At 64.5% G+C, this 56,666-nt stretch carries 50 protein-coding genes (2 of these 50 running past the window's edge); 27 read left to right on the top strand and 23 right to left on the bottom strand.

What is annotated here, in order from left to right:
• Together P3T18_RS30515 and P3T18_RS30520 are read left to right on the top strand one after the other, a co-directional pair.
• Positions 1–111: the end of a hypothetical protein gene (locus P3T18_RS30515; protein WP_429303679.1), read on the top strand. 141 nt of this gene lie to the left of the window's left edge; 111 of the gene's 252 nt are visible here — the last part of the coding sequence; its start codon lies off the left edge, out of view; it ends in the stop codon at positions 109–111.
• Between the two features lie 55 nt (positions 112–166).
• A complete protein-coding gene (locus P3T18_RS30520; RefSeq protein WP_429303680.1) occupies positions 167–1,129 on the top strand; it encodes a quinone oxidoreductase family protein in 963 nt (320 codons plus the stop codon).
• A gap of 70 nt (positions 1,130–1,199) precedes the next feature.
• Here P3T18_RS30520 and P3T18_RS30525 read toward each other — a convergent pair whose 3' ends face one another.
• From P3T18_RS30525 to P3T18_RS30545, 5 genes are all read right to left on the bottom strand, one after another.
• Positions 1,200–2,042, bottom strand: a complete 843-nt coding sequence (locus P3T18_RS30525) for a heme ABC transporter ATP-binding protein (protein WP_429303681.1) — start codon at positions 2,040–2,042, stop codon at positions 1,200–1,202.
• Positions 2,043–2,081: 39 nt separating this feature from the next.
• Entirely contained in the window at positions 2,082–3,206 is a 1,125-nt protein-coding gene (locus P3T18_RS30530; protein WP_429303682.1) for a FecCD family ABC transporter permease, read from the bottom strand.
• 25 nt (positions 3,207–3,231) lie between these two features.
• Entirely contained in the window at positions 3,232–4,134 is a 903-nt protein-coding gene (locus P3T18_RS30535; RefSeq protein ID WP_429303683.1) for a heme/hemin ABC transporter substrate-binding protein, read from the bottom strand.
• Positions 4,131–5,207 carry a hemin-degrading factor gene (locus P3T18_RS30540; protein WP_429303684.1) on the bottom strand — a complete coding sequence of 359 codons (1,077 nt, stop codon included), beginning with the start codon at positions 5,205–5,207 and terminating at the stop codon, positions 4,131–4,133. Before P3T18_RS30540 ends, P3T18_RS30535 begins: the two co-directional genes overlap by 4 nt.
• Positions 5,208–5,268: 61 nt before the next feature.
• On the bottom strand, positions 5,269–7,545 hold the full coding sequence (locus tag P3T18_RS30545; protein ID WP_429303685.1) for a TonB-dependent hemoglobin/transferrin/lactoferrin family receptor: 2,277 nt from the start codon (positions 7,543–7,545) through the stop codon (positions 5,269–5,271).
• Between the two features lie 322 nt (positions 7,546–7,867).
• Between P3T18_RS30545 and P3T18_RS30550 the strand changes: the two genes are divergently transcribed.
• Positions 7,868–8,074 carry a hypothetical protein gene (locus P3T18_RS30550; protein WP_429303686.1) on the top strand — a complete coding sequence of 69 codons (207 nt, stop codon included), beginning with the start codon at positions 7,868–7,870 and terminating at the stop codon, positions 8,072–8,074.
• A 61-nt stretch (positions 8,075–8,135) separates the two neighbouring features.
• Here the strand turns inward: P3T18_RS30550 and P3T18_RS30555 are convergent, their stop codons facing one another.
• Both P3T18_RS30555 and P3T18_RS30560 read right to left on the bottom strand, forming a co-directional pair.
• The gene (locus P3T18_RS30555; protein ID WP_429303687.1) at positions 8,136–8,861 is read right to left on the bottom strand and encodes an OmpW/AlkL family protein; all 726 of its coding nucleotides are present in this window, start codon (positions 8,859–8,861) and stop codon (positions 8,136–8,138) included.
• 343 nt (positions 8,862–9,204) lie between these two features.
• The gene (locus tag P3T18_RS30560) at positions 9,205–10,791 is read right to left on the bottom strand and encodes a PLP-dependent aminotransferase family protein (RefSeq protein WP_429303688.1); all 1,587 of its coding nucleotides are present in this window, start codon (positions 10,789–10,791) and stop codon (positions 9,205–9,207) included.
• Positions 10,792–10,921: 130 nt separating this feature from the next.
• Here P3T18_RS30560 and P3T18_RS30565 point away from each other — a divergent pair, with 130 nt between their 5' ends.
• A complete protein-coding gene (locus P3T18_RS30565; protein WP_429303689.1) occupies positions 10,922–11,578 on the top strand; it encodes an FMN-binding negative transcriptional regulator in 657 nt (218 codons plus the stop codon).
• A 77-nt stretch (positions 11,579–11,655) separates the two neighbouring features.
• Here P3T18_RS30565 and katG read toward each other — a convergent pair whose 3' ends face one another.
• The 5 genes from katG to P3T18_RS30590 all read right to left on the bottom strand — a co-directional run bounded on the left by katG (position 11,656) and on the right by P3T18_RS30590 (position 17,872).
• Positions 11,656–13,908, bottom strand: coding sequence for a catalase/peroxidase HPI (gene katG / locus P3T18_RS30570; RefSeq protein WP_429303690.1), 2,253 nt, complete (start codon positions 13,906–13,908; stop codon positions 11,656–11,658).
• A 357-nt stretch (positions 13,909–14,265) separates the two neighbouring features.
• A complete protein-coding gene (locus tag P3T18_RS30575; protein ID WP_429303691.1) occupies positions 14,266–14,646 on the bottom strand; it encodes a gamma-glutamylcyclotransferase family protein in 381 nt (126 codons plus the stop codon).
• Positions 14,647–14,952: 306 nt separating this feature from the next.
• On the bottom strand, positions 14,953–15,450 hold the full coding sequence (locus tag P3T18_RS30580) for an HPP family protein (protein ID WP_429303692.1): 498 nt from the start codon (positions 15,448–15,450) through the stop codon (positions 14,953–14,955).
• Between the two features lie 101 nt (positions 15,451–15,551).
• Entirely contained in the window at positions 15,552–16,754 is a 1,203-nt protein-coding gene (locus tag P3T18_RS30585; protein ID WP_429303693.1) for an NAD-dependent formate dehydrogenase, read from the bottom strand.
• A gap of 185 nt (positions 16,755–16,939) precedes the next feature.
• Positions 16,940–17,872, bottom strand: coding sequence for a LysR family transcriptional regulator (locus P3T18_RS30590; RefSeq protein WP_429303694.1), 933 nt, complete (start codon positions 17,870–17,872; stop codon positions 16,940–16,942).
• A 132-nt stretch (positions 17,873–18,004) separates the two neighbouring features.
• Here P3T18_RS30590 and P3T18_RS30595 point away from each other — a divergent pair, with 132 nt between their 5' ends.
• On the top strand, positions 18,005–18,664 hold the full coding sequence (locus P3T18_RS30595) for a M24 family metallopeptidase (RefSeq protein ID WP_429303695.1): 660 nt from the start codon (positions 18,005–18,007) through the stop codon (positions 18,662–18,664).
• Positions 18,665–18,691: 27 nt separating this feature from the next.
• Here the strand turns inward: P3T18_RS30595 and P3T18_RS30600 are convergent, their stop codons facing one another.
• Together P3T18_RS30600 and P3T18_RS30605 are read right to left on the bottom strand one after the other, a co-directional pair.
• Positions 18,692–20,182 (bottom strand): HAMP domain-containing sensor histidine kinase, encoded by a 1,491-nt coding sequence (locus P3T18_RS30600; protein WP_429303696.1) that lies wholly within the window; start codon positions 20,180–20,182, stop codon positions 18,692–18,694.
• Entirely contained in the window at positions 20,179–20,925 is a 747-nt protein-coding gene (locus tag P3T18_RS30605) for a response regulator transcription factor (RefSeq protein WP_429303697.1), read from the bottom strand. Before P3T18_RS30605 ends, P3T18_RS30600 begins: the two co-directional genes overlap by 4 nt.
• Positions 20,926–21,123: 198 nt before the next feature.
• Here P3T18_RS30605 and msrB point away from each other — a divergent pair, with 198 nt between their 5' ends.
• The 3 genes from msrB to msrA are packed head-to-tail and all read left to right on the top strand — an operon-like array spanning position 21,124 to position 24,299.
• Positions 21,124–21,636, top strand: coding sequence for a peptide-methionine (R)-S-oxide reductase MsrB (gene msrB / locus P3T18_RS30610; protein WP_429303764.1), 513 nt, complete (start codon positions 21,124–21,126; stop codon positions 21,634–21,636).
• Positions 21,637–21,685: 49 nt separating this feature from the next.
• Entirely contained in the window at positions 21,686–23,536 is a 1,851-nt protein-coding gene (locus P3T18_RS30615) for a cytochrome c biogenesis protein DipZ (RefSeq protein ID WP_429303698.1), read from the top strand.
• 46 nt (positions 23,537–23,582) lie between these two features.
• On the top strand, positions 23,583–24,299 hold the full coding sequence (msrA, locus tag P3T18_RS30620) for a peptide-methionine (S)-S-oxide reductase MsrA (protein WP_429303699.1): 717 nt from the start codon (positions 23,583–23,585) through the stop codon (positions 24,297–24,299).
• Positions 24,300–24,334: 35 nt separating this feature from the next.
• Here msrA and P3T18_RS30625 read toward each other — a convergent pair whose 3' ends face one another.
• Positions 24,335–25,249 carry a LysR family transcriptional regulator gene (locus tag P3T18_RS30625; RefSeq protein ID WP_429303700.1) on the bottom strand — a complete coding sequence of 305 codons (915 nt, stop codon included), beginning with the start codon at positions 25,247–25,249 and terminating at the stop codon, positions 24,335–24,337.
• Positions 25,250–25,407: 158 nt separating this feature from the next.
• Here P3T18_RS30625 and P3T18_RS30630 point away from each other — a divergent pair, with 158 nt between their 5' ends.
• The 7 genes from P3T18_RS30630 (at position 25,408) to P3T18_RS30660 (ending at position 32,575) form a co-directional block, all read left to right on the top strand.
• Positions 25,408–26,739, top strand: coding sequence for an MFS transporter (locus tag P3T18_RS30630; protein ID WP_429303701.1), 1,332 nt, complete (start codon positions 25,408–25,410; stop codon positions 26,737–26,739).
• Positions 26,740–26,769: 30 nt separating this feature from the next.
• Positions 26,770–27,510, top strand: a complete 741-nt coding sequence (locus P3T18_RS30635; RefSeq protein WP_429303702.1) for an SDR family NAD(P)-dependent oxidoreductase — start codon at positions 26,770–26,772, stop codon at positions 27,508–27,510.
• Positions 27,507–28,355, top strand: coding sequence for a sugar phosphate isomerase/epimerase family protein (locus P3T18_RS30640; RefSeq protein ID WP_429303703.1), 849 nt, complete (start codon positions 27,507–27,509; stop codon positions 28,353–28,355). Before P3T18_RS30635 ends, P3T18_RS30640 begins: the two co-directional genes overlap by 4 nt.
• On the top strand, positions 28,352–29,206 hold the full coding sequence (locus P3T18_RS30645; protein WP_429303704.1) for an amidohydrolase family protein: 855 nt from the start codon (positions 28,352–28,354) through the stop codon (positions 29,204–29,206). Before P3T18_RS30640 ends, P3T18_RS30645 begins: the two co-directional genes overlap by 4 nt.
• A 124-nt stretch (positions 29,207–29,330) precedes the next feature.
• Positions 29,331–30,113: an ABC transporter substrate-binding protein gene (locus P3T18_RS30650; RefSeq protein WP_429303705.1), complete on the top strand. Its 783-nt coding sequence runs from the start codon at positions 29,331–29,333 to the stop codon at positions 30,111–30,113.
• Between the two features lie 382 nt (positions 30,114–30,495).
• Entirely contained in the window at positions 30,496–31,257 is a 762-nt protein-coding gene (locus tag P3T18_RS30655) for an MHYT domain-containing protein (protein ID WP_429303706.1), read from the top strand.
• 130 nt (positions 31,258–31,387) lie between these two features.
• Positions 31,388–32,575 (top strand): diguanylate cyclase domain-containing protein, encoded by a 1,188-nt coding sequence (locus P3T18_RS30660; protein ID WP_429303707.1) that lies wholly within the window; start codon positions 31,388–31,390, stop codon positions 32,573–32,575.
• Positions 32,576–32,597: 22 nt separating this feature from the next.
• Here P3T18_RS30660 and P3T18_RS30665 read toward each other — a convergent pair whose 3' ends face one another.
• Positions 32,598–33,440: an EamA family transporter gene (locus P3T18_RS30665; RefSeq protein WP_429303765.1), complete on the bottom strand. Its 843-nt coding sequence runs from the start codon at positions 33,438–33,440 to the stop codon at positions 32,598–32,600.
• 289 nt (positions 33,441–33,729) lie between these two features.
• On the opposite strand from P3T18_RS30665, the gene P3T18_RS30670 reads away from it, so the two are divergent.
• Positions 33,730–34,755: an SGNH/GDSL hydrolase family protein gene (locus P3T18_RS30670; RefSeq protein WP_429303708.1), complete on the top strand. Its 1,026-nt coding sequence runs from the start codon at positions 33,730–33,732 to the stop codon at positions 34,753–34,755.
• A gap of 28 nt (positions 34,756–34,783) precedes the next feature.
• Here the strand turns inward: P3T18_RS30670 and P3T18_RS30675 are convergent, their stop codons facing one another.
• Positions 34,784–35,557 (bottom strand): CerR family C-terminal domain-containing protein, encoded by a 774-nt coding sequence (locus P3T18_RS30675; protein WP_429303709.1) that lies wholly within the window; start codon positions 35,555–35,557, stop codon positions 34,784–34,786.
• Positions 35,558–35,651: 94 nt separating this feature from the next.
• On the opposite strand from P3T18_RS30675, the gene P3T18_RS30680 reads away from it, so the two are divergent.
• The 5 genes from P3T18_RS30680 to P3T18_RS30700 all read left to right on the top strand — a co-directional run bounded on the left by P3T18_RS30680 (position 35,652) and on the right by P3T18_RS30700 (position 44,122).
• A complete protein-coding gene (locus tag P3T18_RS30680) occupies positions 35,652–36,803 on the top strand; it encodes an HlyD family secretion protein (RefSeq protein WP_429303710.1) in 1,152 nt (383 codons plus the stop codon).
• Positions 36,796–38,391 (top strand): MDR family MFS transporter, encoded by a 1,596-nt coding sequence (locus tag P3T18_RS30685; protein WP_429303711.1) that lies wholly within the window; start codon positions 36,796–36,798, stop codon positions 38,389–38,391. The genes P3T18_RS30680 and P3T18_RS30685 overlap by 8 nt, the downstream gene beginning before the upstream one ends.
• A gap of 17 nt (positions 38,392–38,408) precedes the next feature.
• A complete protein-coding gene (locus P3T18_RS30690; RefSeq protein ID WP_429303712.1) occupies positions 38,409–39,872 on the top strand; it encodes an efflux transporter outer membrane subunit in 1,464 nt (487 codons plus the stop codon).
• A gap of 114 nt (positions 39,873–39,986) precedes the next feature.
• Entirely contained in the window at positions 39,987–40,883 is an 897-nt protein-coding gene (locus P3T18_RS30695) for a ferritin-like domain-containing protein (RefSeq protein WP_429303713.1), read from the top strand.
• 275 nt (positions 40,884–41,158) lie between these two features.
• On the top strand, positions 41,159–44,122 hold the full coding sequence (locus tag P3T18_RS30700) for a DNA-binding protein (RefSeq protein ID WP_429303714.1): 2,964 nt from the start codon (positions 41,159–41,161) through the stop codon (positions 44,120–44,122).
• A 72-nt stretch (positions 44,123–44,194) separates the two neighbouring features.
• On the opposite strand, the gene P3T18_RS30705 is transcribed toward P3T18_RS30700, so the two are convergent.
• Positions 44,195–44,326 (bottom strand): hypothetical protein, encoded by a 132-nt coding sequence (locus tag P3T18_RS30705; RefSeq protein ID WP_429303715.1) that lies wholly within the window; start codon positions 44,324–44,326, stop codon positions 44,195–44,197.
• 263 nt (positions 44,327–44,589) lie between these two features.
• On the opposite strand from P3T18_RS30705, the gene P3T18_RS30710 reads away from it, so the two are divergent.
• Positions 44,590–45,675 (top strand): Dyp-type peroxidase, encoded by a 1,086-nt coding sequence (locus tag P3T18_RS30710; RefSeq protein ID WP_429303716.1) that lies wholly within the window; start codon positions 44,590–44,592, stop codon positions 45,673–45,675.
• Complete coding sequence (locus P3T18_RS30715) at positions 45,668–46,468, top strand: family 1 encapsulin nanocompartment shell protein (protein ID WP_429303717.1); 801 nt, start codon at positions 45,668–45,670, stop codon at positions 46,466–46,468. The genes P3T18_RS30710 and P3T18_RS30715 overlap by 8 nt, the downstream gene beginning before the upstream one ends.
• 54 nt (positions 46,469–46,522) lie before the next feature.
• Here the strand turns inward: P3T18_RS30715 and P3T18_RS30720 are convergent, their stop codons facing one another.
• On the bottom strand, positions 46,523–46,777 hold the full coding sequence (locus P3T18_RS30720; RefSeq protein WP_429303718.1) for a hypothetical protein: 255 nt from the start codon (positions 46,775–46,777) through the stop codon (positions 46,523–46,525).
• Between the two features lie 301 nt (positions 46,778–47,078).
• On the opposite strand from P3T18_RS30720, the gene P3T18_RS30725 reads away from it, so the two are divergent.
• From P3T18_RS30725 to P3T18_RS30735, 3 genes are all read left to right on the top strand, one after another.
• The gene (locus P3T18_RS30725; RefSeq protein ID WP_429303719.1) at positions 47,079–48,485 is read left to right on the top strand and encodes a selenium-binding protein SBP56-related protein; all 1,407 of its coding nucleotides are present in this window, start codon (positions 47,079–47,081) and stop codon (positions 48,483–48,485) included.
• Positions 48,482–49,165 (top strand): hypothetical protein, encoded by a 684-nt coding sequence (locus P3T18_RS30730; protein ID WP_429303720.1) that lies wholly within the window; start codon positions 48,482–48,484, stop codon positions 49,163–49,165. Before P3T18_RS30725 ends, P3T18_RS30730 begins: the two co-directional genes overlap by 4 nt.
• Positions 49,166–49,292: 127 nt before the next feature.
• A complete protein-coding gene (locus P3T18_RS30735; RefSeq protein WP_429303721.1) occupies positions 49,293–50,441 on the top strand; it encodes a peptidyl-alpha-hydroxyglycine alpha-amidating lyase family protein in 1,149 nt (382 codons plus the stop codon).
• On the opposite strand, the gene P3T18_RS30740 is transcribed toward P3T18_RS30735, so the two are convergent.
• From P3T18_RS30740 to P3T18_RS30755, 4 genes are all read right to left on the bottom strand, one after another.
• On the bottom strand, positions 50,442–52,337 hold the full coding sequence (locus tag P3T18_RS30740; protein ID WP_429303722.1) for a methyl-accepting chemotaxis protein: 1,896 nt from the start codon (positions 52,335–52,337) through the stop codon (positions 50,442–50,444).
• A 191-nt stretch (positions 52,338–52,528) separates the two neighbouring features.
• A complete protein-coding gene (locus P3T18_RS30745; RefSeq protein WP_429303723.1) occupies positions 52,529–53,380 on the bottom strand; it encodes a carbohydrate ABC transporter permease in 852 nt (283 codons plus the stop codon).
• Complete coding sequence (locus P3T18_RS30750) at positions 53,377–54,267, bottom strand: carbohydrate ABC transporter permease (RefSeq protein WP_429303724.1); 891 nt, start codon at positions 54,265–54,267, stop codon at positions 53,377–53,379. Before P3T18_RS30750 ends, P3T18_RS30745 begins: the two co-directional genes overlap by 4 nt.
• 196 nt (positions 54,268–54,463) lie before the next feature.
• Positions 54,464–55,696 (bottom strand): ABC transporter substrate-binding protein, encoded by a 1,233-nt coding sequence (locus P3T18_RS30755; protein ID WP_429303725.1) that lies wholly within the window; start codon positions 55,694–55,696, stop codon positions 54,464–54,466.
• A 323-nt stretch (positions 55,697–56,019) separates the two neighbouring features.
• On the opposite strand from P3T18_RS30755, the gene P3T18_RS30760 reads away from it, so the two are divergent.
• Positions 56,020–56,666, top strand: the 5' portion of a protein-coding gene (locus tag P3T18_RS30760; RefSeq protein ID WP_429303726.1) for an SDR family oxidoreductase. The gene runs 127 nt beyond the window's last position; only the first 647 of its 774 coding nucleotides appear in the window; its start codon is at positions 56,020–56,022; its stop codon lies beyond the right edge, outside the window.

A 56,666-nucleotide genomic window follows, 5' to 3' on the forward strand; every position in this document is an offset into this window, starting at 1 on the left:
GAAGCCGCCGCCGATATCGTTGCGGCGCTGCCGGCGTTGCGCGCCGTGGGCCTGTTCGACGTGCTGGAGATTCGCGACGCGCGTCTGCGCGAGTGGATCGAGACGCGTTGAACGTCGCGCCTTTCAGCACGCAGATCCGTATTCAAATTCAATTCGAGGAATCGTCATGAAAGCAGCTGTTGTCGAAGCGGCGGGGAAGCGTCCCGTCTACACCGAATTCGAGCGTCCCGCGCCGCTGGCGGGTCATCGTATCGTCGACGTCACCGCGTCGGCCTTGAGTCACGTGGCGCGTTCGAAGGCGTCGGGTTCGCATTATTCGTCCGCGAGCGCGTTTCCTTTTGTTGCCGGACTCGACGGCGTGGGGCGCGACGAAAACGGCCGACGCGTCTATTTTTTCTGGCCGCCATCGCCCTACGGCGCGTTGGCCGAACAATGCCGCGTGCCGGACGCGAACTGCGTCGCCCTGCCGGATTCCATCGACGACGTGAGCGCGGCGGCCATCGCGATTCCGGGCATGTCGTCGTGGGCGGCGCTGGTCGAGCGCGCGAAATTCGTTGCCGGTGAGACCGTGCTCATCAATGGCGCAACCGGCACATCGGGACGCCTCGCCGTGCAGATCGCGCGTCACCTCGGCGCGGGCAAAATCATCGTGACGGGGCGTGACGCGGCCGTGCTCGCTGAGCTCCAGCAGGCCGGCGCGGACGTCACCATTTCGCTGACGCAGAACGCCGACGCATTGAGCCGCGCATTCGAAGCGCAGTTCCGCGAAACCGTGGACGTGGTGCTGGATTACGTGTGGGGCGAAAGTGCGCGCGTCATGCTGATCGCCGCCGCGCGTACGCTCGACGAACACCAGCCGCTGCGTTTCGTGCAGATCGGCGCTATTGGCGGCGCGGAGTTGTCGTTGCCGGCCACGGTGTTGCGCGCCGCGCCGATCAGCATGCTAGGCAGCGGCATCGGCAGCATTCCCGCAGCGCAGATTCTCGAAGCCATGCAACGGGTATTAGCCGTGGCCGCGAGTGCAGGTTTCAGGATCGAGGCGCATGCTGTGCCGCTGGCGCAAATCGGCGAGCACTGGGACACTTTCAGCAGCAGGCAACGCACGGTGTTCGTGCCGCAGGGTGTCTGAGAATAGCGGCGCTTGAAGTCGACATTCGCGTCCAACCAAACGAGCCAGCGCGCTTCAGCCGGTCAGCCGGTCAGGCGGGCACAGCGACCGGCGCCGACTCGCCGCCCGAATCGAGCATGCGCACGGCAAAGCCGTAACAACGCTCGATCAGTTCCGGACACATCATCTCGCGCGGTGTACCTTGCGCGAGGATCGTGCCGTCCGCCAGCAGCGCCATCGTGTCTGCGTGACGTGCCGCCAGATTGGGATCGTGGACGATGGCAAGTACGCCGATGTTCCAGCGACGCGCCACGTCCCGCACGGCAGCGAGCAGGCCGTGCTGATGCGCGATATCGAGCGCGGCTGTGGGTTCGTCCAGCAGAAGATAGCGGGGCGTTGCCGTGTCGTGTTCCGACGATTGCGCGGTGGCCGGCCACAGCTGGGCCAGCACTCTCGCAAATTGCACGCGCGCCAGTTCGCCGCCCGAGAGCGTGGTGATGTCGCGCCCGGCCAGATTGCCGGCTTCGGCGAGCGTCAGCGCTTCTGCGACGATCTCCCGGTCGCGTCGCGAAGGCGAGCCGCCGCGCGCATGCGGGTAGCGTCCGAACAGCACGATTTCGTCGACGCTGAACGGAAACACCGGCTGGGACGATTGCGGCAACACGGCGCGCAGCAGAGCAAGACGTTGCGGCGCGATGTCGTGCAGCGACTCGCCGTTGAGCGTCAACTCGCCGGTCAGACGTAACGCGCGCGATGAACGAACGCCCGCACCTGCGCCTTCGAATTCGCCCGCCAGTGCCTTCAACAAGGTGCTTTTGCCGACGCCGTTGCGTCCCAATAGCGCGGTCAACGCGCCCGGTTCGACGGACAAGGACAGGTTGCGCAACACCGCGCTCTCGCCGCGCGTCACGCTCAGATTACTTGCGACCAGCATGTCAGGTCCGCTCCATCGAATTCATCTGCTGTGCCCCGATCACAGGCCGAGCTGGCTGCGGCTGCGCCACAGCAGCACCAGGAAGAACGGCGCGCCGAGCAGCGCCGTGAGAATGCCGAGCGGCACTTCGGCGGGCGCCGCCACGGTGCGTGCGGCGAGATCGGCGAGCACGGTCAGCGTGGCGCCGAGCAGCATCGCGCCCGGCATCACGACGCGTTGATCCGGTCCGCATGCGAGCCGCACGCAATGCGGCGCCACGAGTCCGATGAAGCCGATCACGCCGGTGCACGACACCAGCGCACCGACGCTCAGCGCCGAGGCGGCCAGCACGGTGCGCTTGACGCGCTGCGTGGCGACGCCCAGATGCTGCGCTTCCGTTTCGCCGAGTTGCAGCGCGTTGAGCGCGTGGCCGTTGCGCGCGATCAGCGCGACGCCCACCACCACGAACGGGATCACGGCGGCGAGCATCGACCACTGTGCGCCGCCGAGGCTGCCCAGGCTCCAGAAGGTGAGCGAGCGCAACTGGGTGTCGTCGGCGATATAGGTGAGCAGGCCGATCGCGGCGCCCACCAGGGCGTTGATCGCGATGCCGGCCAGCAGCAGAAGCGGCAGGGCGAGGCGTCCGCGCGCGGCGGCGAGGCGATACACCAGCGCCGCCACCGTCAATGCGCCGACGAACGCGGCCACGGGCAGCACATACACACCCATCCCAACGATGGATGCGCCCACCAGCGGACCGAGCACGATCAACGTGGATGCGCCCAACGCCGCGCCGCTCGAAATGCCGATCAACCCCGGATCGGCGAGCGGATTGCGGAACAGTGCCTGCAAGGCGCTGCCCGCCGCGCCAAAGCCCGCGCCCACCAGCAGCGCGAGCACGACGCGTGGCAAGCGGATATTGAACAGCACGGCCTGAGCCTGACCGATGGCCGGATGATCGACCGCGGCATGCGACGACGTAGTCAACGCGGACCAGACCGTCGAGGGCGTCATCGCGTACGCGCCGATGCAGATCGCGGCGAGCGTCGCGGCGCACAGGGCAATGGCGAGTCCGCCCAGCAACAGTGTCGCGCGACGGCGTCGCCGCTCGGACAGAGACGGGGACGCCGTGTGTGGGACCGGGTCCGTTGGCAGTCGGCGCTGCGCCGCGCTGGATGTGTTCATCGGATTCGCCGTCAACGTGGGTTCGTCAGGCCTGCGCGAGACGCTGGTTGAGCGCGACCACGGCGGCCGGCAGACGCGGGCCAAAGCCGAGCATGAACAGCGTGTCGAGCGACGCCACTTTTTTCGCGCGGCCCGCGGGTGTCGCGCTGAAGCCCGGTGTGGCGAGCAAGGCGTCGACGCCGCCGATGGCGCCGAGCGCTTCGTCGGTGGTGAGCACGATGTCAGGCGCGGCGCTGATGAGCGCCTCGGCGGACAACGGCCGGTAGCCGTTGAAGCCTTGCATGGCGTTGCGCACGCCGGCGTAGCTCAGCATGGCATCGGCCGCCGTTTTCTGACCGGCAACGAAGGCCTGCGTGCCGGAATTGTTGAGCACGAACAGCACGCGCGGCGCCGGCGCGCGTGTCGCAAGCGCCGAAGCCTTGACGGTTTGCGTGGCGCTTTTCCACTGCTCGTCGAAACGCGCCTGAAGCGCCTTGCCGGCGTCGTCGGAATCCAGCGTGTGGGCGATGCCGGAAATCTTGTCTCGCACCGAGTCCACGTCATGACGCTCCGCGAACGTCACCACGTCCACGCCGGCCTGCTTCACCTGAGTCAATACGTTCGGCGGTCCGGCTTCCGAAGACGCGAGAATCAGGTCGGGCCGCAGCGAGAGCAGTCCTTCGGCCGACAGCGAACGCTGATAGCCGACCTTCGGCAGCGCGCGCGCGGCAGCGGGAAACGTGCAGGTGGTGTCGGTGGCGACCAGCACGCCGCGCGCGTTCGATTGCGCGTCGAGTGCGTAGACGATTTCGCCCAATGCGCCGCCCACGACGATCACGCGACGCTGCCGCGCCTGAGCGCTCGCCGCCCACGGCAGGCCCGCGAGCAGCAGGGCGCCGCCGCCCAGCAGCAACGCGCGGCGCGGCCGGTTCACGCGCGTCGTGTTCATGCCGAAACCTCGTCGCGCAAGGGTTCGATTTCCGCGATCAGTTCGCGCCAGCCTTCCAGTTCCGGCGTGCCGGGTTTGCGCGTGCCGAACAGCATGGCGATGTTTTCGCCTTGCGCGTCGAACAGTTCGAGCGAGGTCACGATGCCGTCGGATGTCGGCTTGCGGACCACCCAGGCGCTCGCGAGCAGATCGGCGCGCAGATGCAGGTTGAAGCCGGGATCGAGCACGTTGAGCCACGGACCCATCACGCGGATCGTCTTCACCGGGCCGCCGTGAATCTGGATCATGCCGCGATTGCCGACGAACACCATGATCGGCACGGCCGTCTCCGAAGCGCGAATCAGCAGACTTTGCAAGGCATCGACGGAGACGGGCTGCGCATAGCGGCGCTCCGCGAGACGAAGCGCCTGCGTGCGGGCCAAACCGAATTTGCGCAGCACGCCGAAGAATTGGTGCGTGTCGGTCATCGCGTCCCACGCTGCCTGGAAGGCCGGCACGTCGACGTCGCTATCCGGCTTGACGACCGGCGGCGCGCTCGCCGCCGCGACTTCGAGACCCGGCGTCTGGTCGGCGTCGCGCCAGCGTTCCACGAATGCGTCGAAGGCTTCGTGATTGCTATGCTCGCGCAGAAAGACCTTGTGGACCGCGTGACCTTGCGCGTCGAAGAATTGCAGGCTTTTCTGTTCGCCTTGTGCCGTGGTCTCGCGCACCGCGAAGCCGGACGCCCACTGCTGGTAGAACACGCGCAGATCGATCGCGCTGCCCAGCACGAGGCCGACTTCACCGTTGTGGCTCATGTCCTGGTACTGCCCGTCTTTCTCGTGCACGGCGGCTTCGTTGCGCGTGAGCGCCATCACCGAACCGAGTTGCGGCACTTCTTCGAAGAGTTCGATGAAGCGCGACGTCAGACGCACGATGCGTTCGCCGACGAACGCGGCAAGCGCCTCGCCTTCGCTGATGCCGAGCGCGAGCGCGGCTTCGCGGTTACGCAGTTTCTTCTCCGTTTTGAGCGCGACGAAGTCGTGGCGCAGTTGTTGCAGCGAAGCCGCGTCGGGACGGGCGGGTGTCAGCATGGCAGATTCCTTGGGTTGAGGATGACGCAATGAAAAATGGGCGATGTGGCGAGTGTCTTCATCACATGTCGATCTTCATGCTGACGGAGACGTTGCGCCCCGGCGCGGTGTAGGCGTCCTTGATCGACGAGGTGTCGGCAATGCCGCGCACGTCCGACCAGTTCCAGTATTTGCGATCGAACAGGTTGAACACGCCCACGTAAGCGGTGACGTGTTTGCTGAAGCGGTAGCCGCCGCGCAGATCCACCACGAACGACGAAGGCGGCGCGAAGCAGGTGGACGAACTGCAGCTTTTCGCCGTGATATCGCTCGATTTCTTGGCGGCCTGGAACAGCAGATCGGCTTGGGCGAACCAGCGCTCGCTGGGTTCGTAGCGCACGCCGAACACGGCGGAAAACGGGTTGATCGTGTCGAGCGGCTGATTCGCGGCGCCGGTGTTTTCCACGCTGCCCTTGGTGAAGGCCATCGCCGTTTTCACGGAGAAGCCCTTCGGCAAGAACCATTCGGCGCGTCCTTCGAGACCGTGAATGCGCGCCTTGCCGAAGTTCACGTACTGGAAGATCAGCGGATCGGTGGCGCGGCCCGTGCCGCCGACGGTCTGCTGCGAAATGAAGTCGCGATAGCGGCCGGCGAATACGGCGGCGCTATAGCTGAGCGGTCCGAGGCCGGTGCCGAGTTTGCCGCGCAGACCGGCTTCGATGGTGTCGCTGGTTTCGGGCTTGAGATTCGGATTGCCGATCGACGTATAGCCGTAAAGCGGATTCGCGAAACTGTTGTTCACCTGATCGGGCGACGGCGCGCGGAAGCCGTGCGCGTACTGCGCGTATGGAATCAGGGCTGGCGACACCACGTACAGCACCGCGAGGCGCGGCGAGAGCGCGTTGTCGCTCGACGAAACCGGCGTACCGGTGTACTGCGGATCGCCGGTTTTCGTGCTGAGGCGATAGCTGTCGAAGCGAAGTCCCGGCGTGACCGTCAAAGCGCCGAGGCTGATCTGGTCTTGCAGGAACGCGCCGAGCAGCGTGTAGTCGGTATCGGGGAAGGCCTTGTTGGGGAAGGCCGCTTCGCCCGCGCCCGGCACCGTGCCGTTGCGTTCGTTGGTGAAGCGGTCCACGCTGCCGTCGCCGCCATACAGCAGCTTGTGCGTGAGAATGCCGGTCTGGAACGAACTCTCCGCAAACGCCGAACCGCCGACGATACGCTCACCGTAACTGTTGATGCGGCTGCGCGAAGCCGCCGATCCGCGCGTCTCGTACGACTTCTGATCCTGCGACGCGTCCTGGTAGTAGAACTGCATGTGCGCGGTCTGGAAGAAGCGCGCCGCTTCGTTGCTGAAGTCGTAGTCGAGGCTGTAGCGGTTGCGTTCGAGCCGGTCGTTGGCCGTCAGCGCGAGCGTGGTGGGCGGATTGACGGCGGACAGCACGTTGGTGTCGATGTGCTGCCGGACGGTTTCCGCGGTGAACTTGAAGCTGTCGTGCGCGGTCGGCTTGACCACCAGTTTCGCTAGCACGGATTCCGAGTACGTGTTTTGCGGATTCGCCGTGGTGCGCGACGGCCCCGACGAGTTGTTTGTGCCCGTGCCGTCCAGTTCGTGACCGCGCCGGCCGTCGGCGATCACCATGCCCTGGATCATCTCGTTGCCGCCGGCCGCCTGCACCGTCGCGCCGAAGCTGCGGTCCGCCGATTCATAGTTCGGCCGCACCGAGAAATAGGTTTTCTTGCCGTAGACGTCGAGCAGATCCTGCGGGTCTTTGGTGATGAAATTGACCGCGCCGGTCAGGCCGTCGCTGCCATAGAGGGCCGACGCCGGGCCGCGCAGAATCTCGATGCGCTTCAACGTGCCGATGTCGGCGTAGTCGCCGCGGCCGGCTTCCAGCGGGCCGAAGCTGAACGATTCCGGCAAGCGGATGCCGTCTTCCATCAGCAGGATGCGGTTGCCTTCGAGGCCGCGAATGTTGATGCTCGAATCGCCGTCGCGCCCGCCTGCCGTGGCGGCCGAGGTCGGCCGGTATGGCGCGCGTCGCACGGTCACGCCCGGCTCGTAGCGCAGCGCGTCCTTGATGTTCTCCGCCTGCTGCTCTTCCAGGTCTTCCGACGTGATGACGGAGACGCTGGCCGCGGTGCGGCTCGACTTCGTGGCGGTGCGCGTGGCCGTGACCGTTACGGGGTCGAGGGCATCCGGCATGTTGCGTAACTCGGCATATTGAGTACCACCTTCGGCAACGACTGCAGTGGACGAATCGGTTGCGGCGTAAGCGTGAGACCAGAAACCGACGACGCCATAGACGCCAGCGAGCATGACGGACAGCGGACGTCGCGCCAGACGAGATGAGTGCACGTGAAAATCCCCGATGAAGAGACCCGATGAGCTGGCTGGGTGGTTTCACGGCACCTGGCTGGCAGTCCAATCTGAGCTGGACTGGGCGTGGTTGATAAGTAAAGCGCTATAAATAAAAGAGTTAGCTTTATGAAAGGTGAACTTTAAAGCTAAATGAGAATCGTTGTCAATAGGAGGGGTGCGCGTGGTGTTTCGGCATGAGATTCGCCGTTCCTTCCACGGTCTTGCGCCGTGTGAATACACCGCAAACGCGTGCTATCTTTGGCTTCCAACAAGAACAACGCCGAACAGGCCGATGGATACGAGGATGGAGCAATTCTTCATGCGGCGTACCAGCGCCGTCACTTTCCTGGTCGAACGGCGCCGCACGTGGCTCGGCAAGATCGCGGCCAAACCGAGTGGCGACGTCGAGCAGGAAACGCGGGAAGTGGATTCGATCGAGCGTCTGATACTCGACGTGCGCGCGGGGCGCGTCAGTGCATTCGAGTTGACCGACTCGCGAGCGGTGGCGGTGATCGTGACCGACTAGGCCACCATCACCGCATGGATTGCTGCTGGATGGCCGCGCGCGCTGGCGCGACGGCCGTTGCCTAGAACCGGTAGCCGACCGAGACGAACGACACGAGCGGATCGAGTTTGATCTTCGTGGTGCTCGTCACGGTGCCGAGCTTCGATTGCGTGGTCAGCGTGGCGCGCGTGGAGAGCCACATATAGGATAGCGAAACATCGATCGACCAGTGTTTGTCGATGTTATAGGCAAAGCCCGCATTGATGACCGGCGCGAACGAACTGCTGAGCTTCGCGGTCGTCGTGCCTTCAAGCGCGGTGCCATACGTGGACGAGTACAGAAAGCTGCCGCTCGATACCGCCGGATTCAACTTCACGCCGCTATACCAGACATACGATCCTCCCGCACCCATATACGGGCGAAAGCGGCTCTGTGCGTCATTGAAGTAGTACTTGAGCAGCAGCGTCGGACTCCATTCGTACGCCGAACCGATTTCGCCGAGTGCCGCGAGCGAACCCGTGCCGGTCAGCCTGAATTTCGGCGGAATGCCGAGCACCGCGGTCGTGGCGATGTGGTCGGTGAAGAAATACGTGGCCGTCAGACCGAAGGTGTCGGCGTTATCTACCGAAGCACCCGTGCCGGTTTCGGTCGTACGCGTGCCCAACGCGTCGACCGTGAGCGGTTTGCTCGAGTCTTGCGGCGCGAGATGGAACCAGCCAAAGTTCGCGACGAAATCGCCCGCGCTCTGTGCATGAACCGCGCTGCTCAGGAACAATGCGGCGGCCGCACCGATTACCCGTTTGTGCATCTGTTGGTCTCCTCGTTTCGACTGTTATGGTGATGAGTCAGCGGCGATTCTATGCGGGCGATCGATGGAATGAGCGGTCGATCCATCGAGTGATATCTCTGTAATCCGGTAAGGATTGGCACGCTGCACATCGCGCATGAACATTCGACGAAAGCGAGTGAATGAAAGCCAGAAGCCCACTCGTGAGAGTGGGCCGCCGGTTGCCTTTTCTGGATTGGAATTGCACACGCCGAGCCCATGCACGAGACTGCATGTGATCGGACGCGGCGCTATTTAACCGTAGCGTGAATCCCGTGCGCAAGGAATGCGTCGCGCTCGGGCGACGCCATTGCCTTCTCGTTTCTTACGCGCTGCGCGAGCCGGTATTTTTCTTCGGCTTCGATTGGGGTTTGGTTTGCGGCTTCGCGCGCGTTTTCGTTTCGCGGCCGGTTTGCGCCACGGTCGCGATGCAAGTGGCGAGACACTGTGTAGCGGTCTCGATCTGCTCGTCGGTGAAGCCGCCGAGACCGAGTATCAAACCCATCGGACCGCGTCCGCCGGCATACATCGGCGACACGGCCCGCACCGCCACGCCATTCGACGACGCCAGCGACGCCACCGCTTTATCGTCGACACCGCCGCCCAGCCAGAGCACCAGATGCATGCCCTGATCGCTCGGCTGAAGCCACGCGGTTTCCTTCGGCAGGATGCGTTCGATCGTGTCGATAATGCACGCGCGGCGATCCGCATAGACGCCGCGAATGCGCCGGATATGACGGTCGAGATGACCTTCCGCGATGAACGCGGCCAGTACGTGTTGATCCGCGTTGGGCGGATTGCGGTCCATCAGCACGCGCGCGCCGCAGAACGCTTCCACGAGATTGCGCGGCACCACGGCATAACCGAGACGCAACGACGGAAACAGAATCTTGCTGAACGTGCCGAGGTAGACCACGCGATCCGCATCGAGACCTTGCAGCGAAGGAAACGGGTGACCCGCGTAACGCAACTCGCTGTCGTAGTCGTCTTCCACGACCCAGGCGTTGTTCGCGCTCGCCCAACCGAGCAACGCATTGCGCCGCGCCATGCTCAACGGCATGCCGAGCGGATACTGATGCGACGACGTGACGAACGCCGCCCGCGCATGCGGACACAGCGCCACGCCCGCATCGACGTCGAGACCTTCCGCGTCGACGGGCACGCGAATCATGCGCTCGGGACGGCCGCTGCTTTCGAGAATCGCGGTGATGCCGCGATACGCCGGGTCTTCGACCCATGCGCAGGCGTCGTCGTCCAGCAACACCTGACACGCGAGATAGAGACCTTGCTGGGTGCCGCTCGTGATGATGACCTGATCGGCTTCGCAGCGGACCGAGCGCGATTTGCGGACGTAATCGGCGATCGCTTCGCGCAGCACCTGCGCGCCTTGCGGATCGCCGTAACCCGCCGGCGCGCCGGGGCCGCGGGCGCGCACGCGGTTGCCGAGCCTGCGCCAGATGTCATCCGGCGCGGCCGGGCCGACCGGAACGGAGACCGCGAACGGCGCCTGCGGTATGGCAACGAACTGGCGCGCCACTTCCGCGAACATACGGGCGCGTGCCGGCAGCGGCGCCGGTTCGGCCGCGGCCGCACGGCTCGCGCGGGTCGTGCGGAGTGTGCGGTTGCCGGTGGGCGGCGGCGTGAGCGCGGGCGCGACGCGCGTATCCGCGCCCGGCTGCGACTGCAGAAAGCCTTCGGCGATCAGTTGCTCGAAGGCCTCGACCACGGTCCCGCGCGCGATCTGCAACGACGCAGCCAGCGTGCGCGTGGAGGGCAGCACTTCGCCGGGCTTGAGATCGCCGCGTCGAACCGCGTCGCGCAGCGCTTGCGCCAGTTGACGTCCGAGTTGTCCCGCCTGGCGGTCGAGTGCGCCGATGGCCGGCACCTCGACCGCTTTGGGTTTGCGCGCCATGCTTTCTGGTCCAGAGAAAATGAGTCAAACTGGTTCTACAACATAAACCAGTTTGGCGCCACAATTCTTCCGCACGACGGCGCTCTACAATTCACAGGACTGCCGCACCCACACGCATCATGGAGCCGACATGTACATCCCCCCGCATTTCGACGAGCCGCGCACTGAGGTCCTGCACGCACTGATCGCGGACAATCCGCTCGGCATGCTGGTCACGAACGGCAAAAGCGGCCTCGACGCCAATCACATTCCCTTCGAGTTGCACGCGGGCGAAGGCGCACAGGGTGTGCTGCACGCGCACGTGGCGCGCGCCAATCCGGTGTGGCAGGACGTGGCCAACTCGGACGAAGTGATGGTGGTGTTTCGCGCCGGCGACGCCTACATCTCGCCCAACTGGTATCCGAGCAAGCACGAGCTTCACAGGCAGGTGCCGACGTGGAATTACCGCGTGGTGCACGCCTACGGCCGCGTGACGATCCGTGACGACGAACGCTATGTGCGCGGACTGGTGGCGCGGCTCACGCGCACGCACGAAGCCGCCCAGCCGCGTCCATGGAAAATGACGGACAGCGAGAGCGAGTTCATCGATACGTTGCTGAAAGCCATCGTAGGCGTCGAGATCGAAATTACGCGCCTGGTCGGCAAATTCAAGCTGAGCCAGAATAAGGAAGTGCGGGATATACGCGGTGCGGGAGACGCGCTGAACGCGCAGGGCGAGACGCCGATCGGCGACGCGATGCTTGCGTTTGCCGACGTGAAAAGCGCCAAAGAAGGCGGCGCCGGTTAAGCGGTCTTGAAGTTGGGAAAAGATTGTCCGTCGGGCGACGGCGACGAAGCCACCACCCGACGGAATTCAACGCCCGATCAGGCGAGATCGAAACGGTCGAGGTTCATCACCTTGACCCAAGCGGCCACGAAGTCGCCGAGGAACTTCTTCTGACCGTCCTCGCTGGCGTAGACCTCGGAGAGCGCGCGCAACTGCGCGTGCGCGCCGAAGATCAGATCGACACGGCTACCCGTCCACTTCACTTCGCCGCTCTTGCGGTCGCGTCCTTCGAAGGTGTCGCGCGCGGCCGACGACGGCTTCCACTCCGTGCCCATGTCGAGCAGGTTGCGGAAGAAGTCGTTGGTGAGCGTTTCCGGGCGGCTGGTGAACACGCCGCGCGAATCCTGACCCGCCTTCACGTTCAACACGCGCAAACCGCCGATCAGCGCGGTCATTTCCGGCGCGGTCAAGGTCAGCAATTGCGCCTTGTCGATCAGCAACGCTTCGGCGGATACGGCGAACGGACGCTTGAGGTAATTGCGGAAGCCGTCGGCGAGCGGCTCGAGCGCGTTGACGGACTCCACGTCGGTCTGTTCCTGCGAAGCGTCCATGCGGCCCGGCGTAAACGGCACGCTCAGCTGATGTCCGGCGTTCTTTGCCGCCTGCTCGATGCCCACACCGCCCGCCAGCACGATCAGATCGGCCAGCGACACCTTCTTGCCGCCGCTGCTGAATTCGCTCTGAATGCCTTCGAGCGTTTTCAGCACTTTGGCCAGCTGTTCCGGCTGATTGACCGCCCAGTCTTTTTGCGGTGCAAGACGGATGCGCGCGCCATTGGCGCCGCCGCGTTTGTCCGAGCCACGGAAGGTCGACGCCGACGCCCATGCGGTGCCGACCAGTTGCGAGACCGACAGGCCCGATGCGGCGATTTTCTGCTTCAGCGCAGCGATATCCGGTTCGCCGACCAGCGCGTGATCGGGTGCGGGAATCGGGTCTTGCCAGATCAGTTCTTCTGCAGGCACTTCGGCGCCGAGGTAGCGGGCGCGCGGACCCATGTCGCGGTGCGTCAGCTTGAACCAGGCGCGGGCGAAGGCGTCCGCGAGTTGATCGGGATTTTCGTAGAAGCGCCGCGAAATCTTTTCGTACGCCGGGTCGAAGCGCAGCGAAAGGTCCGTGGTGAGCATGGTGGGCAGCAGCTTCTTCGACGCGTCGTGCGCGTGCGGAATCGTTTCGCTGGCACCTTTGGCAACCCACTGATTCGCGCCGGCCGGGCTCTTCGTCAGTTCCCATTCGTACTTGAACAGGTTTTCGAAGAAGCCGTTGCCCCATTTCGTCGGCGTGGTGGTCCACGTGACTTCCAGGCCGCTCGTGATGGTGTCGGCGCCCTTGCCGCTGCCGAAGCTGTTTTTCCAGCCGAGGCCCAGGTTTTCCAGATCGGACGCTTCGGGTTCGGGGCCGACGTTGTCGGCCGGACCGGCGCCGTGGGTTTTGCCGAACGTGTGACCGCCGGCGATCAGCGCGACGGTTTCCTCGTCGTTCATCGCCATGCGCGCGAACGTTTCGCGGATGTCGTGCGCGGCGGCGACCGGATCGGGATTGCCGTCCGGACCTTCCGGATTCACGTAGATCAGGCCCATCTGCACGGCGCCGAGCGGATTTTCCAGAATCCGGCCGTTGTCGTCGCGACTCACTTCCTCGCCGTGCTTTTCTTCGTCGGCCACGATTACGCCGCCGTCGTTGTCGTTCCCTGCCGCGCCCTTGCCGTAGCGCACGTCGCCGCCCAGCCAGGTTTTTTCATTGCCCCAGTAGACGTCCTGATCCGGTTCCCACGTGTCTTCACGACCGCCGGCGAAACCGAAGGTCTTGAAACCCATCGTTTCGAGCGCGACGTTGCCGGTAAGAATGAGCAGGTCGGCCCACGAAATCTTCTGACCGTATTTCTGCTTGATCGGCCACAGCAGGCGGCGCGCCTTGTCGAGGCTGACGTTGTCCGGCCAGCTGTTGAGCGGCGCGAAACGCTGCTGGCCGCGCCCTGCGCCGCCGCGGCCGTCGCCGATACGGTACGTGCCGGCGCTATGCCACGCCATGCGGATGAAAAGCGGGCCGTAGTGGCCGAAGTCCGCCGGCCACCAGTCCTGCGAATCGGTCATGAGCGCGGCGAGATCTTTCTTGACGGCCGCCAGATCGAGCGTCTTGAAAGCCTCGGCGTAATTGAAGTTCGGGTCCAGCGGATTCGACTTGCTGGAATGCTGGCTGAGCAGGTCGAGACGCAACTGTTTGGGCCACCAGTCACGGTTGGTCGTGCCGCCGCCAGCGGTATGGTTGAACGGACACTTTGCTTCGCTTGACATGCGCAATCTCCTTGAGAGGACGTACCCACTATTGTTCTGCTTCGGCTTACCAATTGACTCGCTGATCCCGTGCGGGCAAGGCCGCCGGGAACATTGCCGGTGAGCGACAGATGGGCTCTTGTGGCTGTATCGCTGCGATCGGCCGGCGCGCGGCAAGGCGCACGCCGGTAAAGCTACCGCACCTCGAAATATAGGTGAGAGTGCAGGTCAATTGAATGACTTTGCGGCTATCCAATTGATAGCGCGTCGCTATGGCCGTTGCTCTATCTACGCAAGCCGGCGCGGGCGTCAGCCCGTTGCAAGCCGCGTCCGAAAACGTGGTTTGCACGCGCTTTGCGTGATTGCCGTGCTGCAGCATCAGACGGGCGGCGGCGTGGCCGAATCGACGGCGACGTAGACCCATGCCAGCACGCCGGAGGCAAGCCGGACACGATCGCGCCGATAGTCGGCCACTTCGTAGGCGTCGGCATGCGCGAGTTCTTCCTCGCTGATGGCGAAGACGGCGCCGCCGACCTTGTCGGCGGGATTGCCGCTATAGGTAACCACCGGATGATGCGTCTTGCCGCTCGTGGCCACGACGTCCGGGTTATCGATCTTGAGCAGGGTCATCGAATAGCCGGGCATCTCGTCGGCCTGTCCCTCGAGCTTGCGGCCGAAGGTGGACAGCTGAACCGCTTCGAGCTGAAGCGTGCCGTAAGAAAAAAGCTGTTCGGAGTAGACGGGCGCAGTGGTGGACATGAACGCATGCGGGTTTGCTGATTGGACATCCGATTGTACGGAAGCCTGCAAAATGCTGCGCGTACCGTGCCAAACGTGGTGGCGCCGCGACAGCCGTTGCGGTCGTCGTCCCATTCAGAAACTTCGATTTCCGCATGAGGATTGCTTCGTGGCGACGTGCCGGGAGGCATCCGGTTGGCTCGCTCCGTACAGATCGGGCAGAAGCGATTTCGGTACTCCATCACGCAAGCGAATGGCTCGGAAAATTGCTATGTAATCCGTATTAGTTTTAGTGCTCGGCGTGGAGCCGTTCGCGTCTGAAAATTACTACATGACGCGCTTGCGGATAGCGCCGTTGAACAGCAACGCCATGATCTGCAACAGCAGCACGCCGGCCAGAATCGGCAAAACCAGGAAGCTCGGCGCTACGCCGCCTGCCAGCATGATGACGAGCGGATCGGCGCCTGCGGGCGGATGCACCGTGCGGGTCAGTTGCATCGCGGCAATGGCCGCGCCCACGGCAACTGCCGCCTGCCAGACACCGGCGCCCGCGATCCAGAACACCGCCAGACCGATCGCCGCGGCGATCAGATGACCGAACACCAGGTTGCGCGGCTGCGCAAACGCGCTATCGGGCGCGGCGAAAAGCAGGACACTCGATGCGCCGAACGGTGCGATCAGGAGCGGCAGGCCGGTCAGTTTGGCCAGCGCGCCCAGCACGCCGATCGCAAGCGTGCCGCCGATGAAACCGAGCAACGCAGGTAACGCGTGACTGCGAAACACGCCGCGGGAACCGGCGATGGCCGGCGAAGAAGAACTCTGCATGAAACCTCCGGCGTGGGCTTCGCGCGGCATGCCGCCGACGTGGCCGGAGCCACGTACGACGGCACACCGCGCGAGCATCGAACGCGAGCTGGGATGAACGCTCAGGCGGCCTTGTAGCGCGTCGCTTCCTCGGAGCCTTTCGTTGCGTTGCCCGCGGAGTAGGAATGCGCGCCCACACCGGCCAGTTGACCGCCATCGACGATCAGATACTCGTCGCGAATCGGCTTCTTGCCGAACCAGCACTCGAGAATTTCACGCGTGCCGGCCGCATATCTCGCCTGCGCCGAGAGGGTCGTGCCCGAGGTATGCGGCGTCATGCCCTGATGCGGCATGCTGCGCCACGGATGATCGCGCGGCGCGGGTTGCGGGAACCACACGTCGCCCGCATAGCCGGCCAGTTGTCCGCTTTCCAGCGCACGGACGATTGCGTCGCGGTCGCAAATCTTGCCGCGCGCCGTGTTGATGATGTACGCGCCGCGCTTCATCTTCGCGATCATCTTTTCGTCGAACAGATGCTCGGTTTCGGGATGCAGCGGGCAGTTGATCGTCACGACGTCGCACACCTTCACCATCGACTCGACGTCCGGATGCCAGGTCGCGCCCAATTCGCGCTCGACATCGGCGGGCAGGCGATGACGGTCCGTGTAATGCAGTTTCACGTCGAAGGCTTTAAGCCGGCGCAAGACAGCGGCGCCGATGCGGCCCGCCGCGACGGTGCCGACATGCATGCCTTCCAGGTCGTACGCGCGCTCGACGCAGTCGGCGATATTCCAGCCGCCGCTTTTCACCCATTCGTGCGAGGGCAGATAGTTGCGCACCTGCGAGAGAATCATCATGACCACGTGTTCCGCCACGCTGATGCTGTTGCAGTACGTGACCTCGGCCACCGTGATGCCGCGCTCGATGGCCGCGGCCAGATCGACGTGATCCGAACCAATGCCGGCGGTCAGGGCGAGCTTGAGCTTCGGCGCCCTGGCAATGCGCTCGGCGGTCAGATAGGCCGGCCAGAACGGCTGCGAGATGACCACCTCGGCATCGTGCAATTCGCGCTCGAAGACGGAGTTGGGGCCGTCCTTGTCGGAGGTGACGACCAGCGTGTGGCCTTGCGATTCGAGAAAGCGGCGCAGTCCCAGTTCGCCCGACACGCTGCCGAGCAACTGTCCTGGCGTGAAGTCGATGGCCTCGGGTGTCGGCGCGGTTTGACCATCGTGATAGCGGGTGATTGCCGGCACGTCGTCGCGTGCATATTTCTTCGGCATGCCGCCGACGGGATCGTCATACAGTACACAAAGCACCTTGGCCATTTGTCTCGCTCCACTCAGTTCGTGTGTGATCCGGCGCGTTGTCTGCCGGCGGAATCGATGCATGACATCGACAGGCACAGTGTCTTTGAGCGAGGCAGGCACGGTCCAATCGTTTGGACGGATCGGCTGATAAGCGCCGCTTATCAAGGCGGCGACAGTCGTTCGACGGCCGGCTCTTCGAGCCGTTACGAAGACAACGCGGCGACGCCCACGTCGTGAAGCAGCGCGTCGAACGACTGTTGCAGATCGAGCCGTTCGGCCGCGCTCCACATGGCGGCGACGAGCGGCGGCATGGAGGGCGAGTTACGCGTGATGAGCCCGATCTCGCGCGTCAGTTCGGGCAGCAGCGGCGTTGCGTTGACGCGTGTGCGCGCGTCGAGCACGCTCAGCAGACTATGCGGCAGGATGCTGTAGAGGCCGGCGTGCTGTACGTTGGAATAGAGCGCGAGCAGCGAATCGGTTTCGAGCACGACAGTCGGTTGAACGCCAGCGCGACGGAACGCGGCGTTGATGACCTGACGGTTTTGCATCGACGTGCCCAGCAAACAGAACGGCAAGTCGCCGAGCGCGTCCCAGCGGTTCAGTTCCGGACTCGCGGGTACGTCCGGCGGCGAGAGCAGGAAATAGCGTTCGCGATACAGCGGCAGCACGGCGAATCCGGCCTGTACTCGATCGTCCAGATAGGTGAAGCCGATGTCGAGTTCGTAGTCGTCGAGTTGACGCAGGATGGTGTCGGCGCTCAGCGAACGCGCGGAGTAGCGAATCGCGGCATGCTCCGCGCGGCATGCGCCCAGCAGCAGACCGACCATCGGCATGGTGGTGGGAATCACGCCGATGCGGATCGTGCCGGTCAGACGCACCTGCGCCGCCGATGCATCCTGCCGCATGTGTTCGAGCGTCGCGAGCGTCTGACGGGCCCAGCCGAGCACGCGTTCGCCTTCTTCGGTAAAACCGATGAAACGCCGTCCACGCTGGACGATCACGAGCCCCAGTTCCGCCTCCAGACTGCGGATTGCCGACGACAGCGCCGGTTGCGAGACGTGGCTCAGTTCCGCGGCCTTGGCGAAGTGCTGCTCCTTCGCGAGCGTAACCAGATAATGCAGTTGACGGATGAACATCGCGCTCCCCGGATAGCGGCACATGCCGTTGCATCGACCTGCTTCGTTATATCACATGGAATATAACGGGTGCGAAGTTGCCGACTCGTCATCGGCTCGCTATATTCATGCGGATATAACCGGAGAAGTAGGATGGAAGCAGCGGCAAAGCAGGCGGTCGGTAGCAAATACGCGCTCGAATCGATGAAATACGCGCAGCGCAAAACCTGGGACGTGGTGCACGAACTGGCGCGGCGAATCCAGCCCGGCATGCTGGAATCGGAAGCCACGGCGCTGTGCAAAAGCGTGCTGGGCGAGATGGGCATGGACCGGATCTGGCATCCGGTGCTGGTGCGCTTCGGCGAAAACACATTGAAGACCTTCAAGGAGCGTTCGGACGGCGACCCGCAACTGAAGCCGGACGACATTTTCTTCGTCGACCTGGGCGTGGTGTGGGATCAGCATGAAGGCGACGCCGGCGCGACTTTCGTGGTCGGCAACGACGCGCAAATGAAGGCCTGCGCGGACGCCGCCAAAACCGTATTCGACGAAGTGGAGCAGCACTGGCGCTCGACCCGCGCCGGCGGCAAGGCGCTCTACGACTTCGCCGCAGCGCGCGCCGAAGCGCTTGGCTGGCGCCTGAATCTGCACATCAAGGGCCATCGCGTGAGCGATTTTCCGCACGCCATCTACAAGGCCGGCGATCTCGGCGACTTCGCTGATTGCCCGGACGCGGGCCTCTGGATTCTGGAAATCCAGCTGGCGCACCCGACCCGGCCGTTCGGCGCGTTCTACGAAGACCTGCTGGTCTGACGGCGCCTGCGTGTCATGCGCGCGGGCTCAAAGCAGCGCGCCGGCCACGGCGGTTTTCTCGCTGGTCGGCAGATCGAAGCTGAAGGTCGTGCCGGGCGCTTCGGTGTCGAGCAGGCGTATCTGGCTGTGATGCAATTGCAGCATGCGCTGCACGATCAGCAGACCCAATCCGCCGCGTTGCGCGCCGCCCGAATTCAGGGGGCGTTCGAATAAGCCCTCGCGCTGTTCCGCGGGAATGCCCGGCCCCGTGTCGCTCACCGTGACCGTCACCTTGCCTTCCCGATGAACGAGATCGACGGCGATCGTGCCTTCGTTGGGCGTGTGGCGAATCGCGTTGTCCAGCAGGTTCGTCAGGACTCGTTCGATCATGCCGAGGTCGGCGCTGACGTTCGGCAAACGCGGCGGAATATCGGCGCGCAGGTGGATATGCCGCGCTTCGGCAGGCAGTTCGAATTTCTGGAAGACGTCCTGCACGAGATCGACCAGCGAGAAGTTTTCGAGCGCCGGCTGCACGTTGCCATGTTCAAGCCTGGCCAGTTCGAAAAGCGCCTGAGCAAGCCGTCCGACCTTGACGCTTTGCGCGAGCGCGATGGCGAGATAACGCTTGCGTTCGGTCTCGCCGAGCGTGTCTGCTTTCAGCGAGAGCGTTTCCAGATAGCCGTGCAGCGAAGTCAGCGGCGTGCGCAGGTCGTGCGAAATATTCGCGATCAGTTCGCGGCGTTGCTGGTCTTTGCGCGTGAGCGCGCGCCATTGTTCGCCGATGCGATCCGCCATCTGCGCGAAGGTCGTTTCGAGCACGGCGATTTCGTCGCCGCGGCCCGCGGTCGAGGAGCGCGGCACGGGCGGTTGCGTGCCGGGCTCGCCATTGGCGTCGAACTGGCGCATCGCCGTGGTCAGGCGGCGCAGCGGCCGCGTGATGAGGCCGAACGCCGTCAGACCAGCAAGCAGCCCGAGCAGCGCGACCAGCGCCATCGACCACAAGGTGGTGCGCAGCACCGAACTCGCGGCCACGCGTGCCGCGAGCGCGTCGTGTTCTTCGCCGAGCAGCACCACGTAGATATAACCGGACGGCTGCTGCCCGCTCAATTGCAGCGGCGCCGCGCTGAACACCTTGCGGCCGTCGGCGCTGCGCGGGTCGTCGCCGAGAATCGGCAGTGTGTCGCCCGCGATGAAGCGGCGGATCGGCGTGAGGTCCACGCGATCGCGTTTCACATGTCCCACGGGCGCGTCGTCGCCTTCGATGCGCCCCTGGTTGTCGAGCAGATACACCTCCACGCTCGGGTTCACCATCATCAACTGACCGAACAGCTGGCGCACCGCGTCGGGCCGCAGGCCATTGGCGTCCATCAGCGTGGTGCGATGCGCGATATGGTCGGCGAGGTTTTTCGACAGACTTTGCACGACCTCTTTTTCGTGCAGATCGTTCGAGCGGATCTGCAGCCACGCCGAGGCGCCGCAACAGGCGAGCAGCAGCGCGGAAAAGACGATCGAAAGCCGTTGAGTCAGCGTGAGATTCACGATGCGTCCTTGCGGGTGTCCGCGCCCGACGGCGCGTCGCCTGGCACCGCCAGTTTGTAGCCGCGTCCCCAGACCGTCAGGATTCGTTCCGGCTGGGCCGGGTCGGCCTCGATCTTGGCGCGCAGGCGGTTGATGTGGGTATTGACCGTGTGTTCGTAGCCCTCGTGCTGGTAGCCCCACACGGCATTGAGCAGATCCATGCGCGAAAACACCTTGTTGGGATGCTGCGCGAAGTAGAACAGCAGATCGAATTCGCGCGGCGTCAGTTCGATCGGTTTGCCGTCCACGCTGGCTTCGCGCGTGAGCGGATCGATGGTGAGCCCCGCGGTATGCAGGCTGCCCGCGTCGATACGCGAATTCTTCGCCATGGCTTCGACGCGGCGCAGCAACGCCTTGACGCGCGCCACCAGTTCCAGCACGGAAAACGGCTTGGCGAGGTAGTCGTCGGCGCCGAGTTCGAGGCCGAGAATGCGGTGCACTTCGCTGGAGCGCGCGCTGGTGATGATGATCGGCGTGTAGCGCGTCATGGCTCGCGCGCGGCGGCAGATTTCCAGACCGTCGACGCCCGGCAGCATCAGGTCGAGGATCAGCGCGTCCCAGCCGCCTTGCTCGAGTAGCCGCAGCCCTTCGTTGCCGTCGGCGCTATGCACGACTTCGTAGCGTTCGTCGCGCAGATGCAGACTCAGCACGTTGGCGATATCGACGTCGTCTTCGACGATCAGGATGCGCTTGGGTTGATCCATAAGGGCGTTGGCGGCGTGCTCGCAGGTGGCTAAGGTGTTGAAAACACGGGGCTTCGGCAAATCTGCCCCGTTGCGTCATTGTGCAAAATTTTCGGGCGGCGAGTTATCACATTTAATTTAACTTTTCGTGAGGACTTCGACACCCCGCCGGCTCTAGGATGGCTGCACTTTCCGCAGAATCGTTTCAAGGAGCTCATGATGCAAAGCAGAAGACGCTTCCTGTTTTCCGGCGCGGCAGCCGTCGCCGCGCTCGGCGTGGCGAGCCGCTGGCACCCGCTGGCCGCTGCGTCGGCGCAGGCCGCCGAACCGGCCGGCACGTTCGAAGTCACTCACACGGACGACGAGTGGCGCAAGCTGCTCACGCCGTCGCAGTATGCGGTGTTGCGCCAGGAGGGCACGGAGCGGCCCTACACCAGCCCGCTTAACGACGAGCATCGCGCCGGCACGTTCACGTGCGCCGGCTGCCAACTGGCGGTGTTCGCGTCCCGCACCAAGTTCGACAGCCACACGGGCTGGCCGAGTTTCTGGGCGCCGCTCGATCATGCAATCGGCACGCGTGAAGACCGCTCGTTCGGCGTGGTGCGCACGGAAGTGCATTGCCGGCGCTGCGGCGGCCACCTCGGCCACGTATTCGACGACGGTCCGAAGCCAACCGGTCTGCGCTACTGCATGAACGGCCTGGCGATGAACTTCGCGCCCGGCGCGGCCTGAGCCGGCATTCCCGACCCGATCCAACCCAAAACAATTTCACGGACACGTCATGTTACTCATCGTTCTCGCCTATCTGGGCGGCGCGCTCACGATCCTCAGCCCGTGCATTCTGCCGGTGCTGCCGTTCGTGTTCGCGCGCGCCGATCAGCCGTTCGTGCGCAGCGGGCTGCCGCTGCTGGCGGGCATGGCGCTGACGTTCGCGATCGTCGCCACGCTCGCCGCGGTGGGCGGCGGCTGGGTCACTCAGGCCAATCAGTACGGCCGCTGGGTGGCGATCGCGCTGCTCGCGGTATTCGGCCTGACGTTGCTGTTCCCGCGTTTCGCCGATCACCTGATGCGGCCGCTCGTCAGCGCGGGCAATCGTCTGTCGAACTTCGCGCAGAGCGATGGTCAGCAGGTGCGCGCGGGCTCGTCCTTCTTGCTGGGCATCGCCACCGGTTTGCTGTGGGCGCCGTGCGCCGGCCCGATTCTCGGCCTCGTGCTGACCGGCGCCGCGCTGCGCGGCGCGAGCGTCGGCACGACCTTGCTGCTGGTGGCCTACGCGGCCGGCGCGGCGACGTCGCTGGCGGTGGCGCTGCTGATCGGCGGACGCGTCTTCACGGCGATGAAGCGCTCGCTCGGCGCCGGCGAATGGATTCGCCGCGGCATCGGCGCGGCGATGTTGTGCGGCGTGGTTGCGATTGCGCTGGGTCTCGACACGGGCGTGCTGACGCGCATTTCCACCGTGGCCACGGGCGGCATCGAACAGAAGCTGGTCGACAAGCTGTCGCCGGGCGCGACGCCGGGTGTCGCACCCGCTCAGGCGGCCCAGACCACGCTGTCCACCGACGCCGTGATGACGGCCGGCGCGAACGGGAATGCGCCGGCAGGCTCCGGCGCGATGATGCGTGCCGTGCAAGCTGTGCCGGGCGCGCCCGCGCCGCTGCCGGTGGAAGGCGTGCTGCCGACGCTGAACGGCGCGGTCCAGTGGCTCAATTCGCCGCCGCTCACGGTGCAGGATTTGCGCGGCAAGGTCGTGCTGGTCGATTTCTGGACTTACTCGTGCATCAACTGTCTGCGTTCGCTGCCGTACGTCAAGGCCTGGGCGCAGAAGTACAAGGATCAGGGCCTCGTGGTGATCGGCGTGCACGCACCGGAATTCGCTTTCGAGCGCAATATCGACAACGTGAAGAAGGCGACCCACGATCTCGGCGTCGACTATCCGGTCGCCATCGACAACAACTACGCGATCTGGCGTGCGCTGAACAACCAGTACTGGCCGGCGCATTATTTCGTCGACGCGAAAGGGCAGATCCGTTACCACCACTTCGGCGAAGGCGACTACGCTGAATCCGAGAAGGTGATCCAGCAGTTGCTGGCCGAAGCCGGTCACACGGGCGTGTCGAAGGTGGCGCTCGGCATTGCGGGCGGCAGCGCGCAAGGCGTGCAGGCCGCGGCGGACAACGCCGACATGCAGTCGCCGGAAACCTACATCGGCTATCAGCGCGCGGAAAACTTTGCGTCGCCGGGCGGCGAGGCGCAGGATGAAGTGCACACGTACGCGGCGCCGTCGAAGCCGGTGGTCAATGCCTGGGGTCTGGCGGGTGCATGGAAGGTCGGCGCGGAGTCGGCCACGCTCGCCAAACCGGCGGGGCGCATCGTCTACCGCTTCCATGCGCGTGACCTGCATCTCGTGCTGGGCCCCGGCGCGGACGGCAAACCGGTGCGCTTTCGCGTCAGCGTGGACGGCGCGGCGCCGGGCGCGGCCCACGGCACCGACGTGGCCGCCGACGGTAGCGGCACGGTGACCGAACAGCGTCTTTATCAACTCGTCCGGCAGACGGGCGATGTAGCGGACCACACGTTCTCGATCGAGTTTCTGGATCCGGGCGTGCAAGCCTATGCATTCACGTTCGGCTAATCGAAGCCGCGCGACGTAGCGACTCATTTTTTGAAGGACTGACATCATGCGCAAGACTTCCCGCTCGACTTTTGCCCGTATCGCCGGTTGTGCTGCCATCGCGGCTACCGTGTTCGCCGCGCAGCGCTTCGCCAATTCCGCGGAATCGATGGTCAAGGTGCCGCCGCCGGTGCAGGACGAAAAGGTCGGCGCCACGCACACCGAAACCGCCGTCTTCGCGGGCGGCTGCTTCTGGGGCGTGCAGGGCGTATTCGAACACGTGCGCGGCGTGAAGCAGGTCGCCTCGGGTTACTCGGGCGGCGCGGCCGGCACCGCGCAATACGAAACCGTGAGCGGCGGCGACACCGGACACGCGGAATCGGTGCAGATCACGTACGACCCCACGCAGATCACCTACGGCCGGCTGCTGCAGATATTTTTCTCGGTCGCGCACGACCCGACCGAGCTGAACTATCAGGGCCCCGATCACGGCACGCAATACCGGTCGGCGATTTTCCCGGCCAATGCCGAACAGCGCGGCGTGGCGCAGTCGTACATCGCGCAGCTGGATAAGGCGCACGTGTTCCCGTCGCCGATCGTCACGCGCGTGGAGGAATTCAAGGGCTTCTATCCGGCGGAGGCTTATCACCAGAACTTCCTCGCGCTGCATCCCGACTATCCGTACATCGCCATCAACGATATTCCGAAGGTGAACGGTTTGAAGCGGATTTTCCCCGAGGTGTATCGCACCGATCCGGTGTTGCTGAAGGTGGCTGCGTCCTGAACGTAACGAACCCAGGCAGGTGCGTCGGGCCAGGCTCAGGCCGGCAACGACGCGCCCGCGATATGCCGCTTGATCCGCTGCGCCTGTCGGTAAATCGCGTGCATCAGTAACGCGGTATTGCGCGACGGCGGCGAAAATTTCGAATAGACGAAGGTCGAGACGAGTTCGAGTTCCTCGACCAGTGGACGCACGATCAAGCCCTGATCTTCCGCCGCGAATTCATCCACGATAGCGAGGCCGAGTCCGCCCTTGACGAGCGCGAGGGCCTGGTCGGCGCGCGTCACGTCCACCACGGATTGCAATTCCACGTTGGCCTGCTGGCACGCGCGCGCGACCATCGTGCCGAAGGGAATATCCCGCCGGAACAGCACCATCGGTTCACCCACGAGTTCCGCCAGCGAAACCGGTTCGACGCCGGCCAGCCGATGATCCGGCGGCATCACGCAGACCATCCGGCCGCGCATGAACGGCACCACGTCGAGATGCTCGTGTTCGATCGGCATGGACGTGACGGCCACATCGACGGCCTTGCTCAACACTTCGAGCGGCATGTCGGCCATCAACGTGGTGTGCCAGTCCACGCTCAAACCCGGCAACTGACGTTTCAGGTCGACGATCGCCGGCGCGACGATCGAGGTCGCCAGCGAAGGACTGCACGACACGCGCAAGAGACTCGCCGGACCGAGCGCGAGCGCGCGCGCGAATTCGTCGACACTCAGCGCTGCCTGATAAACCTGCTCCACTTCCCTGAATAAGGCCTGCGCTTCCGCCGTGGGAATGAGCCGTCCCTTGGTGCGCTCGAACAGGCGCAGCCCCAAAGTGGTCTCCGTATGCGAGACGAGCTTGCTGACCGCCGGCTGCGACACGTAAAGCATCCTGGCCGCCGCATTGATCGAGCCGGTCAGCATGACCGCGCGAAACACTTCCATTTGCCTCAGCTTGAACCGCATAGAGTCTCCCGAGCACGTGGGCGGGATATTAACCAAAAGTTATAGGGTAGCTGAAACTCGGCATACGACAAGCTCGCGGCAACTATCTAGTATCTGCTCGACGGGAGCCCGACTTCCGCACGATGCCGCTGCCAGAGAGCAAACAGGACGGAGACACCATGAATCACGCCACCCAGCCCGGCGTCGCGTCAATCGACGTCGCCACCACCGCACGGCGAACGCGCGCGCGTTTCGGCATCCTTGCGTTGCTCGCTATCGGCACGATGATCAATTACCTCGATCGCAGCGTCGCCGGTATCGCCGCGCCGAGCATGAGCCACGAACTCGGCCTGAATCCCGCGCTAATGGGCGTGATCTTTTCCGCTTTCTCGTGGACCTATACCGCGGCGCAGATTCCCGGCGGCGTGATGCTCGATCGCATCGGCACACGTTGGACCTATTTTTTCGCGCTCACGTTGTGGTCGCTGTTCACGGGTTTGCAGGGTCTCGCCACCGGCTTTGCGTCGCTGCTCGTCATGCGTCTGCTGATCGGCATTGCCGAAGCGCCGTGCTTCCCGACCAACAGCCGGGTCGTCGCGATCTGGTTTCCGCAGAGCGAGCGTGCGCGCGCCACCGGCATCTACACTTTCGCGGAATACGTGGGCCTGGCGTTTCTGAGTCCCTTGCTGTTCTGGCTGGAGCATCGCTACGGCTGGCGCGCGCTGTTCGGCATTGTCGGGACGGTGGGCGTGGTGTTCGGCGGCGTGTGGCTGATGCGCTTTCACGAGCCGCATCAGTCGAAGAACGCCAACCGGGCCGAACTGGATTACATCGCGCAGGGCGGCGGCGTAGTGGACGGCAGCCAGAAAGCCACGCGCTTTCGCTGGTCGGATATCGGCGCGCTGCTCAAACGCCGCAGCATGCTCGGCATCTGTATCGGCCAGTTCGCGTGTAATTCGACCAACGTGTTTTTTCTGACCTGGTTTCCGACTTATCTCGTCACCGAGCGTCATATGCCGTGGCTCAAGGTCGGGCTGATCGCCGTGTTGCCGTTCATCGCGGCGTCGGTGGGCACGCTGGCGGGCGGCTGGATTTCCGACGCCATGCTGCGGCGGGGTACATCGTTGAACTGGTCGCGCAAATTGCCGGTGATCGCGGGGCTGCTCGCGGCGTCGAGCATCGTGCTGGCGAATTACGTGGAGTCCACCGCGACCGTGATCGCGATTCTCTGCGTCGCCTACTTTGCGCAAGGCATGTCGGCGCTCGCCTGGATGATCGTGTCGGATATCGCGCCCAAAGGATTGCTCGGATTGAGCGGCGGCATCTTCAATCTGTTCGCCAACGCGGCGGGTATCGTCACGCCGCTGGTGATCGGTCTGATCGTGAACGCGACGGGTTCCTTCGTCTATGCGCTCGCCTTCATCTCGACCGTCACGCTGGTCGGCGCGCTCTCGTACATCTTCGTGGTCGGCGATATCAGGCGGATCGAATTGCCGGACACGTTTCACTAAATCACGCACTCAGCAAAGGACATCACGCATATGACTCGCTCTCTCGACGGGAAAGTGGCCATCGTCACGGGCGCCGCACGCGGCATCGGTTTGGGTATCGCGAGAAAGCTCAAGGCCGACGGCGCGCGCGTAGCCGTCTGGGATCTCGATATCGGCGATTGCGACGCGCAGCGTCTGGGCTTTACGCCCGATCACGTGCAACAGGTGGACGTGGCGTCGATCGGCTCGGTGGAACAGGCTTTCGCGGCGACGCTCGACGCGCTGCGCCAGGTGGACATTCTGGTGAACAACGCGGGCATCAACGGTCCGGTGGCGCCATGCTGGGAATATCCGCTCGATGCGTGGGAGCGCGTGATCGCCGTGGACCTGAACAGCGTGTTCTATTGCTGCCGCGTAGCGATTCCGCACATGCGCGCGCGCGGCGGCGGCCGCATCGTCAACGTGGCGTCGATCGCGGGCAAGGAAGGCGTGCAGTTCATCTCGGGTTATTCGGCGGCGAAGGCGGGCGTCATCGCCTTCACCAAATCTGCCGCGAAAGAACTGGCGAAAGACAATGTGCTGATCAACTGCGTCGCGCCGGCCATGGTCGAGACCGAACTGTTCAAGGAGATGTCCGACGCGCATATCGAGGCGAGCAAGGCCAAGATTCCGATGGGCCGCTTCCTGCAAATCGAGGAAGTGGGCGCGATGGTCAGCTGGATCGCGAGCCCCGAATGCAGTTTCACGAGCGGCTTCACCTTCGATCTGACCGGCGGGAGGGCCACGTATTGAACGCGCCAGCAGACACGCCGACACTCGCGGCGGCGCATCTCACGGCACTGGAGCTGGACTCGCTCGACTTCGTCGTGCAGGCGGCGCGTGCCGGTTTCAACGCCGTTGGGTTGCGGCTCAATCCGACCGCGCCGGGCGCGATCGCGTATCCGACCCGAGCCGGCACCGAAGCGCATCGCGCGCTGCGTCGCGCGCTCGCCGATGAAGGCCTGACGGTCCACGACGTCGAGTTCATTCCGGTGCTGCCCGATATCGACGTGGCGTCTTACGCGCCGATGTTCGACGCGGCAGCGGACCTGGGCGCCCGTTGCGTGACCGTGTCGGGCGACGACCCCGACACGTCGCGACTCACGGCGAACGTCGCGGCGCTCGCCGATCTCGCGGCTTGCTATGGACTGCGTGTCGATCTGGAATTCATGCGCTGGCGGCATGTTGGAACCCTGAGCGAAGCGCGCGCAGTGGTCGAACGCGCGGGTCACGCGAATCTCGCGGTGCTGGTGGACGCGTTGCATCTCGCTCGCTCGGGCGGCAAGCCTTCGGACCTGCGCGCCTTGCCCGCCGGCATGCTGCGCGCGGTGCAGCTTTGCGACGCGTCGGCGAACGATCCGGTCGGCGACGAAGCGACCATCCTCGAAGCGCGCACGGGCCGTTTGCCGCCGGGCGAGGGCGTGCTGCCGCTGCTCGATCTGCTCGATGCCTTGCCCGCCGGCACCGCACTGAGCGTGGAAATGCCTTTGCCCTCACTGGCTGCGCCGGAGCGGCTCGCGCTGGCGTGCTGCAGCACGCGCGCCGTACTCGAGGCGGCACGCCGTCGCCGTGAAGCCGCGGGAGAGTCGCGCCAATGACAATATTCGACGAAGCCAAGATCGACTGCCACACGCACGTTTTCGATCCCGCGCGTTTTCCTTACCGCGACGACTCCGTGTACCGGCCGTCGGCGCAGGAGATCGGCACGGCGTCGCAACTCGTCAACGTGATGGAAGCCTACGGTGTGCGTCACGCGTTGCTGGTCGGCCCCACGAGCGGTTATCGCACCGACAACCGCTGCATGCTCGACGCGATCGAGCGGCATGGCAACCGCTTCAAGGGCATCGCCGTGGTGGACAGCGACGTGAGCCGCGACATGCTGCTCGACATGAAACGGGCCGGTGTGGTCGGCGTGGCGTTCAATCCGGCCATGGAAGGCGTGGAAGCGACCCAGCGCGCCGCGCCGCTTTTCCGGCTTCTCGCGGACCTCGACCTGTTTGCGCAGATTCAGGTGACCCACGAGCAGTTGCTTGCGCTGCTGCCGCTGATCGAACAGACCACGACACGCCTGCTGATCGACCATTGCGGCCGGCCCGACGTGGCGGCAGGCGTGAATCAGCCTGCTTTTCAGGCACTTTTGCGTCTTGCCGACACCTCACGCGTGTACGTGAAGATCTCCGGACTGCAAAAATTTTCGCAGCTTCCCTATCCTTACGAAGACGCACAGTTCTTCGCGCGAGCCCTGTTGCGCGCGTTCGGACCGGAGCGTTGTGTGTGGGGCTCGGACTGGCCGTTCCTGCGCGCACCGGAACGCATGGACTACGCGCCGCTGCTGAAACTGATCGAGCGTCTGATTCCGGATGAACAGGCTCGCCGGCAAGTTCTCTGGTCCACGCCATGCAGCCTGTTCGGCTTCGAAGCCACGATCGCGCATGCGCTACCCGCATGAACTGATTTTTTTAAAGCATTTGTCAGTCGGGGGTTATTCAGGTCGAATGTCGGGCGCTTTGCGCCCGGAACGGCAGCACGCCGCTTCTGCGCGCCCCAGTTCGACTAACGATGAAAGGAAATACATGAAACCCCTGCTTGCCACCTTGACGCTCGCGTTGCTTGCCGTGTCGTCCGGCAGCGCGATGGCGAAGGACTGGTCGACCGTGCGGTTCGGCGTCGACGCGAGCTATCCGCCGTTCGAATCGAAAGCGGCCAATGGTCAACTGGTCGGCTTCGATATCGATCTGGGCAACGAAATCTGCCGCCGCCTGAATGCGCGCTGCGTGTGGGTCGAAAACGCGTTCGACGGCATGATTCCCGCGCTCAAGGGGCGCAAGTTCGACGGCGTGCTGTCCACCATGTCCATGACGCCGGCGCGTCAGGCACAGATCGCGTTTTCGTCGAAGGTCTTCCGCATTCCGACACGCCTCGTGGCGAAGAAAGGCGCCACCATCACGCCGACACCCGAATCGCTGAAGGGCAAGCGGATCGGCGTCGAGCAGGGCACCATCCAGGAAACCTATGCGAAGACGTATTGGGAGCCGGCGGGCGCGACGATCGTGTCGTATCAGGATCAGGACCTCGTCTATTCGGATCTGCTCGGCGGGCGCATCGACGCTTCGCTGCAAAACGCGGTGCAGGCCGACGTCGGCTTTCTGCGCACGCCGCGCGGTAAAGACTTCGCCTTCGTCGGCGCGCCGCTCTACGACGCGAAGACGCTTGGCAGCGGTACCGCCATCGGCTTGCGCAAGGAAGACACCGATCTGAAAGAGAAGATCGACAAGGCGATTGCCGACACGCGCGCCGACGGCACGTACGACAGAATCGCCAAAAAATATTTCGACTTCGACGTCTACGGCCAATAAGCCGAACCCGACGCAATCCGTCAAAGGGCGCCTTGCCCGCGTGCCGCAGTTTCGTCGTCGAAACTGCGGCACGATCCCACTCCACGCATCAGTGCGACTTTCCGTGATTAATGCATTCAGCATTAATCACGCGCAAACGTTTCCGCGCGCTTCAAAATCGTCCGCCGCCCGATAACTTGCTCTAGAATCAGCGTCGTCACCGATGTCTTCCGGCGGCAGAACAGACATACAATGGTTGAACAACGCACAGGCCAGTGCGAACTGAGAGAGCGGTTCTTGATCGGCTGAGAGACCGGCGGGAACTGTTGATAACCACTAATCGAGCTTTTGTGAAAAAGCCGCCCCTCCTATGCAAAGTAGCTACAACTTTGAGTTAGTCGCGGTGTCCCTGATCGTCGCAACACTTGCGTCGTTCACGGCAATCGACCTCGCCGACCGTCTGTCCATCCTCGCGTACGCCCGCCTGCGACATGCGTGGCTCGCTGCTGGCGCGTTGGCCATGGGTGTGGGTATCTGGTCGATGCACTTCATCGGCATGCTGTCGTTCTCCCTGAGTATTCCAATTGGGTACGACCTCGCCATTACCTGTTATTCGCTCGTCATTGCCGTGCTGGTGTCGTGGTTTGCACTGCACGTCGTGACGGGTGGCCGGCTCAAGCTCGTGCATCTGCTCGCGGGCGGCGTGCTGATGGGCCTCGGCATTGCCGGCATGCACTACATGGGCATGGCCGCGATGCTGATGAACCCCGCCATCCAGTACGACTGGAATCTGGTCGCGGCGTCGGTGGTCATCGCGATCGCGGCGTCCACGGCGGCGTTGTGGCTTGCGCGCGCGCTGCGCGGCACGGATCAGACGCACGTCATGCTCAAGCGCATGGGCGCGGCTTGCGTGATGGGTATCGCCATCGTGGGCATGCACTACACCGGCATGGCTGCCGCCAATTTCCCGCTGGGTTCGATTTGCGGCGCGGCGGCGAACGGCGTCAAGCCGCAATGGCTCGGCGCGGCTGTCATTTCGTTTGCGTTCGGCATTCTCATCGTGACACTGCTGCTGTCGCGTCTCGATGCGCGGGTGGCATTTCTTGCCAGGTCGGTTGCGCGGCTCGACGATCACCTCGACCGCATGCGTGGGTCGAGCCACTGAAGACGCGCTGATGCGAGCGTCGTCGGCCGCGCTGGTCGGCGACGCCGGACTATCGTCATGCTGACGATTTTTTCCGCGTAGAATGCGGCTGCCGCCGCGATGTACCGGCGAAAGTTTTTTCAAGTCAGCGATGCATGTCGATCTCATTACCCTTTATCTCCTCGCCATCGGGACACTGCTCGCCAGTTCCGGCATGACGCTGTGGGAGTGCCGCAGCCATCCCAAGCGCAGTCAGGCGTTGCGGATACTGGCCACGGCCTATGCCACGATCGCCGTCGGTTGCGCAGTGGCGGCGTTTCGCCGCTACCTGCCGGGCGTCACGGGGCCCGCGCTCAGCAATCTCGTCATTCTTACCGGTTATCTCGGCATTCTCCACGGCGCCGCTTCGCTGAACGGACGGCAATATCGTGTTGCGTCGGCGCTACTCGTGATCGTGCAGGCGATGATCTGGGCGGTGGGCGGCGTGCCGTGGATCGGCGTCATCTGGGGCTACGTCAGCGCGGTGCCGATCGCGCTCGCCTGCGGCATGACATGCCGCGAGTTGTTGCTCGGCGACGGCATCAAAGGTCTGCATTCGCGCTATATCGCCGCGTGGGTGTCGGGCGTGCACGCGCTCTTTTATGCCGGCAGGGCGTTCGTGCTGCCGTGGCTGGCCTCGCTGTACGGCATGCCGGCACTGTCGATTTCCAGCCAGATCACCATGTACGAAGGCGTGCTGTATTCCGTCGTTCTGCCAATGACCTTGCTGCGGATGTTCCGCGAGGAAGCGCACGGCCAGCTTCTGCAGGATTCGCAAACGGACTACCTCACCGGCCTCGGCAACCGCAGATGGTTTTTCGAGCAGGGCGCGCGGCTCATGCGCGAAGCCGGCGTGTTTCGCCCGGTATCGCTGCTCGCATTCGACCTCGACCAGTTCAAGACCATCAACGACCGCTACGGCCACGAAGCCGGCGACGAAGTGCTGAAGTCGTTCGCGAGTGTTGCGCGCGCCGTGCTGGGACCGGATGCGCTGCTCGCGCGCATCGGCGGCGAAGAGTTCGCCGCGCTGCTGCCGGGCCTCGACGGCACGCGCGGCAAGGAAGCGGGCGAGGCCATGGTTCGGCATTTCGCCGCGACGGTCGCTCATCGCACCAACGGCGTCGCGATTCAGGCGACGGTGAGCGCGGGTCTCGCGCACAGCCAGGGCGCGACATCCACGCTGGCCGATCTGCTTGCCGCCGCCGATCGCGCGCTGTATCGCGCGAAGTCGCTCGGCGGCAACCGGCTCGAACTGGCGTCGGCCGACCACGGCGAGCGTCGTCGTAGAAGCGCCGTTTAAGGCGGCCAGCCTCAGGTGCCGCTCAGGTGCCGAGCAGCACCGCCCCCGCCGCGACGATCAGGCACGCAATCCAGCGTTTGCCGCTGACCGCTTCGCCGAGAAATACCCGCCCGATCATCACCGCGAAGACCACGCTGGTCTCGCGCAGCGCCGATACCGCGCCCATCGCGCCCGTCTGCATCGCCCAGATCACGATGCCGTACGCGCCGACCGATACCAGACCGCCCGCGAGCGACGAGCCGACGGCCATGGGCATTTGCCGCACCGGCTTCCATAACGCGTCGAAGCCGCGCATCGCGACGAACAGCAACGGCATGAGCCAGTAAAACATGAACATCCACGCGATGTAGGTGAATGCCTGTCCGTCGGACAGGCGCACGCCGATGCCGTCCGTGACCGTGTAGAGCGCGATGGTCGCGCCGGTGGTCAGCGCGGCGAGGACGCCCGCGCGCGACACGCGGCCGCCTTCCAGCGCAATCGCGACGATCCCGCCGGAAATCATCACGATGCCGAGCCCATGCAGGGGTCCAATCGCTTCGCGCGCGAAAATCGCCGCACCGAGCGTCACGAGCAGCGGCGACGAACCGCGGGCAACCGGATACGCCTGGGCAAGGTCGCCGCGCCGGTACGAACGCACGAGACTCACGTTGTAGACGATATGCATCAGCCCCGACGCGACGATGTACGGCCACGCGGCGTGCGGCGGCAAAGGCACGAACACGATCGCCAGCGTCGACACCGCGGCCATGGCGATGCTCATCCATGTCATGGAAAGAAAGCGGTCGCGATTGCCGTGCAGCATCGCATTCCAGCTCGCGTGGAGCAGGGCGGCGACGAGCACGAGTCCGCCGGAATAACTGAGCATGCGGATGGCGATGGAAGTGTTGGTTTTCAGCGTCAAACGGACGCTTCGGTTCGAACAGGATATCTACCTTGAGACCCGCTCACAAACCAGATAATTTGCGCGCTCGCGTTAGGTAAATTGTCCTGATGAATTTGCCAAGCACCACGCGAAGCGACCGGCGCGATGCCGCCGCGCCGCATAGCCTCGTCACAGCGCATGCTTATTGCTTGATCGGACGCTTGCCGGGAGCATGACGAGCAACACATCCGACGTGTCGCCGCAGCGCCCGCACTGGCCAGGAGACATCGTCATGCGAGGAACAAATCACCGGGTACGCGTTGCAATTTTTGCGGCGGCGGTCGCCATGCTTTCCGCATGCGGCGGCCACGGCGACAGTTCGCCCAGCACCGGCACCAGCACGACCACGCCGGCGGGCGGCGTGAATCTGAAGATCGTGTCGTTCGGCGACAGCCTTTCCGACGTCGGGACGTACGCGCCGATCGCGAGCGCGGTGGGCGGCGGCCGCTTCACGACCAATCCCGGGCAGGTGTGGACACAGAACGTAGCGCAGTACTACGGCGACACCCTGACCGCCGCCTTTACGATCGACGTCACGCACGAACTCAAGGCGCAGAGCGGTCTCGGCTACGCCGAAGGCGGCTCGACGGTGGCGACGCCCGCCAATCAGTCCGACTTTCTGACCAACGTGATCGGCAACATCGAAATGCCGGTCACGCAGCAGGTGTCGAGCTACCTCTCCGCGCATGGCAGCTTCAATAGCAATCAACTGGTGCTGGTGTGGGCGGGCGCGAACGACGTGCTGCGCGCGGGGCAATTGCCGGCCGCGTCGCAGACCGTGGAAACGGCCGCCACCACGCTCGTTCAGACAATCGGGCAAATCGTGCAGAACGGCGCGACGCACGTGGTGGTGGTCAATCTGCCGAACATCGGGCTGTCGCCCGACGGCCTCGCGTCGGCCGACGGTGGCGCGAATCTGACGCAATCGTCGCAGCTCTTCAACGACACGCTCAACAGCGCGTTGCAGACCGCCGGACTGCAATCGAAGGTGATTCAGATCGACGCCTTTACGTGGCTGAACGGCATCATTTCGAACTTCCAGGCAAACGGCTTCACCGTGTCGAATACCGGCGTGGCGTGCGACCCGAAGAAGACGCCGGATGCGACGTCATTGCTTTGCTCGCCGTCGACCTACACCACCGCGAACGCCGATCAGACGTACATGTTCGCCGACGATCTTCATCCGACGACACATGTCCACGCGCTGTTCGCGCAGTTCGTGGAGCAGCAGATCGCACGGAGCGGTCTGGGTCATTGAGATTCGCCGCGCCGGATCGGCGCGGCATTCACGAAGCGCGCGTACGTGTCTTCGTTCGGGTGCCGGCTGCAGTGGCCGGCGCAGTTTGCGCGAGCGCGGCATCGCGTTCGCGGCTCCAGTGTTCGAGCAGCGTGCGCGTCTGTTCGCGGATCACCGATTTCAGCAGTTCGGCCTTCTCCGTGTCGATGCTGGTCCAGCCGAGCAGCGACAGCGTCTTGCGATGCGCGACGTGAAAAATCACCACCTGGCCGTGCAGGCTGAACGTGCGGATCAGGATGATCGCGTCGGTGGCGGGGAGTCCGCAGATGCGACCCACGATCGCCGTGCTCGCGCTGTTCAGCGGGTCGCGAATGCGGCAACTGAGAATTTGCGTCGCGCTTTCGGGTTCGTAGCCGGCCTGTTCGCGCGCGAAGAACATGCGGCGGCCGGGCTTGCTGGCTTTGGCGAAGGCGCCGTCGGCGATCGCTTCCTGAATGCGGATGAACGCGTCGATCAGCGCCGGCGTGTCGGCGTTGCCGTCCAGCGCTTCCTGGGCTTTTTCGATGGCGGGTCCGAAGGTTTTCCACGCCTCGTCCGCGAGCGCTTCGACGCAGGCGCGATAGACCCCTTCCTTGTTCTCGAAGTAGTACTGCAATGCGGGCGCGTTGACGCCGGCGCGGGCCGCGATGTCGCGTGTCGACGCGCCTTCGAAGCCGTGTTCGCCAAACATTTCGACCGCCGCTTCGATGATGCGGTGGCGCGTTTCGTCGCCGCGCGCATAGCCGCCTTCCGGCGAGCGCCGCAGCTTCTTTGCGCTGTTCATGCCTTTCTCTCCATTACGTCCGCAGAAATATATCACTTGACACAATTTTATCGACTGGAATAATTGTGCCAACTGGAATTAATTGGACCTTACGATGTCAACGACCGCAGGCTCACCCTCCCGCCCTGTTCCTTCCGACGCCGCCGGCGACGCACCCGCGTCGGCTTCCCGTCGTCCCTCGCGGCGCACGGTGCTGATCGTGTTCGGCATTGTCGCGCTGATCGTCGGCGCGGTCTGGCTGGCGCGCTGGTGGACCGTCGGCCGTTTCATCGAAAGCACCGACGACGCTTACCTGCAGGCCGACAGCGTCACCGTGGCGCCCAAGATCGCGGGCTATGTGACGGAAGTTTACGTTGCCGATAACCAGGTGGTGAAGGCCGGCGACCCACTGGTGCGTCTCGACACGCGCCAGTACCAGGTCGCGCTCGACCAGGCGCTCGCCACCATCGACGCGCGCAAGGCCGACATCGAACGCGCGCAGGCCGATATCAAACAGCAGCAGTCCAACATCGCGCAGGCTCAGGCGCAGCAGCAGGTGGCGCGCGTCAATGCCCAGCATGCGAGCGACGAAGTGCGGCGCTACGCGCCCCTCGTCGCGACCGGCGCCGAGAGCAGCGAACGGCTCGCCGAATTGACCAGCACGCGCGACCAGGCCAACGCCACGCTGGCCGCCAACGCGGCAGCGGTCGACGCGGCCCGCTCGCAGATCGGATCGGCCACGGCACAACTCGCGCAGGCGCGTGCCCAGCTCGAAGCGGCGCAGGCCAGCGCCCAGCAATCGCAACTCGATCTCGACAATACGGTGGTGCGCAGCGTGCTCGGCGGCAAGGTCGGCGACCGCACGGTGCGGGTCGGTCAATACGCGCAACCCGGCACGCGCATGCTGACGGTCGTGCCGGTGCAGAACACCTATCTGCTCGCCAACTTCAAGGAAACGCAGGTTGGCCGCATGCGTGTCGGGCAGCCGGTGGAGATGCATGTGGACGCGTTGCCCGGTCATACGCTGCATGGCGTGGTCGACAGTTTCTCGCCGGGCACGGGCTCGCAGTTCGCGCTGTTGCCGCCGGAGAACGCGACCGGCAACTTCACCAAGATCGTCCAGCGCGTGCCGGTGCGGATTCGCATCGACACCGGAGCGGAAACGCGCAGCGTGCTGCTGCCGGGCCTGTCGGTCACCGTGGATGTCGACACGCGTTCGGCGCGCGACCGCGACGCACGCATCGACAGCGAGAACCATCGTGGCTGAGTCGACCGTGGCGGCGCCGCCCGCACCGCGCGGCGAAGAGCGGGCGAGCGTCGGCGACTGGATCGCCGTGGCCGCAGGCGCGCTCGGCGCCTTGATGGCGACTCTCGACATCTCGATCACCAACTCCGCGCTGCCGCAGATTCAAGGCGAAATCGGCGCCACCGGCACGGAAGGCACGTGGATTTCGACCGGCTATCTGATGTCGGAAATCGTGATGATTCCGCTCGCGGCGTGGCTCACGCGCGTGTTCGGGCTGCGCAATTTCCTGCTCACCAACTCCGCGCTTTTCATCGCGTTTTCGATGATGTGCGGCTGGTCGCACACCTTGCCCATGATGATCGCCGGGCGCATCGGCCAGGGCTTCACGGGCGGCGCGCTGATCCCCACGGCGCAGACCATCATCCGCACGAGACTGCCGCTTTCGCAGATGCCGGTCGGCATGACCATGTTCGGGCTGATCGTGTTGCTCGGGCCGCTGCTCGGGCCCGTGGTGGGCGGCTGGCTCGCGGAGAACATCAGCTGGAGCTGGTGCTTCTTCATGAACCTGCCCATCTGTCTCGCGCTGATGACCCTGCTGATCGTCGGTCTGCCGTCCGACCGGCCGCATTGGGAAGCGTTTTTCAAGGCGGACTGGCTCGGCATCGTCGGACTCGCGATCGGCCTGAGTTCGCTCACGGTGGTGCTGGAAGAAGGACAGCGCGAGCGCTGGTTCGAGTCGTCGATGATCGTCACGCTCACCTGCGTCTCGCTGTTCGGCATGCTGTTGATCGCCGCGTCGCAGATGACCGCGAAGAAGCCGATCGTGCGTCTCGGTCTGATGCGCAATCCGAACTACGCCAGCGTGATCGTGATCGTGTCCGCCGTGGGCGCGGCGCTCTATGGCGTGTCGTATCTGCTGCCGCAATTTCTCGGCGTGGTGGCGGGCTACAACGCAGAGCAGTCGGGCGCGATCATGCTGCTCTCCGGTCTGCCCGCGTTTCTCATCATGCCTTTCCTGCCGCGTCTGCTCGGCAAGGTCGATTTTCGCGTGCTGGTGATCACCGGGCTCGTGCTGTACGCGATCAGCTGCATGATCGACATCGATCTGACTGCGCAAAGCGTCGGCCACGATTTCGTCTGGTCGCAACTGATACGCGGCACCGCGCAAATGCTTGCGATGATGCCGCTCAATCAGGCGTCGATGGCGGCGGTCTCGCGTGAAGATTCCGGCGACGCCGCCGGCCTCTACAACATGGCGCGCAACCTCGGCGGCTCGATTGGGCTTGCGATCATCGGCACGATCATCGACCGGCGCACCACCTTCCATACCGCGATGATCCGCGAGTCGGTGAGCGCCAATTCGCTGGTCGGCCAGGACAGTCTCGCGGCGAACGCGGCGAACTGGTTCGCGCATACGGGCGACATGGCCTATTCGCAGATGCGCGCGCTCGGCCAGCTCGGCGTGCAGATCCAGCAGCAGGCCGTGGTCATGACGTATTCGGAAACCTTCTATCTGCTCGGCATCGCGCTGTTTGCCTGCATCCCGCTGGCGCTGCTTCTGAAAACGCCGCGCCGCGATGCGCCACCGCCTTCGTCCGCCGCACACTAATGCCTTCTCAGCTCACTATGATGTTCAATCGTCCTTCGTGTCTTGCACTCGCCGCCGCGGCGCTCGTGTCTCTCCTCGCGGGCTGCACGGTCGGCCCGGATTATCACGGGGCGCCGCCGGCCGGGCAGGACGCCCGCAATAGCACGAGCTTCGTGCGCACGCCGCCCGCCGGCACGATCACGACGCCCGCGCCGAACCAGTGGTGGCTCGCACTGAACGACGCGCAACTGAACGACCTGATCGCCACCGCGCTCGCGCATAGTCCCGACGTGCATATCGCGCAGGCGCGCTTGCGGGAATCGCGCTCGCAGTTGCAGACGCAACGTGCCAACGCCTTGCCCAAAGTTTCCGGCGACGCCGCCGCCTTGCGCATGCGCTCGCCGGACCTGAGCGCGCTCAGCTCGTCGGACGGCGGCAGCTCGGCGTCGTCCGGTCGCGGACCGTTGCAGCTCTACACGGCGGGTTTCGACGCCTCGTGGGAAATCGATCTGTTCGGCGGCACGCGTCGCGCGATCGAAGCGGCCTCGGCGGATGCGGAAGCCGTGGACGCCGATCTCGCCGACACGCAGGTGTCGCTCGCCGCCGAAGTGGCGCAAACCTATGTGGATCTGCGCGACCAGCAGACGCGGCTCGAACTCGCGCAACGTCAGGCGGAAGTCGAGCAGAAGATGCTGACGCTCACGCAGCAGCGCCGCGAGCGCGGCACGGCAGCAGACGTCGACGTGGAGCGCCTCACCACGCAGGTCGAGAACACGCGTTCGACCTTGATTCCGCTCGACGCGCAGGTGACCGACTCGCTCGATCGCCTCGCCGTCCTGACGGGCCGCGAGCCCGGCGCGCTCGATCAGCAGCTTGCCGCCACGCAGCCGCTGCCCGTGTTGCCGCAAGCCGTGTCGATCGGCGACCCGTCGGCGATGCTGCAACAGCGCCCGGACATTCGCGCAGCCGAGCGGCGTCTCGCGTCGAGCAACGCGCAGATCGGCGAAAACATCGCGGACTTTTTCCCGAAGATCACGCTGCTCGGCGATATCGGCTTCAGCGCCGGCGATCCTGGACATCTCGTGCGCAAGAACAACTTCAGCTGGATCGCGGCGCCGTATCTGCAATGGAACGCGCTCGATTTCGGCCGCACGCAGGGCAAGGTCCACGCTGCGGAAGCCTCGCGCGACGAATCCGAAGCCCGTTACACCAAGGCCGTGCTCGGCGCGTTGCAGGACGCGAACTCGTCGCTCTCGCGTTACGGGCATCAGCGTGAGCATGTCGTGACGTTGCAGAAGGTGGAGGCGTCGGCCACCCATTCGGCCACGCTCACGCGTCAGCGTTATTCGGCGGGTGTCGCCACGTTGATCGACCTGCTCGACACGCAACGCCAGGAGTTCACCGCGCAGCAGAACGTGGTGGCAGGGCAGGCCGAGTTGCTCAAAGACTTCGTCTCGCTGCAGAAAAGCCTCGGGCTCGGCTGGCAGACTCAGCCGGGCTGAAACGCGTCGGACGCGTTGATCGCGTGAAGTGGGCGCTGCCTCGCCGTCGAGCCTGCAGCGCTGCGCACCTTATGCCAGAATCGGCTTAACGTGCCACTTCACCGTCAAAAACAAATGTCTGACACGCTCGAGGTTACGAAAGCGGATCACGCCATGCGTCACTGGACGCACGAATCCGCCGGCAAGATCCAGATCGGTTCCGCGCTTCACAAGCGGATGTTCTGCGAGATGCTGCTCACCACGCACAACCCCTACAAACCCGCCGTGATCGAGTGGCCGGCCTTGCCGCCCGCCGCGCTCAAACGCGTCACGTCGCTGCCTATCTGGGACATCGCGGTACAAACGGAAGGGCGCGCCTCGATCCGCGTGGCGACCTACGCCGCCAGCGTGCCGGATCCGCTGCTGCGCGAAGCCCTGACCATGAACGGCAGCGAGGAAGCGCGCCACAAGGTGGTGCTCTCGAAGCTGGTCGAGGCATACGGCATCGCGCTCGCGCCCGAGCCGCCTTATCCCGCACCGGACGACCCGCTGCGCGCGTGGATGCTGACCGGCTACAGCGAGTGCATCGACAGCTTCTTCGCCTTTGGATTGTTCGAGGCCGCGCGTCAGTCCGGCTTCTTCCCCGAAGAACTGGTGGAAACCTTCGAGCCCGTGATTCAGGAAGAAGCCCGCCATATCCTGTTTTTCTCGAACTGGGTGGCGTGGTATCGGCGCAATCTGCCGTGGTATCGACGGCCCGCGTTCCTCTTCAAGGTGGCGAGCGTGTGGGTGTCGCTGATCGTCGACCGCATTTCGCTGGCGCGCGGCTTCGATACGAACGGCGCGGCGCAGGACATGAATTTCCCCGCCAACGTGGGCGATTCGGTGGGCGGCGGCGTGTCGGCGGCGGCGCTCATCGACCTGTGTCTGACTGAAAACGACCGCCGCATGGGTGGCTACGACGCCCGGCTGCTGCGTCCCACCACTGTGCCGCGCCTCGCGCGTCTCGCACGGCGCTTCATCCGCAAATAGCCGGGCGGCGCCGCCGTTTGGCGAGGCGGCGCGGCGCTCCGCGCCGGTTTATCGTCAGAACGCGGCGCCTGTTCGGGCGCGGCGGTATCCATCGGCTCCAAACCTTTGCGACAATTGCGTCCGTCACGACGACGGCGTCGCCGGAATGCGTCTGCCTGAGGAAAGGGCGGCGTTTCTTCGGCCGGCACGATCGAATGGCTTTCAGAGCCGTCCAGATAGAGTAACGTATTGGGCACCCCATCTTTTGCCTGGTTACACGGAGTTTTGAGGCGCTTATGTACACGGATACCGACGCAATCACGGATGAACAGGTCGCGGAAATTGCGGATCGCATGGCCGAAGACGGCCGGACGATTTCCCCAGTGACGGTGGGCGCAGAGATGCCGGGCGCATCGACCGTGGCCATCGCCGCGGCCCTGGAGCGCTGGCGCGACGCCCGTCAGCCGTACGCGCCGCACGTGCCGGCCCGCGCCGCAGTGCCGGCCGACCTCGCCGACACGCTGGCCAACGCCGCCGAGCGGCTCTGGCTGGCCGCTCAGGGCGAAGCCGAGCGGGCGGTCAGCGAGCATCTGGGGGCCGTCACGCGGCATCTGGAGGCGGCCCGCGCTGAGCGCGACGAAGCGCTGGGCGAATACGAAAAGTCCGCGCGTGAAGTCGAAACGCGTCGCGAGCAGCAGCTTGTTCTGACCCATTCCCTGACCGCCGCCGAGGACACCGCCGCCCGTCTCGCCACCGAACTCGCCGCCGCCACCACCCGCGCCGACAGCGCCGAGGCGCAAGCCGGGGAACTGGCGCAACAGGTTTCGGTGGAACAGGCCGCGCTGGAACACACCAAAGCCGAACTCGACGACGAGCGCAAGGCGCGCGAAAGCCTGGCCGAAGCCGTCACCAGCCAGAACGACGACATCGCGCGGATGACGCGCGAGCAGGAGGAGGCGCGTCAGGAGATCGCCTCGCTCAGCTACGACTGCCAGGCGAAATCCGCCGAAGCCGATCTTGCGTTGCAACAGGCGAGCGACGCCGCCGCCCGCGCCGAAGCCGCCACCACGCAGGCGCGCGACGCGCTGGGGCAGCTTGCCGCGATCGAAGCCGAGCGGGACGAAGCGCATCGCGAACTCGCCGCCGAACGGCAGACGAGCGCCGCGCGCAGCGAAGAAGCCGCGATCCAGTTCGACGAATTGCAGCGCGTCTCACGCGAACTCGAAGCCGCGCGTCAGGACATCGCCTCCGCGTCGGCGGCTCAGACGGCGACGCTCGCCGAACTCGCCGGGATGTCGCAGGAAGCGTCCGCCTCGCAAGCACGTGCCGACGCAGCGGAGCAACACGCGGGTGCGCTGACGCAGCAACTCGCCGAAGCCGAGCAGGCCAAGGCAGCCGACGCCGAGCGCTGGTCGCAGGAAGCGGGCGCGGCCTCCGCGCGCGCCGAAGCCGCCGCCGCGCAGGCGAGCGAGAGCCAGGCGAAGCTGCTCGAACTGGAGGCGGCGCTGGCCGCGGCGCGCGAGCAGACACGCGCCATGACCGAAGCCAACACGGCGGCAACTACGGAATTGAGTCAGCTTTCGCACGAAGCATCGGCGGCGAAGGAGCAAGCCGAACTCGCCGAACAGAAAGCGGCGAAGCTGGAGCAGCGGTTGCAAGCTGCCGAACAGGCCAAAGCAGCCGACGCCGAACGCTGGTCGCAGGAAGCCGGCGCGGCCGAGTCGCGCGCGCAGGCCGCGGCGGTGCAGGCGAGCGAGAGCCTGGCACGCGTGGTCGAGCTGGAAGCGCAGTTGGAGCAGGCCCGCGAGCAGACGCGCGCCGCGACCGAGTCGCATACGCTCGCCGGCGCCGAGCTGGCGCAGGTGTCGGCGGATGCGCAGGCCGCGCGTCAGCGAGCCGAGGCCGCCGAGCAGCACGCGGCGCAGCTGGAACAGCGTCTCGTCGATGCCGGCCAGGCCAGTGCCGCGCGAGTCGCCGAGGCCGAGGAGCGCTGGTCGCGTGAAGCCAGCGCGGCCGAGTCACGCGCGGAAGCCGCTGCGGCAAGAACGGAAGAAACGTTGGCGCAACTCGCGACGCTCGAAGCGGAACTCGCCGAGGCACGCACGGCGCTGGCCGCCGAGCGTCAGGCGAGCGCGGCGCACGGCGAGGCCGCGTCCACGCATCGCGACGAGTTGCAGCGCGTGACGCAGGAACTCGACGAGGCGAAGGCGCAGGTGAACGCGCTTCACGAGGCCAGGGAAACCGCCAGTGGCGAGCTTGGCCGGGCGTCGCAGGAAGCGTCGGCGGTGAAGGCGCGGGCGGATGCCGCCGAACAGCACGCGGCGCAACTGGAGCAGCGTCTCGCGGAAGCCGAACAACGTCTGGCGGAAGCCGGCGAGACGCGTACCGTGGCGGAACAGCGCCTGGCCGAAGCGGAACAGGCGCGTACGGAAGCCGAACAACGTCTCGCGGAAGCCGGCGACACGCGGACGGCGACGGAACAGCGTCTCGCCGAAGCCGACCACGCGCGGGCGGACGCCGAACAGCGTCTGGCGCAAGCCGACGAGGCGCGCGCGCAGGCGGAACAACGTCTTGCCGCCCTCGAGCAGCAGGCCGGTGCGCAATCGGGACAACATCTCGCCGAGGTCGAGCAAACGCGCGCGGAATCGGAGCAGCGTGTCGCCGATGCGGAGCGCGCGCGCGCCGCACTGGAGCAACGCCTCGCCGACGCGGAAAAGGCCCACACGGAATCAGGCCAACGTCTCGCCGAGACCGAGAAGGCGCGTGTCGACGCGCAGCAGCGTCTCGCCGAAAGCGAGAAGGCGCGGGCCGACGCCGAGCGTCGTCTGGCCGAGGCGGACAAAGCGCGCGCCGAAGCCATGCAACGCAGCCAGAAGCTGGCCGCGCAGGCCGCCGACTCCGATCGCACGGAAGAGATCGCCGAGTTGCAACGTCAGATTACCGCTCAGGCCAAGGCGCACGAGAAAGCCTTCGGCGAGTTGCGCACGATCGCCGAGCAGTGGGTCGAGCACGCCAAGGATCTGAAGCAGCGGCTCGGGTCGGCCAACGAAAAGCTGCTGTTCGTCGACTCGCGCAGCACGGGCGAGGTGGCGCTCATCCGCAAGCTTTCGTCGGAACTCGAACGGCTCAAGCCCGACAGCGAACTGATTTCGCGTGACGCGCAACAGAAGCTGATCGGCGCGACCATGTCCGAACGGCTTGCGCAGAAAGGCTATCGCTATGACCCGGCGACCGCGGTGATGTCGAAGGTCGAGCGCTGATGAGGTAAGGCAAAGAGGCGGGGCTTGGCGCCGCCTCTTTGTCATCCGCGCGCCGCGCGAGACCGCCGATTCTCACTGCAGGCAGACTGCGCCGTAGTCCACCATACGCCGCACGACGTAGCGGCGCTGCAGCGCCGGCATCCACGGATTGACGCACACGATTTCCATGTAGGCGTTCGCAAGAAGTGTGATCGACGTAGACATTTCATTCACCTGACTCGAAAAGGACGCTGCCGGAGACGGCGGCCCGCAAGGGGCGCCGCATGTGAACCATGGTCCGGCAACGCGGCCGGCCGGCTTTTTCAGTTCACCTCGTCCTTTTCAGATTCGCACCGCGGCGTCGGTCCGCGTGCAATGCCACCCTGTCTGCATCCCCACCCAATTTCGTTTAGCATGCGTTTGGCGTTCCCGAGCGCTTCGGGTTATATATGCTGCTGTCCCGCCACGTCCATCAAAGTGCTCACGTAATGTCCGATACGCCCATTCCCGCAGCCGTCACTCCCGAACCGCAGGCCGTGTCCGCGCAGGTCAAGCGAAGCGCGATCTTCATCGTCGCCACGGTCAACCAGGACGCAGCCAGCCTGAACACCGTGCGCGCCTGGTGCGGCGATATTGCCGCGCTCGTGCGCGCCGTCGCCAAACGGATACCGGACGGCGGATTGTCGTGCGTCTGCGGTTTCGGCTCGGACGCGTGGGACATGCTGTTCGGCGCGCCGCGTCCGGCCAATCTGCATCCGTTCCGCGAATTCGGCACGGGCGAGCGCGTCGCGATCGCCACGCCCGGCGACATCCTGCTGCACATTCGCGCCGATCAGATGGACCTGTGTTTCGAGCTTGCCACTCACCTGATGGGCCGGCTCGGTTCCGCCGTTACCACGGTCGACGAAGTGCACGGTTTCCGTTACTTCGACCAGCGCAGCATGGTGGGTTTCGTGGACGGCACGGAGAACCCGACCGGCAACGAGGCGGTGCTGTTCACGGTGGTCGGCGACGAAGATCCGGAGTTTTGCGGCGGCAGCTACGTGCTCGCGCAAAAGTATCTGCACGACATGACGGGCTGGAACGCGCTGCCGGTCGAGACGCAGGAACGCATCATCGGCCGCACGAAAATGACGGACATCGAACTCGACCCGGCGGTCAAGCCGAGTTCGTCGCACAGTTCGCTGACCACGCTCGACGAGAACGGCGAGGAGATCAAGATCCTGCGCGACAACATGCCGTTCGGGCGGCCGGGTGTCGGCGAGTTCGGCACGTATTTCATCGGCTACGCGCGCTCGCCGGCGCCGATCGAACAGATGCTGGAGAACATGTTCGTCGGCCGTCCGCCGGGCAACTACGACCGGCTGCTCGACTTCAGCCGCGCGGTCACGGGCGGTCTGTTCTTCGTGCCGTCCGAATCCTTGCTCGAAGCGCTGGCCGACCGCAGCCCGGAAGCCGTCGCGGCACCGGACGCGGCGCCCGTAGCGCCGTCCGAATCCCCAACCATTGCCGAGCCGGCCAGCGATGGTTCGCTGAACATCGGCTCGCTCAAAGGAGTACCTCAGTATGAATAACCTGCATCGCGAGCTGGCGCCCATTTCCGCCGCTGCCTGGGCGGAGATCGAGGAAGAAGTGGCGCGCACGTTCAAGCGTTCCGTGGCGGGTCGCCGCGTGGTGGATGTGGAAGGCCCCAAGGGTTTCAGCCTGAGCGCCGTGGGTACGGGGCATCTGTCGAGCATCGCCGCGCCGCAGGACGGCGTGAGCGCGCGTCAGCGTGAAGTCAAGGCGCTGGTGGAGTTGCGCGTGCCGTTCGAATTGACACGCCAGGCGATCGACGACGTGGAGCGCGGCGCGGAAGACTCCGACTGGCAGCCGGCCAAAGACGCCGCGCAGCAACTCGCCTATGCCGAAGACCGCGCGATTTTCGACGGCTACAAGGCGGCGGGTATCGTGGGTATTCGCGAAGGGTCGTCGAATCCTACGCTGAGCTTGCCGGCCGACTTCAGCGAATATCCGGCGGTGATTGCCAAGGCGTTGACGCAATTGCGCCTCGCGGGCGTGGACGGTCCATATTCGGTGCTGCTGGGCGCGGACGCGTACACGGCCGTGAGCGAAGCCAGCGACCAGGGTTATCCGGTGCTCGCGCACATCAAGCGTCTGACGAACAACGAGATCATCTGGGCGCCGGCCATCCAGGGCGGCTGCGTGCTGTCCACCCGTGGCGGCGACTTCGATCTGCACATCGGTCAGGATCTCTCGATCGGCTACCTCAGCCACACCGATCAGGTGGTGCGTCTGTATCTGCAGGAAACGCTGACCTTCCTGATGCTGACGAGCGAAGCATCCGTCGCGGTGCTGCCGGAATAAGAACTGCGGCCGCGCGGCATTGCCGCGGGCCGTCGAACCGGCGTGGAGCGCGGCTTACTCCTCCACGCCGACCAGATTTTCGATGTCTTTCTGAATGCGGATGCGTGCTTCCTGCACGGCCCGCTCGGGCGTGCTGGCCACCAGCGGCAGCATCAGCCCCGATCCCTTGAACTGCGCACCGTACTGCACCCACGCGGCGTAACTGCACACGCCGGAATCTTTCTGCACGACATTCAACGTGACGTCGTAAGTGCGGCGCTTGCCGTTCGTGCGCGTGTATTGAAAGCGGCTCAAGACAGGTCTTGCCATCGGGTCCCTCCGTTCAATGTGCACTGCTTCGCGTGAGAGGACGAATGGCCGAATGGCGTCCGTGTCGAAGCATTGGAAAGCTCATTGTAATGTCATCATTTCACGTGCGGGGGACTCGCGGATGACTGTTACCTTTTCCCATGCAGTGCTTAATTCCGACAAAACAGCGCCGCGCGAAAGCTTAGCGAAAATTATCGGTTGCCCTCCGACTGGCGGTGGACTACATCTAGAGTTGGACGCGTCCGGCCTCGCCGGGCGTCCGCCCGCCAATGCGAGACATATCGACAAGGAGACGCCAGCCATGGGTATGCGCCCAGATCCCACGTTCCATGCATCGCCGAAGCTTGCCATGGACGCGCCGCCGGAGGAGTACGCGTACACCGTGCTGCTGAGCCCCGATTTTTCGCAACCGGACATGCTCGCGGTGATCGACGTCAAACCCGGCTCGCCGACATACAGCCAGGTGGTCCACACGGTTCCGGTGCCGTTCAAGGGCGACGAGTTTCACCACTTCGGATGGAACGCTTGCTCGTCGTCGTTATCGCCGCTGACGGGACATGCGTTTCTCGAACGGCGCTACCTGATCATCCCGGGCATGCGGTCGTCGCGCATCTACATCGTGGATACTCAGCCGCATCCCACGCAGGCGAAGATTCACAAGATCATCGAGCCCGAGGAAATCTTCCGCAAGACGGGCTATTCGCGTCCGCATACGGTGCATTGCGGTCCGGAAGGCATTTACGTGAGCACGCTCGGCGGCGCGGGCAAAGACGGCACCGATGGCCCGCCGGGAATCTTCATCATGGACTGCGAAACGTTCGAGGTGCTCGGGCGCTGGGAGATCGATCGCGGCATCCAGGAGAAGCACTACGACTTCTGGTGGAATCTGCCGCGCGATTACATGGTGTCGAGCGAATGGGGATTGCCGCCGCAGTTCGAAAACGGCATCGTCGCGGAAGACCTGCTCTCGAACAAATACGGTCATCGGATTCACTTCTGGGATTTGCGCGGCCGACGCAACGTGCAGACGCTCGACCTCGGCGCGAATCATCAGATGGCGCTCGAAGTGCGCCCCGCGCACGATCCGAGCCGCGAATACGGCTTTATCGGCGTGGTGGTCGATACGACGAATCTGGAAGGCTCGATCTGGACGTGGTGGCGCGAAAACGGCGAGTTTCATATCGAGAAGACCGCGACCATTCCAGCCGAACCCGCCGCCACCGAATTGCTGCCGCCGTTGCTTCAGGGCTTCGGAGCGGTGCCGCCGCTCGTCACCGACATCGACCTGTCGATCGACGACAAATTCCTCTACGTCGCGTGCTGGGGCACCGGCGAACTGCGTCAATACGACGTGACGGAGCCACGCAAGCCGAGACTCACGGGATCGGTTCACGTCGGCGGGATTGCGCGGCGCACGCCGCACCCGAATGGCCGCGAATTCGCGGGCGGTCCGCAGATGGTCGAGATCAGCCGCGACGGCAAACGCGTCTATTGGACCAACTCGCTCTATTCCACGTGGGACGATCAGTTCTATCCCGGCGGCGTGCCGGGCGCCCAGGTCATGGCGCACGCGCAGCCGGGCGGCGGACTCGAACTGGCGAAGGACTACTGGGTGAATTTTCCGGACGGTTATCGCGCTCACCAGATCCGGCTGGAAGGCGGCGACTGCTCGACCGATTCGTTCTGCTATCCGTCGGTGGGCGTTTGATCGGCAGCGGCTGGTCGCAGACCGGCTTGTGGCTCGCCGTGCTGGCGAGCGGGCTCTATCACGGCATCAATCCGGCGATGGGGTGGCCGCTCGCCGTCTCCAACGGCCTGATGCAGAAGCGCGCGCGGGCGCTGCTCGGCGCGCTGGCTTTTCTCGCGGCGGGCCATGTGCTCGCCATGTTCGCGGTGATCTTGCCGTTCGCCGTGCTGGCCGTCGTGCTCACCTGGCAGCGCCAGATTCAGATCGGCGCGGCTCTGCTCGTGATCGGCTTCGGCATTTTTCTGCTGATCCGCAAGCGTCATCCGCGCCTGCTCGCGCGCATTCCGCCCGCGCGTCTCGCGCTCTGGTCGTTTGCCGTGGCGATTGCGCACGGCGCGGGTCTGATGCTGGTGCCGATCTACCTCGGACTATGCCGCGCTTACGCGATGGATCGCGGTCATCAGGCCGCGCAGACCCTAATCGGCGCCAATCTGGGGATGGCGCTGCTGGTCGCCTGCGTGCATGCCGCCGCGATGCTGGCGGCCGGCGGCACGCTGGCCTGGCTGGTCTATCGCTACCTCGGGCTCCGGTTCGTGTCGCGTAGCTGGTTCAATCTCGACGCCGTGTGGGCCGTCAGTCTGATCGTGGTGGGCGGCGTGTCGCTAGCCGTCAACGCCACGGCCACGGGCGGCGCGAGTTAGCACGGCCACTGTCGGCGCTGCTGCGCCCGCGACCTACGCCATTAAGCGTTTTATGCACTAGGATGCCCTCAGTACCTTCCGGCGCCGGATGCAAGGTGCGCGTAAGTCACGACAGAGGAGACATCGAATGAGCGAACGCTATGGATCGTTTTGCCCGTGCTGCGGCAGCGCGGAACATCGGGCAATCAGTCGCCGTACCTTTCTGAATCTGCTTGCCGGCACCGCTGCCGGCCTTGCCCTTCCACCGGCTTTCGCGGACTCACCGTCGGTGCCGTCCATCGCTTACGACTCGATTTCAGACCCCGTGCGCTTGCCGAAAGACCTGTATCTCGGCGAATGCTCGGGCGTGGCGCTGAACTCGAAGGGACACATTTTCGTGCTGTCACGCGGTAACAGCACGGGCCCGGCGTACGCCGCCGCCGCGGCGCAATTGCTGGAGTTCGCCCCCGACGGCCGCTTCATCCGCGAGATCGGTCATAACCTGTACGCGTGGTCGTTCGCGCATGCGGTGAAGGTGGACCGTCAGGACAATATCTGGGTGACGGACAAGGGCTCCGACATGGTGATCAAGTTTTCACCGGACGGCCGCGTGCTGATGGTGTTCGGCCGCAAGCAGGAAGCCGCCGACGAAGACACCGGTCCGCTCAAGCATCCGAATCCGCCGCTGCCCGCCGAGCCGGGACGCTTCCGTCAGGTGACCGACGTCGCCTGGGACGCCGCGGGCAATACCTACATCAGCGACGGCTATATCAACTCGCGCGTGGCCAAGGTGGATCGCGACGGCAACTGGGTCAAGTCGTGGGGCGAGCGCGGCACCGGTCCCGGCCAGTTCCATACGCCGCATAGCATTGCCGTGGACGCGCACGACAACGTCTACGTGGCGGATCGCAGCAACCGGCGCATTCAGGTGTTCGACACGGAAGGCACGTTTCTGCGGCAATTCACGATCGACGTTCCCGTGCCGCCCGATGCGCGTCCGGCGATCGGCAACATGCCGGACGAAGCGGCGATTGCCGCCGGCACCTTCGCGCCGGGCTCGCCGTGGGCCATCTGCATTTCGCCGGGGCCGAACCAGGTGCTCTACAGCGCCGACGCGTTTCCCGGCCGCATCTACAAACTGACGCTCGACGGCAAGGTACTCGGCGTGCTCGGCAAGGCCGGCAAGCAGCCCAAACAGTTCGGCTGGATTCACGAAATGGCGTGTCCGTCCGAGAACACGCTATTCGTCGCGGAACTGCTGAACTGGCGCATCCAGAAGCTGGTTCTGCACGCCTGATCAGCGTGCTTCGAGCTTGAAGAAGCCGACCGTCGCGTTCAGATCCCGGCCCTGTGCGCTGAGCGATTCGGACGCGGCGGCGATCTCTTCGACCAGCGCGGCGTTCTGCTGGGTCGATTGATCCATCAGCGAGACCGCCTGATTCACCTCGCCGATCGCGCGGCTCTGATCGCGCGCCGACTGCGCGATTTCGCTGGTGATGGTGGCGACGTTCGAAATGGCTTCGGTCAGTTCGGCAATCGTTTTGCCGGCGAGATTGACCTGTTGCGCGCCGGCCTGCACGTTCTCAACCGACACTTCGAGCAGGGACTTGATCTCCTTGGCCGCGTTGGTGGAGCGCTGCGCGAGATTGCGCACTTCGGCCGCGACCACGGCAAAGCCGCGTCCGCTTTCGCCGGCGCGCGCGGATTCCACTGCGGCATTCAAGGCGAGAATGTTGGTCTGAAACGCAATGCCTTCGATCATCCCGACAATGCCGACGATGCGCCCCGACTGCTCGACCGCGATGTTCATGGTTCGCGCGGCCGTCGTGACCGCGTCGTTGCCGCGGCGCGCTACTTCCACCGCGCCCGCCGCGACGGCGTTGGCGTTGGTCGCCTGATCGGCGGTGCCGCGCACCGTGCCGGCCAGTTCTTCCATGCTCGCCGCCGTCTGCTGGATCGACGCCGCCTGCTGTTCGGTGCGCGAGGACAGATCGATGTTGCCGGCCGACACTTCCTTGGCCGCCAGTTCCAGGTGACGCGTACTGCTCATCACCGTTTGCAGCACGCCGCGCAGTTTCTCGACGAATGCGTTGAACTGGTTCGCGAGCAGGCCCACTTCGTCGTTGCTGACGATCGGCAGACGCCGTGTCATGTCGCCGTCGCCGGCCGCGATCTCATGCATCGAGTGCGCGAGATTGCGGATCGGGTCGGTCATGCGGCGGCCCAGCGCCACCATCGCCACGAGCGCGACGACGAGCACGAGAAAGCCCGCCACGATGAACGTCAGCGTGAGCCGGTTGGCAGCGGCCATCATTTCCGCTTCGGGCACGAGCGCGTAGTACTTCCAGCCGTTTTTCGGCGACGTGTAGACGAACGATCGATAGCGCGCGCCGTCCATCTGGATACCGGCGAGTCCGTCGGCGGCATTGGCCAGTTGCTCATAACCACCGCCGAGGCTTTTGAGTTCCTTGAATTCGTGTTTCTTGTCGCGCGGGTCGATCAGGATCTTGCCGCTGCTGTCGGTCACGACAAGATAGCCGGTCTGGCCGAACTGGATGCCGCTCGTGAGCCGCGCGAAGTCGTCGAGTGAGAGATCGCCTTCCAGCGCGCCGATGATCTCGCCTTTATCGTCCTTCACGACGCGCGCGAACGAAATGATGGCGCCGCCGGAACCGGCCGCGCTGAGATACGGTGCGGGCCGCACGACGCGATCCGGCGCCGTCATCGCGAGCTGGTACCAGGGCCGCACGCGCGGATCGTAATGCGCGCCGTTCAGGCTTTCGATCGGCCATTGCACGTAGCCGCCCCAACGCGTGCCGATGTCCAGATAACGCATGTTCGGATGCGTGTCGCCGAACTGCTTGAGCAGCGAGAAAATCTTCTTCTCGATCTCGCCGTTGGCATCGGGCGTCATCTGTCCGCCGTGGTTCAGATAATCGGTGATGCTGTTGTCGGCGGCTTTCAGTTGCGTGGTTTGCGTCAGGTACGTCAGATTCTGTTCGACGTCCCTGAAATTGACGTCGAGCGATTCGTCGGCCTGAACGATGCGCGCGTGACTCGACTGCTCGAAGGCGTCGACGGCCTGGCGGCGCACATTCAACGCGCCGACGGTGGTGAGGAGGAGAACTGCAAAAATCAGCGCCGCGGCGGACGCGACGCTGAACTTGAATGCAATGGAACGTGTGAGCTTCACCAATAACCCCTGCGCGATGTCGAACTACGAGGGTTGTCGGCGAATATCCGGTTTGCTTGAGCGCTTATCGGCAGAAAGCCGAAAATATTTTCCGGGCGTTTTTGCGGTGTCGTTTTCGGAATGAAACGCGTCGCCGCAACGATGTTTGCGGCGCGCGGAATCGGTTAAAGAAGGCCGGTTTTGCAGTCCACTTACTTCACCGCGCCGAGCGCGAGTCCCTTCACGAGGAAACGCTGCAACCACGCGAACACGATCGACACCGGCAACGTCGCGCACAGCGTGGCAGCCATCACCAGGTGCCATTCCACGACATACTTGCCCGCCACCATGTCCGTGACCTGCACGGTGAGCGTCTTGTTTTCCGGCGAGCGGATCAGCGTGTACACCACCGCGAATTCGTTCCACGCGTTGATGAAGGTGAAGATCGCCGTCACGACGATGGCAGGCACGGCGAGCGGCAGAAACACCTTGAAAACCGCGCGCGTTCTGCCACAGCCTTCCAGCCACGCGGATTCTTCCAGATCGCGCGGCACGGTCTGAAAATACGAGGACAGCATCCACACGGCGAACGCGATATTGAACGCCGCGTACGAGACGATCACGCCGATCTTCGAGTCGACCAGATTGCCGTCGCCGTAAGGAATCATGGCGGCGAGACGGAACAGGCCGACCACCAGCAGGATCGGCGACAACATCTGCGTGACCAGCAGGAACTGCCGGTACAGGCTCTTGCCGCGAAACGGAAAGCGCGCCAATGCATAAGCGGCCGGCAAGCTCACCGCCAGCGCCAGCGCCGTGGAAAGCAGACTGATCACCGTGCTGTTGCGCAATGCCACGCCGAAGTTGGCCGCGACCCACATGTCGGAGAAATTGCTCCACTGCCAATGCACCGGCAACCAGCGCGCCGGATACACGAAGATTTCCGAAGCCGGCTTCAAGGCGGTGAACAACATCACCGCGAACGGAAACAGCACGACCACCACGAGCGGCGAAAGCGCGAGCCAGCACCACAGCGTGCGCTTCATCTTGATGCTGAGACTCATGACGGATCTCCTTCTTTCGCGGGCTGCATGCGCAGATAGGCGATCGAGAAAACGAACAGCATGACGAGCATGATGAGCGAGACGGCGGCTGCCTGACCGGGACGTCCGAGGCGGAAACCGAGTTCGTAGAGATACGTGACCAGAATATGGGTGCTGTTATCCGGGCCGCCTTGCGTCATGACCCAGATAATCGGAAACGAGTTGAACACGTAGATCACGTTCAGCAGGATCGTCATGTTGATGAACGGACGCAGCAGCGGCAAGGTCAGCTGGCGAAACTGCTGCCACGCGCTCGCGCCGTCCATGCGTGCCGCTTCGTAGATATCGCCCGGCACCGAGGACAAACCGCCCAGCAGAATCGTCACGGTGAAAGGAATCGACACCAGAATGCCCACGGCGATCTCCACCGGGAACGCGAGTTCCGGCGTTGCCAGCCAGTGGATCGGACCACCGATCAAGCCCAGTCGCTGCAGGGTCACGTTGACCATGCCGTAGTCGTCGTTGAAGGCCCAGCGCCAGACCACGGCGGTCATGGTCAGCGAGACCGACCACGGCAGCATGACGATGGTGCGCGCCACGCCGCGTCCATAGAAGTCCTGATTCAGGATCAGTGCGACCGGCACCGAAATCAGCACCGTGCCGCCCACCACGAACACGGTCCAGATGATCGTGCGGCGCGCGGCGGCGAGGAAGGCGGGGTCGCTGAAAATGGTCGCGAAATTATCGAAGCCGGTGAAATCGCGGATCGCGCCGAAGCGCGAGACGTCGTGCAGCGATTGCCACACGATGTTGAAAATCGGATAGCTGATGATGAAAAGCGCCAACACCAGACTCGGCGCAATCAGCAACCAGGGCGCCTGCAGGCGCGAAGAAGCGGAACGGCTCATGCGTGCTCGATCGTAAGACGCGTCCACGGCAAAAAGCGGGCGCGACGGGATGGGCCGGATAGTGCACTACGTACGGCGGTTACAGCGGACACGGCAACGTGCAACGGGATGCTGCTGTGCGAAGGCCGGAACGCGCGACGCCTGTACGACGGCGGCGCGCGCTCCGGCTCCCGGCAATGACGCAGGTGTGACGCGATTACTTGCCGAGCGACTTGTTCGCCTGGCTAGCGGCCGCGTTCAGTGCGTCCGCCGGTTTCGCCTTGCCGAGGTAGATAGATTGCATTGCATCGGTCACGGCCTTCGCGGTGTCTTCCCAGCCCGTGACGGTCGGTGCGAAGTGAGCCGTCGGCAGCAGTGCGACGAAAGCCTTGGTGTCAGGATCGTTGAACGCCGGGTCGCTCGCTTCGGCCTTGGTGGTCGGCAGGAAACCTTCGGTCGTCGTGAACTCGACGCGCGGTTCCTTCGTGAACAGATAGTCGAGGAACTTCCAGGCCGACTTCTTCACCTTGGAGTTCTTGAACATCACGATCGAGTCCGTCACCGCGTAGGTGGCGTGCGTCGTGCCCATCGGAATCGGATCGATGCCGTACTTCAGGTTCGGCGCTTCTTTCTTGATCTGCTTGGCGAGGAACGGTGCCGAGATCATCATGGCGACGCGGCCCTGCTTGAACAGGTTCTGCACGTCTTCACGGCTATAGCCGGTCACACCCGGTTGCGTCAGACCGTCGTCGATCAGCGTCTTGTACAGCGTCGCGGCCTTGATGCCGGCCGGCGAATTGAAGGCGGCCTTGCCGTCCTTGCCGACCACGTCGCCGCCGTTGGTCCACAGCGCGTAGTAATAGTAGACGTCGGTTTCGATTTCCTTGCCTTGCAGACCGAAGCCGGCCACGCCTTGCGCCTTCAGTTTCTTCGACGCGTCGATCACGTCGTTCCACGTTTTCGGGCCGTCGGGATAGCCGACCTTCGCGAGCAGATCCTTGTTGTAGTACAGGCCGCGAGCCGAAGCGGCGATCGGCAGACCATACACCTTGCCGTTGATTTCACCCGGCGCGAGGAACGGACCGATGAAGCGGCCCTTGAAGCTCGCGTCCATGTAGCCGTCGAGCGGCTCGGCCACGTCGTCCTTCACGAAGTCGAGCAGCCAGCGCGTGCCGACGATCGCGAGGTCGGCGTTGGCGCCGCCGGAGATGTCCGTTTGCAGCTTCTGTTGCAGCGTGTCCCAGTTCACGTCTTCGATCTTGATCGTCGTGCCGGGATTGGCCTTCTCGAAGTTGCGAGCCATCTTCTCGAAGTACGGCGCGGTTGCGTCGCTGTAGTGGGCGACGGTGACGCGGACCGTGTCGGCATGAGCCGCGACGGCGATACCTGCAAACGCGAGCGCCACGGCAACTTTGCCTAGCGCGAGGGAAGCACGGGCATGCAACGACATTCTCTCTCTCCTGTGTCGAACGGAATTTGCGTTTGAGCGCTTACTCCGGTCCCATCCTGACGATGGTGGGGTGGTCTGCTGCCGTCGCCGGCCGCTTGGGTTGAATTGTTTGTAAAAATCCTACATGACGCAAAATAGGTTGTCACGTAGGGTCTGCCATATTTTTTCTCGGGCGGTTTTGTGCATAAGATGCTGTAAAGCAGGGATATTCTGCGCGGCGAGAAGCAACGGATACCCAATCTTCGGGATGACTGACAAGAACCCGAAACTGCATTTGTAAGAAACTTACACGCTAGCTGGCGCTTTCAGGAACGAGGACGCAGATGAATCGTGTGGTGTTGGTGACAGGCGCGTGCGGCGGTATCGGCAGCGTCCTGTGCAAGCGTTTCGTGGATCAGGGCGACACCGTGCTCGCGCTCGATATCGACGCCGGCGCGCTCGGCGCGTTGACTTCGCAATTAGGTGAAGCGCAGGTCACGCCGGTTGCCGTCGATCTCGGCGACGCCGAAGCGGTGAAGCGCGCCGTGGCCGAAGCCGTCGACCGGCGCGGTCCAGTGGATGTGCTGGTCGCCAACGCGGGCGCGGCCGAGGGGCTGACGCTCGCCACCACCGACGCCGCCGCGTGGCAACGCGACATTCATCTGAACCTGAACGGCACGTATCACACGGTGGAAGCCGTGCGCGCCTCGATGATCGAGCGGCAGAAGGGCGCGCTGGTGCTGATCGGTTCCGTCAACGGTCTGGCCGCGCTCGGTCATCCGGCGTATAGCGCGGCGAAGGCGGGGCTGATCAGCTACACGAAGGCGCTCGCCATCGAACTCGGACGCTACGGCATTCGCGCGAACATCGTGTGTCCGGGTACCGTGAAGACGAAAGCCTGGCAGGCACGCGTCGACAAGAATCCGCAGGTTTTCGACGACCTGAAGAAATGGTATCCGCTGCGCGATTTCGCCACGCCCGACGACATCGC

The sequence above is a fragment of the Paraburkholderia sp. GAS199 genome, assembly GCF_050436585.1.
In the GTDB taxonomy this organism is placed as follows: Bacteria; Pseudomonadota; Gammaproteobacteria; order Burkholderiales; family Burkholderiaceae; genus Paraburkholderia.

What these genes read in the sequence shown, in the direction of transcription:
- P3T18_RS30520 (WP_429303680.1), top strand. Translation starts at nt 167, where the DNA reads ATGAAAGCAGCTGTTGTCGAAGCGGCGGGGAAGCGTCCCGTCTACACC.
- P3T18_RS30525 (WP_429303681.1), bottom strand. Translation starts at nt 2,042, where the DNA reads ATGCTGGTCGCAAGTAATCTGAGCGTGACGCGCGGCGAGAGCGCGGTG.
- P3T18_RS30530 (WP_429303682.1), bottom strand. Translation starts at nt 3,206, where the DNA reads ATGAACACATCCAGCGCGGCGCAGCGCCGACTGCCAACGGACCCGGTC.
- P3T18_RS30535 (WP_429303683.1), bottom strand. Translation starts at nt 4,134, where the DNA reads ATGAACACGACGCGCGTGAACCGGCCGCGCCGCGCGTTGCTGCTGGGC.
- P3T18_RS30540 (WP_429303684.1), bottom strand. Translation starts at nt 5,207, where the DNA reads ATGCTGACACCCGCCCGTCCCGACGCGGCTTCGCTGCAACAACTGCGC.
- P3T18_RS30550 (WP_429303686.1), top strand. Translation starts at nt 7,868, where the DNA reads ATGCGGCGTACCAGCGCCGTCACTTTCCTGGTCGAACGGCGCCGCACG.
- P3T18_RS30555 (WP_429303687.1), bottom strand. Translation starts at nt 8,861, where the DNA reads ATGCACAAACGGGTAATCGGTGCGGCCGCCGCATTGTTCCTGAGCAGC.
- P3T18_RS30560 (WP_429303688.1), bottom strand. Translation starts at nt 10,791, where the DNA reads ATGGCGCGCAAACCCAAAGCGGTCGAGGTGCCGGCCATCGGCGCACTC.
- P3T18_RS30565 (WP_429303689.1), top strand. Translation starts at nt 10,922, where the DNA reads ATGTACATCCCCCCGCATTTCGACGAGCCGCGCACTGAGGTCCTGCAC.
- katG (WP_429303690.1), bottom strand. Translation starts at nt 13,908, where the DNA reads ATGTCAAGCGAAGCAAAGTGTCCGTTCAACCATACCGCTGGCGGCGGC.
- P3T18_RS30575 (WP_429303691.1), bottom strand. Translation starts at nt 14,646, where the DNA reads ATGTCCACCACTGCGCCCGTCTACTCCGAACAGCTTTTTTCTTACGGC.
- P3T18_RS30580 (WP_429303692.1), bottom strand. Translation starts at nt 15,450, where the DNA reads ATGCAGAGTTCTTCTTCGCCGGCCATCGCCGGTTCCCGCGGCGTGTTT.
- P3T18_RS30585 (WP_429303693.1), bottom strand. Translation starts at nt 16,754, where the DNA reads ATGGCCAAGGTGCTTTGTGTACTGTATGACGATCCCGTCGGCGGCATG.
- P3T18_RS30590 (WP_429303694.1), bottom strand. Translation starts at nt 17,872, where the DNA reads ATGTTCATCCGTCAACTGCATTATCTGGTTACGCTCGCGAAGGAGCAG.
- P3T18_RS30595 (WP_429303695.1), top strand. Translation starts at nt 18,005, where the DNA reads ATGGAAGCAGCGGCAAAGCAGGCGGTCGGTAGCAAATACGCGCTCGAA.
- P3T18_RS30605 (WP_429303697.1), bottom strand. Translation starts at nt 20,925, where the DNA reads ATGGATCAACCCAAGCGCATCCTGATCGTCGAAGACGACGTCGATATC.
- msrB (WP_429303764.1), top strand. Translation starts at nt 21,124, where the DNA reads ATGCAAAGCAGAAGACGCTTCCTGTTTTCCGGCGCGGCAGCCGTCGCC.
- P3T18_RS30615 (WP_429303698.1), top strand. Translation starts at nt 21,686, where the DNA reads ATGTTACTCATCGTTCTCGCCTATCTGGGCGGCGCGCTCACGATCCTC.
- msrA (WP_429303699.1), top strand. Translation starts at nt 23,583, where the DNA reads ATGCGCAAGACTTCCCGCTCGACTTTTGCCCGTATCGCCGGTTGTGCT.
- P3T18_RS30625 (WP_429303700.1), bottom strand. Translation starts at nt 25,249, where the DNA reads ATGCGGTTCAAGCTGAGGCAAATGGAAGTGTTTCGCGCGGTCATGCTG.
- P3T18_RS30630 (WP_429303701.1), top strand. Translation starts at nt 25,408, where the DNA reads ATGAATCACGCCACCCAGCCCGGCGTCGCGTCAATCGACGTCGCCACC.
- P3T18_RS30635 (WP_429303702.1), top strand. Translation starts at nt 26,770, where the DNA reads ATGACTCGCTCTCTCGACGGGAAAGTGGCCATCGTCACGGGCGCCGCA.
- P3T18_RS30645 (WP_429303704.1), top strand. Translation starts at nt 28,352, where the DNA reads ATGACAATATTCGACGAAGCCAAGATCGACTGCCACACGCACGTTTTC.
- P3T18_RS30650 (WP_429303705.1), top strand. Translation starts at nt 29,331, where the DNA reads ATGAAACCCCTGCTTGCCACCTTGACGCTCGCGTTGCTTGCCGTGTCG.
- P3T18_RS30660 (WP_429303707.1), top strand. Translation starts at nt 31,388, where the DNA reads ATGCATGTCGATCTCATTACCCTTTATCTCCTCGCCATCGGGACACTG.
- P3T18_RS30665 (WP_429303765.1), bottom strand. Translation starts at nt 33,440, where the DNA reads ATGCTCAGTTATTCCGGCGGACTCGTGCTCGTCGCCGCCCTGCTCCAC.
- P3T18_RS30670 (WP_429303708.1), top strand. Translation starts at nt 33,730, where the DNA reads ATGCGAGGAACAAATCACCGGGTACGCGTTGCAATTTTTGCGGCGGCG.
- P3T18_RS30675 (WP_429303709.1), bottom strand. Translation starts at nt 35,557, where the DNA reads ATGAACAGCGCAAAGAAGCTGCGGCGCTCGCCGGAAGGCGGCTATGCG.
- P3T18_RS30680 (WP_429303710.1), top strand. Translation starts at nt 35,652, where the DNA reads ATGTCAACGACCGCAGGCTCACCCTCCCGCCCTGTTCCTTCCGACGCC.
- P3T18_RS30690 (WP_429303712.1), top strand. Translation starts at nt 38,409, where the DNA reads ATGATGTTCAATCGTCCTTCGTGTCTTGCACTCGCCGCCGCGGCGCTC.
- P3T18_RS30695 (WP_429303713.1), top strand. Translation starts at nt 39,987, where the DNA reads ATGTCTGACACGCTCGAGGTTACGAAAGCGGATCACGCCATGCGTCAC.
- P3T18_RS30700 (WP_429303714.1), top strand. Translation starts at nt 41,159, where the DNA reads ATGTACACGGATACCGACGCAATCACGGATGAACAGGTCGCGGAAATT.
- P3T18_RS30705 (WP_429303715.1), bottom strand. Translation starts at nt 44,326, where the DNA reads ATGTCTACGTCGATCACACTTCTTGCGAACGCCTACATGGAAATCGTG.
- P3T18_RS30710 (WP_429303716.1), top strand. Translation starts at nt 44,590, where the DNA reads ATGTCCGATACGCCCATTCCCGCAGCCGTCACTCCCGAACCGCAGGCC.
- P3T18_RS30715 (WP_429303717.1), top strand. Translation starts at nt 45,668, where the DNA reads ATGAATAACCTGCATCGCGAGCTGGCGCCCATTTCCGCCGCTGCCTGG.
- P3T18_RS30720 (WP_429303718.1), bottom strand. Translation starts at nt 46,777, where the DNA reads ATGGCAAGACCTGTCTTGAGCCGCTTTCAATACACGCGCACGAACGGC.
- P3T18_RS30725 (WP_429303719.1), top strand. Translation starts at nt 47,079, where the DNA reads ATGGGTATGCGCCCAGATCCCACGTTCCATGCATCGCCGAAGCTTGCC.
- P3T18_RS30735 (WP_429303721.1), top strand. Translation starts at nt 49,293, where the DNA reads ATGAGCGAACGCTATGGATCGTTTTGCCCGTGCTGCGGCAGCGCGGAA.
- P3T18_RS30745 (WP_429303723.1), bottom strand. Translation starts at nt 53,380, where the DNA reads ATGAGTCTCAGCATCAAGATGAAGCGCACGCTGTGGTGCTGGCTCGCG.
- P3T18_RS30750 (WP_429303724.1), bottom strand. Translation starts at nt 54,267, where the DNA reads ATGAGCCGTTCCGCTTCTTCGCGCCTGCAGGCGCCCTGGTTGCTGATT.
- P3T18_RS30755 (WP_429303725.1), bottom strand. Translation starts at nt 55,696, where the DNA reads ATGTCGTTGCATGCCCGTGCTTCCCTCGCGCTAGGCAAAGTTGCCGTG.